Here is a 57,387-nt window from a genome sequence, read left to right as displayed (position 1 = left end):
GCGCGGAACCATGGCCAGTGGTCTGGGTGTGTACGAGGGCGGAGACGAGATGCGCGACCGGAGGACGACGAGATGACGGTGACCCTGGCGGACGTGGCGGCCCGCGCGCAGGTCTCGCCCGCGACGGTGTCGCGCGTGCTGAACGGGAACTACCCCGTGGCGGCCTCCACCCGCGAACGGGTGCTGAAGGCCGTGGACGAGCTGGACTACGTGCTGAACGGGCCCGCGAGCGCCCTGGCCGCCGCCACCTCCGACCTGGTAGGGATCCTGGTGAACGACATCGCCGACCCCTTCTTCGGGATCATGGCGAGCGCGATCCAGGCCGAGATCGGCGGGCCGGGCGGCCGTGCGGGCGGGGAGAGACTCGCGGTGGTCTGCAACACGGGCGGCTCCCCCGAGCGGGAGCTGACCTACCTCACGCTGCTGCAACGGCAGCGCGCCGCCGCCGTGGTCCTGACCGGCGGAGCGATCGAGGACGCGACGCACCAGGCGGCGATGGACGCGAAGGTACGGAAACTGGCCGACGCCGGGACGCGGGTGGTGCTGTGCGGGCGGCCGCCCGCGCCGGAGACCGGGGCGATCGCGCTGACCTTCGACAACCGCGGCGGCGGGCAGGAACTGACCGAGCACCTCATCGGGCTCGGGCACCGGCGGCTCGGCTACATCGCCGGCCCCGAGGAGCGGACCACCACGCGGCACCGGCTCGAAGGACACCGGGCCGCGCTGGCCGCGCACGGGATCGAGGAAGACCCCCGCTGGACGGTGCACGGGCGCTACGACCGGCGGTCCGGCTACGAGGCGACGCTGGAACTGCTGCGGCGTGACCCGTCGCTGACGGCGGTCGTCGCGGCGAACGACTCCGTCGCGCTGGGGGCGTGCGCGGCCCTGCGCGAGTCGGGCCTGCGGATCCCGGAGGACGTGTCGGTGGCCGGCTTCGACGATCTGCCGTTCAGCATCGACGCGGTGCCGTCGCTGACGACGGTGCGGCTGCCACTGGCGGAGGCCGGGGCCCGGGCCGGACGGATCGCCATGGGCCGGGAGGAGGCGCCGCCCGGGGGGATCGCGTCGGCGCGGGGGGAGCTGATGGTGCGGGGGTCCTCCGGGGTGCCGCGGTCTTCTTGAGGTGCCTGGGTCTTCTTGAGGTGCCGTGGTGCGACGGCCGGTCGTCGATCGGGCCGCGGAGTGCTTCTACGCGGGGGAACGCGGGGTCGGTGCCGCGGAGGCCGACGCTCCGGCCCGACCGGTGCCCGGCATCGGTGCCGGGTCCGTGCGGGGGGCTGCCGGTCCGCGCCCCCGCTTCCGGGCCGCCGCCGGGGCAGGTGAGGGTCGGGTGGTGGTCCCGACCGCCGGCCGCAACCCCGGAACGCGTCCTCATGTGATCCGGCGTTCGCCGAGCGGGCCCCTCGGCGGGTGCCACGTCCGGGGACGCGACGGCGGGACGAGTGCGGGGGCCTCGTCAGCGAACGACGTCGAAGACGTTCTTCTGCAGCCCGTTGGCGTAGGCCTCGTGCTCGACGAGCCGCAGCTTCTGGGTGTCCTTGTCCGTGGCGCTGAAGAGCTGCTTGCCCGCCCCGAGCAGGAGCGGAAAGACGAGCAGGTGGTAGCGGTCGATCAGGCCGGCGTCGGAGAGGGCCCGGTTCAGGGAGGCGCTGCCGTGGATGATGATCGGACCGCCCTCGGTCTCCTTCAGCGCGGCGACGTCGTCGAGCGAGCGCAGGATCGTCGTCTCGCCCCAGTTCGACACCAGGTCGCCCTCGGTGAGGGTGGTGGAGACGACGTACTTCGGCATCACGTTGTAGTCGGCGAAATCCTCCATGCCGGGCCACACCGGGCTGAACGCCTCATAGCTGGTGCGGCCCATCATCATCGCGGTGGCCTCCTTCTGCTCCCGGTCCTTGATCTCGAAGGCCTCGGGAAGGAACTCGACGTCCTTGAAGGTCCACCCGGAGTTCCGGTAACCGGGCTCGCCGCCCGGGGCCTCCACGACGCCGTCGAGCGAGATGAAAGCGGTGCTGATCAGGGTGCGCATGTCGGGTTCCTCGGTCTCTCGTGCCGGGTTCTCGCGGGTTCCGTCGGTGCACGCTGCCACACCACTCGCGGCTGCGACGCACGAACACCCTTCCTGACCGCGGAACACGCGGAAACTCATCGGCCATCGCCTGCTCGCGCCGTCCCGTCCTGGTCGTAGGTGCCCTGGCAGGATCCGACCGGCCAGGACTGACTGCTGGATCTTCACGCAACACCCGGGGGGCGGAGGGGAGTCACAGGCGGGGGTGCCGGGTAGATTCCGTCCACATGAAGCTGGCGTTCTCCACCCTCGGTGTCCCTGGCCTGCCCCTGCCCGACGTCCTGCGGCTCGCGACCACGCACGGCTACCACGGCGTGGAGCTGCGCACCCACCCCGAGGAACCGGTTCACACCGGCCTCGGCCCGGCGGAACGGGCGGACGTCGCGGCCGAGTTCAAGGGGGCGGGCGTAGAGCTCCTCAGCCTGGCGGGTTACACACGGGTCGCCGCGCCGGGCGACGACGAGCCCGTCCTGGCCGAGATCCGCGCCCTCCTCGACCTGGCCCACGACCTGGGAGCCCCGTACGTGCGGGTCTTCCCCGGCGGCGACCTCGACGTCCAGACCCCCGAAGAGGCCGACGCGACGGCGGCCCGCCGACTGGGCACGGCCGCCGAACACGCCAATGACCTGGGCGTGCGCATCCTCCTCGAAACCCACGACTCGCACCGCACCGCCGCCGACGCGATGCGGATCCTGGGCCTCGTCGGCCACCGCCAGGTCGGCGCCCTCTGGGACGTGATGCACACCTGGCTCGGCGGCGAACAGCCCTCCGAGACCTACGCGGCACTCTCCCCCCACCTCGGTTACGTCCAGGTCAAGGACATCGCCTCCGTCGAGGACACGACACCTCTGGCCCTCGGCGCGGGCGTCCTCCCGCTGGCCGAGTGCGTCGAGGTCCTCTCCCGCCACGGCTGGGACGGCTGGCTGTGCTGGGAGTACGAGAAGCGCTGGTACGAGGAGGCGACGCCCCTGCCGGACCTGCTGGAGCCGGGGCGTGAGCACCTGAGCAGGCTGCTGAACGACTCGGCGTGACGCGTCAGCGCGCAGCGCAGCGGACGGACCCTGCGGGGCGACCGGTACGGTGCCGTACGCGATGCCCCACAGGAGCAGCAGTGCGACCGCGCCCGCTTCTCGGCCGGTGAGGAACCGACGCCCGGGATCGCTCGGCGGGCGCCGGGCTTGCTGCCTGCTCAGCCCGTGAGGTGCCCGTCCTTGACGGCGGCGACGAACGCCGTCCAGCCGCTTCGCGAGAAGACCAGGGCGGGGCCGTGGGCGGCCTTGCTGTCCCGCACCGGGACGTCGGGGTGGCCGGGGGCGACTTCGAGGCACTCAGCTTGACTACCGCCGCTGTAGCTGGACTTGAACCACCCGGAGTACTCACTGCTGATCATGCGTGTGATCCTCTGCTGCCGACCTGACGAGGGCCAGTGAATCCTGCTGCGACAACGCGTCGCTCAGAGCCAGAGCGTAAGCGGTCTGGCAGGACCTCACCAGCGCCGGATCGTCCATCAGCCGTCCCGTCTCGAACGCGTCGACGTATGCCACCGGGGCGGAATCCTCAAAGCTCATCAGGGTGAGCAGGCTCTCCATGAGCGGATGTGCACCGACGCGGTACGGGAGCACGTGCAGCCGGATCCGTCGCGACTCGGCCAAGTCCGCGATCTTGTGCAGTTGTTCCGCCATGACCTGCGGACCGCCCACAGCGCGTCGCAGCACGGCCTCGTCGAGAAGCGTCCTGCCGTGGACCGGTAGTGACGGCAGGCCGTGCTACATCGTGGGCGACGGAACCGGCTACGTCTCACGACTCGCCGACGAGATCGAGGACGTGCAGATCGACATGGCGGACCGACTGCTCGGGCACGCCGCCGAGCTTCTCTCGGAACGCCGGGTGACGAGCGCGGAGCTGCGCTACTTGGCCCGGCGGCTCAGCGAGTCGCTACAGGACGTCAAGAGGATCGCGGAGAGCAGAGGGGGGCGGCTCGCCCCACCGCCCCGGCCCTGACGGGGGCGGAGTCAGCGCTGCTCGGTGCGGCGCGCGTACGCCCGGGCCGCGCGGGCGCGGTCGCCGCAGCGGGTGGAGCACCAGTGGCGGCGGCCGTGGCGGAGCAGGAAGCGGTTGCAGGGCGGGGAGCCGCAGGCGGTGAGGCGCTCGGCCTCGGGTGAGGTGAGCAGGTCGGCGGCGTCGGCGGCGAGTGTGGCCAGCGCGAGGTCGACGATCGCGGTGGTGGGGTGAGGGGCGGTGCGGTAGGGGCCGGTGGTGTCGTCCCACCGCAGCAGAGGGGCCGTGGGGACCCGGGTCATCGCGTCGTTGAGGGCGTTCACCGCCGCGGGCAGGGCGCGCACGCCGTCGGTCCGGGCGGCGAACAACGACCTGATCTGTTCGCGCAGCGACCGCAGTTGGGCCGCGCACATCTCCCGCATGCCGGCGTCGACCGGGGCGAGGCCGCGCTGGGTCAGCCAGTGGTTGGCCTGCGCCGGGCTGCCCACCAGGTCGAGGGTGCGCCCGCCGGGCAGCGCGATCGCCGAGTTGGCGAGGGCCAGCGAGGGGTGCTCCTCCTCGCCCTGTGCGGGCGGCGGGGCGGGGTGTTCGGTCACGGGCTCCTCCATGCTTCTCATGGTACGGCTTGCCCATATCCGTGAGAAGCGGCTACGGTCGTCTCACGGTTCAAACGCGTCTATCCGTGAGGTGTCGTATGTCCTCCCTTCCCGTGACGACCGACTTCCCCGTCCGCGTCCTCGGCGGCCCGACCGCCTTCTTCGAGTACGGCGGCCTGCGCTTCCTGACCGACCCGACCTTCGACGCCCCCGGCGACTACGGCCCTCCCGGAGGCCCGCTCCTGACCAAGACCGCGCCCTCCGCCGGAAGCCCCGCCGACCTCGGCCGTATCGACGTGGTCCTGCTCTCCCACGACGAGCACCCCGACAATCTCGACACCTCCGGCCGGGCCCTGCTCGCCGGAATACCCCTGACGCTGACCACGCCCGGCGGCGGCGAGCGCCTGCGCGAGAGCCTGGGCGACAAGGCCCGGGGCCTGTCCGACTGGGAGTCCGTCGCACTGGACCGCCCCGGCGGCGGCACGGTCACCGTGACGGGTGTCCCGGCCCTGCACGGGCCCGGCCCTCGCGAGCAGGTCGAGCCGTTCACCGGTCAGGTCGTCGGTTTCGTCCTGACCGGCGAGGGCCTGCCCACCGTCTACGTCAGCGGCGACAACGCCTCACTCGACGCGGTCCGTGAGATCGCCGGCCGTTTCGGCCCTGTCGACACCGCCGTGCTCTTCGCCGGTGCTCCCCGCTTCCCCGTGCTCTTCGACAACCGGGTCATCGTCCTGGACAGCGCGATGGCCGCCGAGGCCGCGCGGCTCCTCGGCGCCCGCCGTGTGGTGCCCGTCCACTACGACAGCTGGGCCCACTTCACCGAGGGCCGCGACGAACTGGCGGCGGCCTTCGCCGCCGCCGGGCTCGCCGACCGCCTGGACTGGGGCAAGGGCGGCTGATCCGCCGCTACTTCCGCCAGAACAGGTGGTGCGTCACCCCGCTCGGGCTCGGCGCGACATCGCAGTGGAAGCGGTCGAACAGTTCCTCGGGGGACTCCCACAGCCGTGAGCCGGACCCGAGCACCACATCGGGTGAGACCGCCACATGCAGCGTGTCCACGAGGTCGGCGTCCAGGAACTCCCGGACTGTGGCCGCCCCACCGCCGAGCCGGACGTCCTTGCCCCCGGCCGCTTCGCGCGCCCGGGCGAGGACCTCGGCCGGATCCCCGCCGACGAAGTGGAACGTCGTGTCGGAGAGGGTGAACGAGGGGCGCTCGTGGTGGGTCATGACGAACACCGGCGTGTGGAACGGCGGCTCGTCGCCCCACCAGCCCTGCCAGTCGTGGTTCTCCCAAGGGCCGCGCTGCGGACTGAACTTGTTGCGGCCCATGATCTCGGCGCCGATGCCGTGGTGGAAGTCGCGCACCAGGTGGTCGTCGAGACCGCGGCTCCCGCCCGGATCGGTGCCGTTCGGCCAGCTCGCGGTCGCCCCGGCCCAGGCGAACATCGTGCCGGGATCGGCATGGCCGAACGGCCGCTCCAGGCTCTGGCCCTCACCGGCACCGAATCCGTCGCTCGAGACGGTGAAATTCTGTACACGCAGCAGCTGCGACACGGGCTCCTCCTGTGATCGATGAGGGATGGACCGCTCGGGCCGCCGAAACTCATCGGTGGCCCGGGGGATCCCCCACCTCACCCGGCCTGTGCCACCACGTGGTCGATCACCTGCTGGAAGTCCTCACTCGGCGAGAACTCCACCAGCTCGCTGTCCTCCAGCGCCACCGGCACATGGCCGGGGCCCCAGTAGTACGCCTGTCCTGCCTCGTACTCCTCCTCGCCCGCGGCCGTGCGCATCCTGATCCGGCCCTTGAGCAGATAGCCCCAGTGCGGGCACTGGCACGCGTCGTCCGGCAGGCCCTTGAGGGCCGGGCCCATGTCCGTGCCCCGGGGCAGGGTGATGTAGCCGACCGACAGGCCGCCGCCGATGGGCTTGATGCGCAGTTCCACCCCGTCGCCTTCGAGGGCGACGGGCACGTCGTTCCGGGTCGCCGCCGTCATGGCTCCTCCGCTCGCCGTGAAACGAACCTCTCCTTCCAGCCTGGACCTCCGGAAAGCCGCCCGCGACATCACGATCCGGTCAAGAGGTGCCGCCGGGGGCTTGATTCGAATGCGTGTAATCGATTCCATGCTCCCGTCGATGTAATCGATTCCATGAGCGCTCACCCGGCGCTCCCCACGACTGATCCACAAGGAGGTGGAGCGGCGGTGGCCAGCATCAAGGACGTCGCTGCCGAGGCAGGCGTCTCCGTCGCCACGGTCTCGCGCGTCCTGAACGACCATCCGTCGGTCAGCGCCGGCGCGCGCACGCGCGTGCTGGCCGCCGTCGAGACCCTGGGCTACCGCCCGAACGCCGTCGCCCGCTCCCTGCGCACCGACCAGACCCACACCCTCGGCCTGGTCATCAGCGACGTACTGAACCCGTACTTCACCGAGCTGGCCCGCTCCGTCGAGGAGGAGGCCCGCGCGCTTGGCTACAGCGTCATCATCGGCAACGCCGACGAACGGCCGGACCTCCAGGACCACCACGTACGGAACCTGCTGGACCGGCGCATCGACGGGCTGCTCGTCTCCCCCACGGACGGCGGCTCGCCGCTGATGCTGGACGCCGTGCGGGCCGGGACGCCCATGGTGTTCGTGGACCGGTGGATCCCGGGCGTGGACGTGCCGGTGGTGCGGGCGGACGGGCGGAGCGCCGTACGGGACCTCGTGGCGCATCTGCACGGGCTGGGGCACCGGCGGCTCGCCATCATCGCGGGTCCGGCGGCGACCACGACCGGCCGCGAGCGCGTCGAGGTCTTCCGGGAGGCGCTCGGCGCGTACGGGCTCGAACTGCCCGACGCCTACATAGGGCAGGGCGACTTCCAGGCCGAGAGCGGCCGCCTGGTCACCGAGGGCTTCCTCGATCTGGCCGAGCCGCCCGAGGCCGTCTTCGCCGCCGACAACCTGATGGCGCTCGGCGCGCTGGACGCCGTACGGGCGCGTGGCCTGCGGGTGCCGGACGACCTCGCGCTGGCCGCGTTCGACGACATCCGGTGGTTCGTGCACACCGATCCGCCGATCACCGCGATCGCCCAGCCCACGGGCGAGCTGGGCCGGGCCGCCGTACGGGCCCTGGTCGACCGCATCGAGGGACGGCCCGGCGAGTCCGTCACCCTCCCCGCCCGGCTCGTCGTACGCCGCTCGTGCGGCGAGAACCCCACCCCAGTGCAAAGGAGCACGACGTGAGCGACGCGGACGAGTTGCTGCGCATCGAGGGCATACGCAAGACCTTCCCGGGCGTGGTCGCGCTGGACGGCGTCGACTTCGACCTGCGCCGGGGCGAGGTGCACGTGCTGCTCGGTGAGAACGGCGCGGGCAAGAGCACCCTCATCAAGATGCTCTCCGGCGCCTACACCCCCGACGCCGGGCGGATCCTGGTCGGCGGTGCGGAGACCCGCATCCAGGGCGCCCAGGACTCCGAGCGGCTCGGGATCGCCACCATCTACCAGGAGTTCAACCTGGTACCCGATCTCACGGTCGCCGAGAACATCTTCCTCGGACGCCAGCCGCGCCGGTTCGGGATGATCGACCGCGGGCGCATGGAGGCCGACGCCGAGGTCCTGCTGAAGCGGGTCGGCGTGACCGTGTCACCCCGCGCGCGGGTCCGTGAACTCGGCATCGCCCGCCTGCAGATGGTCGAGATCGCCAAGGCGCTCAGCCTGGACGCCCGCGTGCTGATCATGGACGAGCCGACCGCCGTGCTCACCTCCGAGGAGGTCGACAAGCTCTTCGCGATCGTGCGCACGCTGCGCGAGGACGGCGTCGGGATCGTCTTCATCACCCACCACCTGGAGGAGATCGCCGCACTCGGCGACCGGGTGACGGTCATCCGGGACGGGAAGAGCGTGGGCCAGGTCCCCGCCTCCGCGCCCGAGGACGAGCTCGTACGGCTCATGGTCGGTCGCTCCATCGAGCAGCAGTACCCGCGCGAGCGGGCCGACCGCGGCGCCGCCCTGCTGTCCGTCGAGGGGCTCACCCGGGACGGCGTCTTCCACGACATCGGTTTCGAGGTGCACGCCGGTGAGGTCGTCGGCATCGCCGGACTGGTCGGCGCCGGGCGCACCGAGGTCGTCCGGGCGGTCTTCGGGGCCGACGCCTACGACCGGGGCACCGTGAAGGTCTCCGGGGCCCCGGTCGCCAAGCACGACATCAACGCGGCGATGACCGCGGGCATCGGGCTCGTCCCCGAGGACCGCAAGGGCCAGGGCCTGGTGCTGGACGCCTCGGTCGAGGAGAACCTCGGCCTGGTGACCCTGCGGTCGGCCACCCGCGCGGGCCTCGTCGACCTCAAGGGCCGGCGCCAGGCGGCCGAACGCATCGCCCGGCGGCTCGGCGTGCGGATGGCGGGCCTGGGCCAGCACGTGCGCACCCTCTCCGGCGGCAACCAGCAGAAGGTCGTCATCGGCAAGTGGCTGCTGGCCGACACCAAGGTGCTGATCCTCGACGAGCCGACGCGCGGCATCGACGTCGGCGCCAAGGTCGAGATCTACCAGCTCGTCAACGAACTCACCGCCGCCGGCGCGGCCGTCCTGATGATCTCCAGCGACCTTCCCGAGGTGCTCGGCATGAGCGACCGGGTGCTGGTGATGGCCCAGGGCCGGATCGCCGGTGAACTCTCCGCCGCCGAGGCGACCCAGGACGCCGTGATGGCACTCGCAGTAAGCAACCCCAGCACTGACAAGGAGGCCTCCCGTGGCCACTGACACGCTCAAGAGCACGACGGGCGCGGGTGGCGCCTCGGGAGGCCTGCGCCGCCTCCTGCTCGACAACGGCGCGCTCACCGCGCTCATCGTCCTCGTCATCGCGATGTCGGCGCTGTCCGGCGACTTCCTGACGACGGACAACCTCCTCAACGTCGGCGTACAGGCGGCCGTGACCGCCATCCTCGCCTTCGGCGTCACCTTCGTGATCGTCTCGGCGGGCATCGACCTGTCGGTCGGCTCGGTCGCCGCCCTGTCCGCCACGGTCCTCGCCTGGAGCGCCACCTCGGCGGGCGTCCCGGTCTTCCTCGCCGTCCTCCTGGCCATAGCGACGGGCATCGTCTGCGGCCTGGTCAACGGCATCCTGATCTCCTACGGCAAGCTGCCGCCGTTCATCGCCACGCTGGCCATGCTGTCCGTGGCCCGCGGCCTGTCCCTGGTGATCTCCGAAGGCTCCCCGATCGCCTTCCCCGACTCCGTCTCCCACCTCGGCGACACGCTCGGCGGCTGGCTGCCGGTGCCGGTCCTGGTGATGGTCGTGATGGGCCTGATCGCCGCCCTCGTGCTCGGCCGGACCTACATCGGCCGCTCCATGTACGCGATCGGCGGCAACGAGGAGGCCGCGCGGCTGTCCGGCCTGCGCGTGAAGCGGCAGAAGCTCGCCATCTACGCCTTCTCCGGCGTGTTCGCCGCCGTCGCCGGTGTCGTGCTCGCCGCCCGGCTCTCCTCCGCGCAGCCCCAGGCCGCCGACGGCTACGAGCTGGACGCGATCGCCGCCGTCGTCATCGGCGGCGCCTCCCTCGCGGGCGGCACCGGCAAGGCGTCCGGCACGCTCATCGGCGCCCTGATCCTGGCCGTGCTGCGCAACGGGCTGAACCTGATGAACGTCTCGGCGTTCTGGCAGCAGGTCGTCATCGGTGTCGTCATCGCGCTCGCGGTGCTGTTCGACACGCTGCGGCGCAAGGCGGGCGCGACCCCGGTGGCCGGTGCCTCTTCAGGAGGCAAGGGCAGGCAGGCGGCGACGTACGGGCTCGCGGCCGTGGTCACCGTCGCGATCGTCGGTGCCACGTCCTTCCTGCACAACGGCTCCTCCGCCACGAGCAGCCCGAAGGTGGGCCTGTCGCTGTCGACCCTCAACAACCCCTTCTTCGTGCAGATCCGGGCCGGCGCCCAGGCCGAGGCCGAGAAGCGGGGCGTGGACCTGACCGTCACCGATGCCCAGAACGACGCCTCCCAGCAGGCCAACCAGCTGCAGAACTTCACCAGTTCCGGCCTGGGCGCGATCATCGTCAACCCGGTGGACTCGGACGCCGCGAGCAACTCCGTCAAGGCCGCCGACCAGGCGAAGATCCCGGTCATCGCGGTCGACCGGGGCGTCAACAAGGCACCGGTGGACGCTCTGGTCGCCTCCGACAACGTCGCCGGCGGTGAACTCGCCGCCAAGACCATCGCCGACAAGCTGGGCGGCAAGGGGAAGATCGTGATCCTCCAGGGCCAGGCCGGCACGTCCGCGGCCCGGGAGCGCGCGCAGGGCTTCGCGAACGGCCTCAAGGCCTTCCCGGGCATCCGGGTCGTCGCCCAGCAGCCCGCCGACTTCGACCGCACCAAGGGCCTCGACGTGATGTCGAACCTGCTCCAGGCCCACCCGGACGTCCAGGGTGTCATCGCCGCCAACGACGAGATGGCCCTCGGCGCGATCAAGGCGCTGGGTTCCAAGGCCGGCACGTCGGTCTCGGTCGTGGGCTTCGACGGCACGCCTGACGGACTGAAGGCCGTCGAGGGAGGCACGCTGTACGCGTCCGTGGCGCAGCAGCCGTCCCAGCTCGGGAAGATCGCTGTGGACAACGCCCTGCGGGCCCTGAAGGGCGAGAAGGTCGAGGAGACGGTGAAGGTGCCGGTGAAGGTGGTCACCAAGGAGAACGTGGCCGGCTTCAGCGGCTGACCTCGGGGAACGGCGGGCGGTCGCGCACGGCGTGCGATGGCCGCCCGCCCATGTCACTCACATGGGGAGACAACGCATGTACGACTACGACCTCCTGGTCGTGGGGTCGGCCAACGCCGACCTGGTGATCGGAGTGGAGCGCCGGCCCGCGGCCGGCGAGACCGTGCTCGGCTCCGACCTGGCCGTCCACCCGGGCGGCAAGGGCGCGAACCAGGCGGTCGCGGCCGCCAGACTCGGCGCCCGTACGGCGCTGCTGGCCCGGGTCGGCGACGACGCGCACGGCCGGCTGCTGCTGGACTCGCTGCGCGAGGCGGGCGTCGACACGGTGGGTGTCCTGGTGGGCGGCGCGCCGACCGGGGTCGCTCTGATCACGGTCGACCCGTCCGGCGACAACAGCATCGTCGTCTCGCCCGGCGCCAACGGCCGCCTCACCCCGCAGGACGTGGCCGCCGCCGGGTGCCTCTTCCACAGCTCCCGGGTGGTGTCGGCGCAGTTGGAGATCCCGCTGGAGACGGTGGTGGAGGTCGTGCGGAACCTGGCGCCGGAGAGCCGTTTCGTCCTCAACCCCTCGCCGCCGCGCCCTCTCCCGTCGGAGGTGCTGGCGGCCTGCGACCCGCTGATCGTGAACGAGCACGAGGCGAAGGTGATCCTGGGCGACTCGGCCGTCGGGGACACCCCCGAGGACTGGGCGCGGATCCTCCTCGCCAAGGGCCCGAAGTCGGTGGTGGTGACGCTGGGCGCGGAGGGCGCGCTGGTGGCGTCGGCCCAGGGCGTCTCGCGGGTGCCGGCCGTGACGGTGGACGCGGTGGACACGACGGGTGCCGGCGACTCCTTCACCGCGGCGCTGGCCTACCGGCTGGGGGCGGGCGAGTCGCCGGCCCGGGCGGCGTCGTACGCGGCGCGGGTAGGTGCCGTGACCGTGACGAAGGAGGGCGCGCAGGCGTCCTTCCCGACGGCGGCAGAGGTCGCCGGCTCATGAAGAGGGCCGGAATACTGAACCGTCACCTCGCCGGCGCGCTGGCCGAACTCGGCCACGGCGACGGGGTGCTGGTGTGCGACGCGGGCATGCCCATCCCCGAGGGGCCCCGGGTGGTGGACCTGGCCTTCCGGGCCGGTGTGCCGGCGTTCGCCGAGGTGCTGGACGGGCTGCTGGCCGAGCTGGTGGTCGAGGGGGCGACGGCGGCGCGGGAGCTGCGGCAGGCCAACCCGGAGGCGTCGGCGCTGCTGGAGAGACACTTCCCCGGGCTGGACCTCGTCCCGCACGAGCGGCTCAAGGAGCTGTCGGCGGGGGCCCGGCTGATCGTCCGCACGGGCGAGGCGCGGCCGTACGCGAACGTCCTGCTGAGGTGCGGCGTCTTCTTCTGACAGCCCTGAACGGCCGACACCCCTGAACGGCTTCCCCCAGGCCCGAAGGGTTTCGAGGGGACCCGGTCCGTCGACCGGGCCCCCTCGGGTTTTCCCCTCCCCGCCAGAACTCCGCGATCCCCCCGGATCCCCCTCCAGAAGCCCTGACGCCCAGTACGACACCTTGAGGGCAGAAAGGGTTGCACGGCGGAGTAAGAATTTCTCACCGGTTTCTTGAGGGCCCCGGGCCGGGGCGGTCCAGACGGGGCCGCGCAGGGCGCACGCCCCGGTCGGTGGCGCCCTCAGCGCCGCAGGCTGTAGCTCACCATCGACGCTCCCACCACCGCCCCGAACGCCGGGAGCAGGAACTGCGTGAAGACCTCCCAGCCCCACACGATCCCCGCGCACACCGCCGTGATGTTGATGGCCAGGGACATGATCCACAGGGCGACACTCTGAACCTGGGGCGACATCGTTCCTCGTCGTCATTCGGGGCGGTGGTGATGAATGGGCGGGGGGAATCAACCAGAGCCCGGGCTGGGGGAAGGGCGGAATTGCGGCACGGGTGCCGGGTGCGGCAGGGGAGGGCCAGGGGTGTTCCGGTTCGGCCCGGGGGAGTCCGGAGCCACGATCGCGTGCTCCCCGGACAGCACCGGAGCCACCGCGAGCAGCGTCAACGTACCGACGGCGCACAGCCACACGAGGAGTGTGCCCGTCGTGTGCGCGCGCCTGGGGGCGCTCTCGCCATGGGGACGCATCGGCATCACGGTCGCTCCGAAATCGAGTCCGCCCCCCTTTTTTTCATGAACTCCTGAATTCTTCCACGGCAAAGAATCGAAAAGGGGCCAAGACGGATGCTTGAACTGTAAAGCTTCTCGCTCTCCTGTGAATCCACGGTGAAAAGTGAGCCCCGGCCCCCATACTGATCGGTCGCTTTGCGCGAGGGCGGCCGGGCGGATCACCCCGCCGCACTGTCGTACCCGGGCGGTACCGTCGGGCCATGACCGATCAGGCGGGGGCCGCCCAGGCGGGCGAGCGGCGACTGGCCACGTTGGACGGCGTACTCGAACGCATCACGTACGCCAACGAGGAGAACGGCTACACGGTCGCCCGGGTCGACACCGGCAGGGGCGCCGGTGACCTGCTCACTGTCGTCGGTGCGCTGCTCGGCGCGCAGGTCGGCGAGTCCCTGCGCATGGAGGGACGCTGGGGCTCGCACCCGCAGTACGGCAAGCAGTTCCACGTCGAGAACTACACGACCGTCCTCCCGGCCACCGTCCAGGGCATGCGCCGCTATCTCGGCTCCGGCCTGGTCAAGGGCATCGGCCCGGTCTTCGCCGACCGGATCACCCAGCACTTCGGCATGGACACCCTCCGGATCATCGAGGAGGAGCCCAAGCGGCTCGTCGAGGTCCCCGGGCTCGGCCCCAAGCGCACCAAGAAGATCGCCGACGCCTGGGAGGAGCAGAAGGCCATCAAGGAGGTCATGCTCTTCCTCCAGACGGTCGAGGTCTCCACCTCCATCGCCGTGCGCATCTACAAGAAGTACGGCGACGCCTCCATCTCGGTCGTGAAGAACCAGCCCTACCGGCTCGCCTCCGACGTCTGGGGCATCGGCTTCCTCACCGCCGACAAGATCGCCCAGTCCGTCGGCATCCCGCACGACAGCCCCGAGCGCGTCAAGGCGGGCCTGCAGTACGCGCTGTCCCAGTCCACCGACCAGGGGCACTGCTTCCTCCCGGAGGAGCAGCTGATCAAGGACGCGGTCAAACTCCTCCAGGTCGACACGGGCCTGGTCATCGAATGCCTGGCGGAACTGGCCGAACCCCAGGAGGACGGCGAGGACCCCGGCGTCGTACGGGAGAAGGTGCCGGGCCCCGACGGCGGGGAGCCCGTCACCGCGATCTACCTCGTCCCCTTCCACCGCGCCGAACTCTCCCTCTCCGCCCAGCTGCTGCGCCTCCTGCGCACCGGCGAGGACCGCATGCCGGGATTCCGCACCGTCGCCTGGGAGAAGGCCCTGAGCTGGCTCAAGGGGCGCACGGGCACCGATCTCGCGCCCGAGCAGGAGGCCGCCGTCAAACTGGCGCTGACCGAGAAGGTCGCCGTCCTCACCGGCGGGCCCGGCTGCGGCAAGTCCTTCACGGTCCGCTCGATCGTGGAGCTGGCCCGCGCCAGAAAGGCGAAGGTCGTGCTGGCCGCCCCCACGGGCCGGGCCGCCAAACGCCTGTCCGAGCTCACCGGCGCCGAGGCCTCCACGGTGCACCGCCTGCTGGAGCTCAAGCCCGGCGGCGACGCGGCCTACGACCGGGAGCGCCCGCTGGACGCCGACCTGGTAGTGGTCGACGAGGCGTCCATGCTGGACCTGCTCCTCGCCAACAAGCTGGTCAAGGCGGTCCCGCCGGGAGCCCACCTGCTCTTCGTGGGGGACGTGGACCAGTTGCCCAGCGTCGGCGCGGGCGAGGTCCTCCGGGATCTCCTGGCCGACGGCGGCCCGATCCCCGCCGTCCGCCTCACCCGGGTCTTCCGGCAGGCCCAGCAGTCGGGCGTGGTGACGAACGCCCACCGGATCAACTCCGGTCACCACCCGCTCACCGACGGAATGAAGGACTTCTTCCTCTTCGTCGAGGACGACACGGAGGCCGCCGGCCGGCTCACCGTGGACGTGGCGGCGCGCCGCATTCCGGCCAAGTTCGGTCTGGACCCCCGGCGGGACGTCCAGGTCCTCGCGCCCATGCACCGGGGCCCGGCCGGCGCGGGCACCCTCAACGGCCTGCTCCAGCAGGCCGTCACACCCGGCCGCCCCGACCTGCCCGAGAAGAGATTCGGCGGACGGGTCTTCCGCGTCGGAGACAAGGTCACCCAGATTCGCAACAATTACGAGAAGGGTGAGAACGGTGTCTTCAACGGCACCGTCGGTGTGGTGACCTCGCTCGACCCGGTCGACCAGCGCCTGACGGTGCTCACGGACGAGGACGAGGAGGTGCCGTACGAGTTCGACGAGCTCGACGAGCTGGCCCACGCGTACGCCGTGACGATCCACCGCTCCCAGGGCAGCGAGTACCCGGCGGTCGTCATCCCGGTCACCACGGGCGCCTGGATGATGCTGCAGCGCAACCTGCTCTACACGGCGGTCACCCGGGCCAAGCAGCTGGTCGTCCTCGTCGGTTCGCGCAGGGCGATCGGCCAGGCGGTGCGCACGGTTTCGGCGGGTCGGCGGTGCACGGCACTCGACTTCCGGCTCGGTTCAACGAAGAATGATCGATCAAATGAGTCGTGAAGGTCACAAGGCACTTCCGGAAGGGGAACACAGGGGGCAGGATGAGCAAGTTGACGGCACTCAGTGCCGTCGATAGGCCCGATGGTCGACCCCGAGTGCACTCTCCTGAGCCAAGTGGGGGATGGTAGAGACAGTCAGGGCAACCTCGAAGATGAGGCACAACGTCGGTGAGGGAAGACGTGAGCGACAACTCTGTAGTACTGCGGTACGGCGACGGCGAGTACACCTACCCGGTGATCGACAGCACCGTCGGTGACAAGGGCTTCGACATCGGAAAGCTCCGCGCCCAGACCGGTCTGGTGACGCTGGACAGCGGTTACGGCAACACGGCCGCGTATAAATCCGCCGTCACGTACCTGGACGGCGAAGCGGGCATCCTGCGGTACCGCGGCTACCCGATCGAGCAGCTGGCCGAGCGCTCCACCTTCCTGGAGGTCGCCTACCTGCTGATCAACGGCGAACTGCCGACGGTCGACGAGCTCTCGACGTTCCAGAACGACATCACGCAGCACACCCTGCTGCACGAGGATGTCAAGAACTTCTACAAGGGCTTCCCGCGCGACGCCCACCCGATGGCCATGCTGTCCTCGGTCGTCTCGGCGCTGTCCACGTTCTACCAGGACAGCCACAACCCGTTCGACGAGCGCCAGCGGAACCTCTCCACGATCCGCCTGCTCGCCAAGCTCCCGACGATCGCCGCGTACGCGTACAAGAAGTCGATCGGTCACCCGTTCGTCTACCCGCGCAACGACCTCGGCTACGTCGAGAACTTCCTCCGCATGACCTTCTCGGTCCCGGCGCAGGAGTACGAGCTCGACCCGACCGTGGTCTCCGCGCTCGACAAGCTGCTGATCCTGCACGCGGACCACGAGCAGAACTGCTCGACGTCCACGGTCCGCCTGGTCGGCTCCTCGCAGGCGAACATGTTCGCCTCGATCTCCGCCGGCATCAACGCCCTGTGGGGCCCGCTGCACGGCGGCGCCAACCAGTCGGTGCTGGAGATGCTGGAGGGCATCCGCGACTCCGGCGGCGACGTCGACACCTTCATCCGCAAGGTGAAGAACAAGGAGGACGGCGTCCGCCTGATGGGCTTCGGCCACCGGGTCTACAAGAACTTCGACCCGCGCGCCAAAATCATCAAGGCCGCCGCGCACGACGTGCTGTCCGCACTCGGCAAGTCCGACGAGCTGCTGGACATCGCACTGAAGCTGGAGGAGCACGCGCTCTCCGACGACTACTTCGTCTCGCGCAGCCTCTACCCGAACGTCGACTTCTACACGGGCCTGATCTACCGGGCCATGGGCTTCCCGACCGAGATGTTCACGGTCCTGTTCGCCCTCGGCCGGCTGCCGGGCTGGATCGCCCAGTGGCACGAGATGATCAAGGAGCCGGGCTCCCGCATCGGCCGCCCGCGCCAGATCTACACGGGCGTGGTCGAGCGCGACTTCGTGCCCGTCGAGGAGCGCTGAGACCACCACCCAGGAGTCCTGGGCGCGTAATCGCCCGAGCCCCCGTGTCCGGCAGCCGGACACGGGGGCTCGGGCATGCGCATGCTCCCTCGCGGGTCCTCACGCGATCTCTCAAATGGTTTCTCACGCAACGAAGAACGCGCACGCAATGAAGAAGGCGCCCCGGCGCCGGTCCCCCCACGGGCCGACGACCAGGGCGCCTTCCCAGTCCCGGTTCGGATTCCCCCCACGGGATCCGGCCGGGCGTCTGTGAGGACAGCGCCTGAACCGCTGTTGAGCACAACGAGCAAAACTCGCCGTACCACTGTGCGAGGTGCGATCTGCCGGGACAGCGCACGCCCGGGAGGGCCGCTCAAAGCTTCCCGGCGTACGTGCCCCGGCAACGCTCCCCCAAGCTCTCAACTCCGTTCGAGCAGGGAGGTACCCCCAACCGGGGAAGTCCCCCAAGACATCCCCAGATGTCGGGTCGCGCCCCCCAAGACGCTTCCTGACATCGTCAACTTAGACCTTAGAACCCCTCGGATGGTTACGTTCAGATCACTGTGATCTGCGTCTCTTGCATATGTCCTATAGATGGGCAAGGGCCCGGATATGCCGTCCGGGAGGTCCCAGCGTAAGGAAGATGCGCGAGCCTTGTGAAGAGCTTATGTGAGTCGGGCCCGGGACTCCAGAGGGGCTCCCCTCGCGGTCGCCGTCAACTTGGGGCGAATTCGGGCGACTTCACCGAAATGTTCGCAGCCGCAGACTGTTCGTGACGACGAAGACCGACGAGAAGGCCATCGCGGCCCCGGCGATCATCGGATTCAGCAGACCCGCGGCGGCCAGCGGCAGCGCGGCCACGTTGTAGCCGAAGGCCCACACGAGATTGCCCTTGATCGTGGCCAGCGTCCGGCGGGACAGCCGGATCGCGTCCGCCGCCACCCGCAGATCGCCGCGCACCAGCGTCAGATCGCCCGCCTCGATCGCCGCGTCCGTGCCGGTGCCCATGGCCAGGCCCAGATCGGCGGTGGCGAGCGCGGCCGCGTCGTTGACGCCGTCGCCCACCATGGCGACGACCCGCCCCTCGGCCTGCAGTCGCCGTACCGCGTCGACCTTGTCCTCGGGCAGGACCTCGGCCACCACCTGCTCGATTCCCACGGCCGCGGCCACCGTCTCGGCCACCGCACGGTTGTCCCCGGTCAGCAGCACCGGCGTGAGCCCCAGCGCGCGCAGCTCGCGCACGGCCTCGGCGCTGGTCTCCTTGACGGTGTCCGCCACGGCCAGAACGGCCTGCGCCGTCCCGTCCCAGCCGGCCACGACGGCCGTGTACCCGGCCCGCTCGGCCTCGTCCCGCGCGCGGGCCAGCTCCGGCGGCATGGCGTCGAAGAGCCGCCCCACGGCGACCTCACGGCCCTCCACCCGTCCGCGTACGCCCCGCCCGGGGACGTTCTCGAACCCTTCGACGCCCGGGAGGTGACCGGCCCTCTCCTCGGCGCCCACGGCGATCGCGCGGGCGACGGGGTGCTCGGAGGCGTGCTCGACGGCGCCCGCGAGCCGCAGCACCTCCTTCTCGTCGGCGCCCTCGGCGAGGTGCACGTCGTGCAGGGTCATGTGGCCGGTGGTGACGGTGCCGGTCTTGTCCAGGACGACCGTGTCGATCCGGCGGGTGGACTCCAGGACCTCGGGGCCCTTGATGAGGATGCCGAGCTGGGCGCCGCGGCCCGTGCCGACCATCAGGGCGGTCGGGGTGGCCAGGCCCAGGGCACACGGGCAGGCGATGATCAGCACCGCGACGCCCGCGGTGAAGGCGGCGACGCCGTCGCCGGTCAGCCCGAGCCACGCCCCGGCCGTGGCGGCGGCGATCAGCAGCACCACCGGCACGAAGATCCCGGAGACCCGGTCGGCGAGCCGCTGCACCTCGGCTTTGCCGTTCTGCGCGTCCTCCACCAGCTTCGCCATCCGCGCGAGCCGGGTGTCGGCACCGACCCGGGTGGCCTCGACGACCAGCCGACCGCCCGCGTTGACCGTCGCGCCGGTGACCGGGTCCCCGGGCGCCACGTCCACCGGCACCGACTCGCCGGTCAGCATCGAGGCGTCCACCGCGGAGGCGCCCTCGACGACCGTGCCGTCGGTGGCGATCTTCTCGCCGGGCCGTACGACGAACCGGTCGCCGACGGCCAGGCGCTGTGCGGGGATCCGCACCTCCCGCCCGTCCCGCAGCACGGCCACGTCCTTGGCGCCCAGTTCCATCAGCGCCCTGAGCGCGGCTCCCGCGCGGCGCTTGGAGCGGGCCTCCAGGTAGCGGCCCAGCAGGATGAAGGCGGTGACCCCGGAAGCGACTTCCAGGTAGATCGAGGAGGCGCCGTCCCCGCGCGCGACCGTCAGCTCGAAGGGATGCCGCATGCCCGGCATGCCCGCGTCGCCCAGGAACAGTGCCCACAGGGACCAGCCGAACGCGGCCAGGGTGCCGAGCGAGACCAGCGTGTCCATGGTCGCGGCGCCGTGCCGGGCGTTCGTCCAGGCCGCCCGGTGGAAGGGCAGCCCGCCCCAGACGACGACCGGGGCCGCGAGCGTGAGCGAGAGCCACTGCCAGTGGTCGAACTGCAGGGCCGGAACCATCGCCAGCAGGATCACGGGCGCGGCGAGCGCGGCGGAGACGGTGAGGCGGCTGCGCAGGGCCGCCGTCTCGGGGTCCTCCGTCCCGGTGGCGGAGGTCTCCTCGCGTGGGGGCGCGGGCTCCTCGGCGGTGTACCCGGTCTTCACCACGGTGGCGATCAGATCGGCGACCTCGGTGCCCTCGGGGCAGGTGACCCGGGCCTTCTCCGTCGCGTAGTTCACCGTGGCGGTGACGCCCTCCATGCGGTTGAGCTTCTTCTCCACGCGGGCCGCGCAGGAGGCGCAGGTCATCCCGCCGATGAGCAGCTCGACCTCGGCGAGGGCCGGCTCGCGGGCGGCCGGTGCATGGGCGGTGGTGCTGGTCATGTCCTCACTCCAGGAGTTGCGGGGCGCCCGGGAAGCGGAACGGGCCGTACGGGCCGGGGACGGCGGCGTACGGCCCGTACGCGGGTACGAGTGTCGGATCCGGAGTGTCTCAGACCCGGCCGGCTGCCGGACTCGGGTGGCTCAGGCCCGCCCGGCCAGTTCGAAGCCGGCCTCGTCGACGGCGGCGCGCACGGCCTCGTCGTCGAGCGGGGTCGCGGAGACGACGGTGACCTCGCCGGTCTTGGCGACGGCCGTCACCGCACTCACGCCGGAGATCTGGGAGATCTCGCCGGAGACCGCGCCCTCGCAGTGTCCGCAGCTCATGCCGCTCACCTTGAAGACGGTGGTGACGGGGCCCGTGGTGTCGGTCTGGGCGGTCATGTCGTTACTCCTCGTCGAGGCGTGTGGGGTTGCGGGGTCCCTTGGGGGACCGCACACCCAACTGTACCCCTAGGGGGTATCGGTCCACGACGTCCCCGTCAGGGGGCGAGGCGCCTCGGCCGGCGGCGGTCGAGGCCGAACCTGTCAGGGACGAGGTCGGCGCGTCGGCCGGCTGACGCGGCGGACCCGCTAGCGTCGGACCGTCCGGGGAGGCCGCAGGGGCGGGCGGGTGAATGCCGACGCCCGGACACGAGACGAACGGAAGGCGGGTGACCATGCGGGCCGTGGTGTTCGAGCGGTACGGGGAGGCGGCCGAGGTCCGGGAGGTCGCCGACCCGGAGCCCGCGGAGCACGGGGTGGTCGTCCGGGTCGAGGCCACCGGGCTGTGCCGCAGCGACTGGCACGGCTGGCAGGGGCACGACCCCGACATCGCACTCCCGCATGTGCCCGGGCACGAACTGGCCGGTGTCGTCGAGGCGGTGGGCGCCCGGGTGGGCCGGTGGCGGCCCGGCGACCGGGTCACCGTGCCGTTCATCTGCGCCTGCGGTACGTGCCCGTCCTGCGCGGCCGGTGACCACCAGGTGTGCGAGCGCCAGACCCAGCCCGGCTTCACGCACTGGGGCTCCTTCGCCCAGTACGTGGCGCTGGACCACGCCGACATCAACCTCGTGGCGCTGCCCGAGGAGTTGTCCTGCGCCACGGCGGCCTCGCTCGGCTGCCGGTTCGCCACGGCGTACCGGGCGGTCGTGCAACAGGGCCGGGTCGCGGCGGGGGAGTGGGTCGCGGTGCACGGCTGCGGTGGGGTGGGGCTGTCGGCGGTGATGATCGCGGCCGCCTCGGGCGCCCGGGTCGTGGCGGTCGACGTGTCGCCCGCCGCCCTGGAGCTGGCCCGGACGTTCGGGGCGGCGCGGTGCGTCGACGCGACGGGCGTGGCGGACACCGCGGCGGCGATCCGCGAGCTGACCGGCGGTGGCGCCCATCTCTCCCTCGACGCCCTCGGCGCGCCCACCACCTGCGCCGCCTCCGTGAACGGCCTGCGCCGCCGGGGCCGGCACGTCCAGGTCGGCCTGCTGCCCTCGCCGACCGGCACGACCCCCGTGCCCATGGCCCGCGCGATCGCCCTGGAGCTCGAACTGCTCGGCAGCCACGGCATGGCCGCGCACAGCTACCCGCCGATGCTGGAACTGGTCCGCAGCGGGGTGCTGCGCCCCGACCTGCTGGTGACGTCGACGATCGCGCTGGACGAGGCGCCGTCGGCACTGGCGGGGATGGGCGCGGCACCGGGAGCGGGCGTGACGGTCGTCGAGCCGTGGAGCTGACAACGCGGATGGGGCGGCAAGGCAGCAGGTGTGACGGTCCTCGAGCCGTGGAGCTGACAACGCGGATGGGGCGGCAAGGCAGCAGGTGTGACGGTCCTCGAGCCGTGGAGCTGACAACGCGGATGGGGCGGCAAGGCAGCAGGTGTGACGGTCCTCGAGCCGTGGAGCTGACAACGCGGATGGGGCGGCAAGGCAGCAGGTGTGACGGTCCTCGAGCCGTGGAGCTGACAACGCGGATGGGGCGGCAAGGCAGCGGGCGTGACGGTCCTCGAGCCGTGGAGCTGGCGACCCGGATGGGGCGGCAAGGCAGCGGGTGTGACGGTCCTCGAGCCGTGGAGCTGACAGCGCCCGTGCGAAGGGTGGTGGCTCCCGGTCGGCCCGGGAGCCGACGCTCCTGGGATGACCGTGCCCCACGGGGTGGTGGGGCACGAGGCCGGGCGGGGAGGGATCAGTCGGCTCTTCGGGAGCGGTTGCCGGGGCGGGAGGCGACCCAGGCCCGGACGGTGTCGGCGTACCAGTAGGGCTTGCCGCTCTCGACATGGTCGGGCGGGGGCAGCAGGCCGTGCTTGCGGTAGGAGCGCACGGTGTCCGGCTGCACCCGGATGTGTGCCGCGATCTCCTTGTAGGACCAGAGCCTTCGGTCGGTCATGACGTGTACCTCCTCGCGCGCGTCACGGCGGCGGCCGGGGACGGCCGTCCGGGGGAGCCGGGCGCTGCGCAGGCGATCAACAAGCCTGTGTCCGGACAACGACTCTCGGTGACCCAGGACAGGGATCTGTGCGCGGGTGTGACGGAAGACCCGCGCAGGCGCGACATGTGTGACAGGAAGGCGGTGTTTGTGACACAGCCGGGGCAAAGGCGTACGCCGGGGCGTCGGCGGGTCACCTTGACACGGCGCCCCCGTCCTCCCTGCCGAGCATCAGCCGTCCGGAGAGGCGGACCGGGACGCCGGGCTGAAGACTACGGAACTGTGAGGACGCGGACGGGGACGACCGGAAAGCGCTGTCATGATCTGGTCCGAATGTCCGGACAAAACATTGACAGGGCTTCGCGAGGGGGCTACAAAACCGAGGAGAGCCGAGCACCGAGGGGACACCGATGGCGTACGACCTGATCACCATGGGGCGGATCGGAGTGGATCTGTATCCGCTCCAGACGGGCGTTCCACTGCCGCAGGTCACGTCCTTCGGCAAGTTCCTCGGTGGTTCGGCGAGCAATGTCGCGGTCGCCGCGGCGCGTCTGGGACGGCGGACCGCGGTGATCACCCGCACCGGCGACGACCCCTTCGGCGACTACCTCCACGAGGCCCTGAAGGGTTTCGGCGTGGACGACCGCTGGGTCACGCCGGTCTCCGGCCTGCCCACCCCGGTCACCTTCTGCGAAGTCTTCCCGCCGGACGACTTCCCGCTGTACTTCTACCGGCAGCCCAAGGCTCCCGACCTGGAGATCGACGCCCACGAGCTCGACCTGGACGCGATCCGCGAGGCCCGGGTCTTCTGGGTCACGGGCACGGGCCTGAGCGAGGAGCCCAGCCGGACGGCGACCCTCGCGGCCCTCGCCCACCGCGCCAAGGCCGGCCCGACGGTCTTCGACCTCGACTGGCGCCCGATGTTCTGGACGGACCCCGAGGCCGCCCGGCCCTTCTACGAGGAGGCCCTGCGCCACACCACCGTCGCGGTCGGCAACCTCGACGAGGTGGAGGTCGCCACGGGCGCGCGTGAACCCCACGCCGCCGCCCGCGCGCTCCTGGACGCGGGTGTGGAACTGGCCGTCGTCAAGCAGGGCCCCAAGGGCGTCCTCGCGGTGAACAGCGCCGGCGAGAGCGCCGAAGTGCCGCCGCTGCCGGTGAACGTCCTCAACGGCCTCGGCGCCGGCGACGCCTTCGGCGGGTGTCTCGTGCACGGCCTGCTGGCCGGCTGGGACCTGGAGAAGACCATGCGGCACGCCAACGCCGCCGGGGCCATCGTCGCCTCGCGCCTGGAGTGCTCGTCCGCGATGCCCACCCCGGACGAGATCGAGGCGGCCGTCACGGCGGGGGCCGTCCGGTGACCGTCGACGTCTCCGAACTCGTCCGTCTGCGCGGCCACCGCCCGGAGGCGATCGCCGAGGCCGCCGCCCGCCGCCCCCGTCGGCCGCTGCTGAACGACTCCGGCCGCCTGATGATCGTCGCCGCCGATCACCCGGCCCGCGGCGCCCTCGGCGTCGGCGGTCGCGCCATGGCCATGGCCAACCGCGCCGAACTGCTCGAACGCCTCTGCCTGGCGCTGTCCCGCCCCGGTGTGGACGGTGTCCTCGCCACCGCCGACATCCTCGACGACCTGCTGCTGCTCGGCGCCCTCGACGGCAAGGTCGTCCTGGGCTCGATGAACCGCGGCGGCCTCCAGGGCGCGAGCTTCGAACTCGACGACCGCTTCACCGGCCACCGCCCCGAGGACATCGAGCGCCTCGGCTTCGACGCGGGCAAGCTCCTGCTGCGCATCGACTACGCCGACCCGGGCTCGCTGACCACCCTGGAGTCCACCGCCCGGGCCGTCGACGCCATGGCCGCCCGGAAACTCCCCGTCTTCGTCGAGCCGTTCCTCTGCGGCCGCGACGCGACGGGCCGGCTGCGCAACGACCTCTCGGCCGAGGCCGTCACCAAGTCGATCGCCATCGCCTCGGGCCTCGGCGGCAGTTCCGCCTACACGTGGCTGAAGGTCCCGGTCACCGACAACCCCGACGACATGGCCGAGGTCATGGCGACCTCCACACTGCCCGCCGTGCTGCTCGGCGGCGAGGTGGGCGACGATCAGGACGGGGCGTACGAGAAGTGGCGCGGCGCCCTCCAACTGCCCACCGTGTGCGGACTCGTCGTGGGGCGTTCGCTGCTGTACCCGGCCGACGGCGATGTGGCCGCCGCCGTGGACACCGCCGTCGGACTGCTGTGAGGACCGTGGCATGACCAGTGAACTGTTCGTCCCCGAGGGCGCCACCGCCGGCTTTCAGTACGCCCCGGAGATCGTGCCGCCCCTCGACGGCGCGTGCACCGTGCGCGTCGGAGACGAAGAGTTCCCCCTCCCGGGCCGGGAGAGCGTGTGCGCGTCGGTGACCGACTTCGCGTACGCGCCCCGTGACGCCCGGGCCCTGATCGCCTCCGGCGCGGGAGGCCGCTTTGCTTTGGCAGGAGCGAAGTGCGAGCGACAACTCCCCGCCCGCTACGGCCCCGCGCCGGAGGTCCCCGTCCAGGAACGCGGCAGCGGCGGCTGCCCGCCCCCTCACTCCCCGGCGAGCACCGGCCCGGCAGGGCGCCGGGGCCGGGGCCGGAGCCGGAGGAGACCCACCACGTGGGGATCGACGGCCCGAACGGTTTCACCCGTCGGCCCGTGTCCCCCTCGCGTGAGGGCGGAACCGACGTCCTCACGAAGGTCCGTTCCGGCGACGCCGCTTCACACGGAGGGGTACCGATGACCCTGAAGACGACCAGGCTGACGGTGGCCCAGGCCCTCGTCCGCTTCCTCGCCGCCCAGTACACCGAACGCGACGGCGCCCGGCAGCGGCTCATCGGCGCCACCTGGGGCATCTTCGGCCACGGCAACGTCGCCGGCATCGGGCAGGCGCTCCTGGAGCACACCGAGGAGATGCCGTACCACCAGGGCCGCAACGAACAGGCCATGGTGCACGCGGCGGTCGGCTACGCCCGCCAGTCGGGCCGCCTGTCCACGCACGCGGTGACCACCTCCATCGGCCCGGGCGCCACCAACCTCGTCACCGGCGCCGCCCTCGCGACCATCAACCACCTGCCGGTGCTGCTCCTGCCCGGTGACATCTTCGCCACCCGCCCCGCCGACCCGGTCCTGCAGCAGCTCGAAGTGCCCTACGCGGGTGATGTGTCGGTCAACGACTGCCTGCGCCCGGTGTCCCGGTACTTCGACCGGATCACCCGTCCCGAGGCCCTGATCCCCTCGGCGCTGAACGCGATGCGTGTGCTCACCGACCCCGTGGAGACCGGCGCCGTCACCCTCGCCCTGCCCCAGGACGTGCAGGCCGAGGCGTACGACTGGCCCGAGGAGTTCTTCGCCGAGCGGGTCTGGACGGTACGGCGTCCCGGCGCCGACCCGGCGGAACTCGCCGAGGCGGTACGGGTCATCCGCTCGGCGAAGAGGCCGCTGGTCGTCGCGGGCGGCGGCGTCCACCACAGCCGCGCCGAGGAGGCCCTCGCCGAGTTCGCCGAGGCCACCGGCATCCCCGTCGCCTCCACCCAGGCCGGCAAGGGCTCCCTGCGCCACGACCACCCCCAGGACGTCGGCGGCATCGGCCACACCGGCACGGCGACGGCGGACGAACTGGCCCGCACCGCCGACCTGGTGATCGGCGTCGGCACCCGCTACACCGACTTCACCACCGCCTCCGGCACGCTCTTCTCCCACCCGGACGTGCGGTTCCTGAACCTCAGCATCGCCTCCTTCGACGGCCACAAGCTGGCCGGGCGGCCCCTGATCGCGGACGCCCGCACCGGCCTGGAGGAGCTGACCGAGAGGCTGGCGATGCACGGCCACCGGGTCGCGCCGTCGTACGCCACCGAGTACTCCGAGGACAAGGAGCGCTGGGAGCAGCGCGTCGACGCCTGCTACGAGGTCGACGAACCGGACACCCGCCCGACCCAGCCGCAGGTCCTCGGCGCCCTGGACGCCCTGGTCGACGAGTCGGACATCCTGATCAACGCGGCCGGTTCCCTCCCCGGCGACCTGCACAAGCTCTGGCGGACCCGGTCCCGCGACCAGTACCACCTGGAGTACGGCTACTCCTGCATGGGCTACGAGATCCCCGCCGCCATCGGCGTCAGGATGGCCGCCCCGGACCGGCCCGTGTGGGCGCTGGTCGGCGACGGCACGTACCTGATGATGCCGACGGAGATCGTCACGGCCGTCCAGGAAGGCATCGCGATCAAGGTCCTGATCATCCAGAACCACGGCTACGCGTCCATCGGCGGGCTCTCGGAGTCGGTGGGCGGCGAGCGGTTCGGCACCGCCTACCGCCACCCCTCCGAGGACGGCTCGTACACGGGGCCGCCGCTGCCCGTGGACCTCGCCGCCAACGCGGCCAGCCTCGGCATGCGCGTGCTGCGCGCGAAGACCGTACGGGACCTGCGGCAGGCCCTCGCCGAGGCCCGGGCGGCCGAGACTCCCACATGTGTCTACGTCGAGACCCAAACGGCAGACACAGTGTCGGGCGCGCCTCCCGCGCAGGCCTGGTGGGATGTACCCGTGGCCGAGACCGCGACACGGCCGTCCGCGGTCAAGGCACGTGAGCTGTACGAACGGCACGTCTCCACCCGACGCCGCCATCTGTGAAGGAGTTCCCGGCCATGACGAAGACCGTCAACCACTGGATCGGCGGCAAGACCGTCGAAGGCGCCTCGGGCACGCACGGGCCGGTGACCAACCCGGCGACCGGCGAGGTGACGACGAAGGTCGCGTTCGCCTCGGTCGACGAGGTGGACGCGGCGGTCGCCGCCGCCAAGGAGGCCTACCTGACCTGGGGCCAGTCCTCGCTGGCCCAGCGCACCTCGATCCTGTTCAGGTTCCGCGCCCTGCTGGACGCCAACCGGGACGCGATCGCCGAGCTGATCACCGCCGAGCACGGCAAGGTACACGGCGACGCCCTCGGCGAGGTCGCGCGCGGCCTGGAGATCGTCGACCTGGCCTGCGGCATCAGCGTCCAGCTGAAGGGCGAGCTGTCGACGCAGGTCGCCAGCCGCGTCGACGTGTCCTCGATCCGGCAGCCGCTCGGTGTCGTCGCGGGCATCACCCCGTTCAACTTCCCGGCGATGGTGCCGATGTGGATGTTCCCCCTCGCCATCGCGTGCGGCAACACGTTCGTGCTGAAGCCGTCCGAGAAGGACCCGTCGGCATCGGTCAAGATCGCCGAACTGCTCGCCGAGGCGGGCCTGCCGGACGGCGTCTTCAACGTCGTCCACGGCGACAAGGTGGCCGTCGACCGTCTCCTGGAGCACCCGGACGTCAAGGCCGTCTCCTTCGTCGGCTCGACCCCGATCGCCCGCTACATCCACACCACGGCCTCCGCCAACGGCAAGCGCGTCCAGGCGCTCGGCGGCGCCAAGAACCACATGCTGGTCCTGCCCGACGCCGACCTCGACGCGGCCGCCGACGCAGCGGTGAGCGCCGCCTACGGCTCCGCCGGCGAGCGCTGCATGGCCATCTCCGCGGTCGTCGCGGTGGGCTCGATCGGCGACGAGCTGGTGGAGAAGATCCGCGAGCGCGCCGAGAAGATCAAGATCGGCCCCGGTGACGACCCGGCCTCCGAAATGGGCCCGCTCATCACCAAGGTCCACCGCGACAAGGTGGCCTCCTACGTCGAGGGCGCGGCGGCCGAGGGTGCCGAGGTGGTCCTCGACGGCACCGGCTACACCGTCGACGGCTTCGAGGACGGCCACTGGATCGGCATCTCGCTGCTCGACAAGGTTCCCACCTCCGCCAAGGCCTACCAGGACGAGATCTTCGGCCCGGTCCTGTGCGTGCTGCGCACGGAGACCTACGAGGAGGCCCTGGACATCGTCAACGCCTCGCCGTTCGGCAACGGCACCGCGATCTTCACCCGGGACGGCGGCGCGGCCCGCCGCTTCCAGCTGGAGGTCGAGGCCGGCATGGTCGGCGTGAACGTCCCGATCCCGGTCCCCGTCGGCTACCACAGCTTCGGCGGCTGGAAGGACTCCCTCTTCGGCGACCACCACATCTACGGCAACGACGGCACGCACTTCTACACCCGCGGCAAGGTCGTCACCACCCGCTGGCCGGACCCGGCCGACGCCCCGGCGGGCGTTGACCTGGGCTTCCCGCGCAACCACTGAGCCGTACGAGCCGGCGGCCCCGTCTCCGCACCGTGCGGGAGGTGGGCGCCGCGGTGTCCGGCAGGAGTAGCGCCGGCGGCCTCGGCGTCGCGGAACGTCTCGAATCCGGGGGCTACCAGACAGCGCCGAAAGCAGTCACTGCGGGGGCACCGAGGAAACCACCCTGCCACAACCACGGTGTGCAGCGGGGCCCGAACTCGTAGCCATGAAGGGAGTCTTCCGGGGCCTGCGCCCCTTCCCGCTCGAAAGCGGGCGCCCCCCGGTTGAGGCCGCGCCCGGTGCTGATGCGTGCGAGCAGCTGTGCCTCGACGGCCGGTGCACGCGCATCGTCGGGCTGTGCGCTCATCTTCGGCTCCTCTTGCCTTTCCTGCGGTGATCACGGGTGTCTGGCGGGTTGATGAGCCGACGCGCCTGTCCGCCGGTGGCCGTCCAGCCCTGCGGCGGCCACCGGCGAGGTTTTCGTCAGTGGCTACATACCCAGGCCGATGTCGGCACCGATGTTGCCGCTCAGGCCGAGTGCGGCGCTGATGGCGGCACCGAGGTCGACGCTGAGAGAGGTTGCGATGTCCACGATGACGGAGATATCCATACTCGTCTCCTTGATGGGATGAAAGGCGGTAAGACCGCTTTCATTCGATCTTCAGACTCCGCGAACCGGAGAGCCACTTGGGCGGGACATCCGGGTGAGCGGGAAAGCGGTCGTACTGCGGCTGGTGTACGTGGCGAGAAACCGTACGCCCGCAGGAGGGCAGGAGGGTCAGCCCGGCGGCTGCTCCGGTTGTCGGTGACGGCACGTACCGTTGACGCATGGATCTTCGACTGCCCGGACTGCGCGGGCTGACCCGGCGACCCCGGCGCCTCCTGGCCGCCGGGGCCGCTGTCGTCGTGCTCGCCGGGGCGGGTACGTGGACGGCCGTCGCGGACGACGACGCACCCCCCGTCCAGCGCGAGGACCGGGTCCTGCCCACGGTCGACGGCACGCGCGTCGACACCTCGTTCTTCACCTCCGGAGCAGCCGGCCGACGCCCCGCCGTCCTGCTCGGGCACGGCTTCGGCGGCAGCAAGAAGGACGTCCGGCAGCAGGCCGAGGACCTCGCCCGGGACGGCTACGCGGTCCTGACCTGGTCGGCGCGCGGCTTCGGCAAGTCGAACGGCGAGATCGGGCTGAACGACCCCAAGGGCGAGGTCGCCGACGTCTCCAAGCTCATCGACTGGCTGGCGAAGCAGCCCCAGGTCGAGCTCGACCAGCAGGGCGACCCCCGCGTCGGCATGGCCGGCGGCTCCTATGGCGGCGCGATAGCCCTGCTCACGGCGGGGCACGACGCCCGCGTCGACGCCATCGCACCGGCGATCACCTACTGGAACCTCGCCGACGCCCTCTTCCCGAACGGCGTGTTCAAGAAGCTCTGGGCCGGCCTCTTCGTCAACTCCGGCGGCGGCTGCGAGAAGTTCGAGCCCGCGCTGTGCCGCATGTACGAGCGGGTCGCCGAGTCGGGCAAGCCGGACGCCGAGGCGCGCGAGCTGCTTCAGGAGCGTTCACCGTCCGCGGTCGGCAAGGACATCAAGGTGCCGACGCTGCTGACGCAGGGCCAGTCCGACTCCCTCTTCCCGCTCGGCCAGGCCGACCAGGCGGCGAAGGTCATCCGCGCGAACGGCGCCCCCGTCGACGTCGACTGGATCGCCGGCGGCCACGACGGCGGCGACATGGAGACCGGCCGCGTCCAGGACCGCGTGAAGACCTGGTTCGACCGCTACCTGAAGGACGACAAGGGCGCCGACACCGGCCCCGCCTTCCGCGTCACCCGCACCCTCGGCATGGGCTCCGGCGACGGCGAACCCCGCCTGAGCGGAGTGACGTCGGACCGCTACCCCGGCCTGGAGAGCGAGCAGCGCTCCATCGCCCTGACCGGCCGCGAGCAGAGCTTCGACAACCCGCCCGGCGCCAGCCCGCCCGGCGTCTCCGCCCTGCCCGGCCTCGGCGGCGCCGGAGGTCTCAGCCGGCTCTCCACGCTCGGCATCGGCGTCTCCCTCGACTTCCCCGGCCAGTTCGCCGCGTTCGAGTCGGCGCCGCAGCGCGAGGACCTCCAGATCACCGGCTCGCCCACCGCGACCGTGCACGTGAAGTCCACCAGCGACGACGCCGTGCTCTTCGCCAAGCTCTACGACGTCGGCCCCGGCGGCGACACCCAGCAGGTGCTGCCCTCCCAGCTCGTCACGCCCATCCGGGTCGAGGACGCCAAGGCCGGCAAGAACGTCCGGATCACCCTCCCGGCGATCGACCACGAGGTCGACGACGGCCACCGGCTTCGCCTGGTCATCGCCTCCACGGACCTGGGCTACGCCTCCCCGACGGCCCCGGCGACGTACACCGTCTCCCTCAAGGGCGACCTGGAGGTCCCCTCCGCGCTCGGACAGCGCGACACCGGGGCCGGGCTGCCCGCGTGGGTATGGTGGCTGCCGCTCGCAGGCGCCGCCATCGCGCTGGCCCTGATCATCACGGGACGTCGCCGCACCGCCGCCCCCGCCCCGCCGGACCCCCAACTCGCCGAGGTCCCCCTCCAGATCACCGACCTGACCAAGCGCTACGCGAAGGCGTCCGACCGGTACGCCGTCAAGGACCTCTCCTTCCGCGTGCAGAAGGGCCAGGTTCTGGGCCTGCTCGGCCCCAACGGGGCGGGCAAGACGACCACCCTGCGCATGCTGATGGGCCTGATCAGGCCCGACGGCGGCGAGATCCGCGTCTTCGGCCACGCCATCGGCCCCGGCGCCCCGGTCCTCTCCCGGGTCGGCGCCTTCGTCGAGGGCCCGGGCTTCCTGCCGCATCTGTCCGGCCGGGAGAACCTGGAGCTGTACTGGCGCGCCACCGGCCGCCCCGCCGAGGACGCGCACCTGGAGGAGGCCCTGGAGATCGCGGACCTGGGCGACGCCCTCGCCCGCGCGGTGCGCACCTACTCCCAGGGCATGCGCCAGCGCCTCGCCATCGCCCAGGCCATGCTCGGCCTTCCGGACCTGCTCATCCTCGACGAGCCGACCAACGGCCTCGACCCGCCCCAGATCCGCGAGATGCGCGAGGTGATGATCCGCTACGCCGCCGCCGGCCGCACGGTCATCGTCTCCAGCCACCTCCTCGCGGAGGTCGAGCAGACCTGCACCCACCTGGTCGTCATGGACCACGGCCGGCTCGTCCAGGCGGGCCCGGTCGCGGACATCGTCGGCTCGGGCGACACCCTCCTCGTGGGCACGGCCACCCCCGTGGACGAGCCCGTCGCGGAGAAGGTCACCGCCCTGCCGGGCGTCGCCTCGGCCGTGCGCACCGACGAGGGCCTGCTGGTCCGGCTCGACGCCGACGGCACCCCGCAGCGTCTGGTCGCCGACCTCGTACGGCTGGACGTGGCGGTCACGTCGGTCGGCCCGCACCGCCGCCTGGAGGACGCCTTCCTCACCCTGATCGGAGCCGAAGCATGAGCACGCTCGCCGAGCCGCCCGTCGAGGTCGCCGACGGCTACCGCGCGGGCCGCACCCTGCCCTTCCGCGTCGAGCTGGTCCGGCAGCTGAAGCGGCGCCGCACCATGGTCATGGGCGGCGTCCTGTTCGCCCTGCCGATCATCCTGCTCATCGCCTTCCAGGTCGGCGGAGACCCGGGCGGCAACAACAACCGCGTCAACCTCATGGACACGGCCACGGCGTCCGGGGCCAACTTCGCCGCCGTCAACCTCTTCTCCGCCGCCGGCTTCCTGCTCGTCATCCCCGTCGCCCTGTTCTGCGGCGACACGGTCGCCTCGGAGGCCGGCTGGTCCTCCCTGCGCTATCTGCTCGCCGCCCCGGTGCCCCGGGCCCGGCTGCTGTGGTCCAAGCTCGCCGTCGGACTGGCCCTGAGCCTGGCCGCCATGGTCCTGCTCCCGATCGTCGCCCTCGCCGTCGGCACGGCCGCCTACGGCTGGGGACCGCTCGAACTGCCCACCGGCGGCACCCTGCCCACCGGCACGGCCGCCCAGCGGCTGCTGATCGTCGTCGCGTACATCATGGTGTCCCAACTGGTCACCGCCGCGCTGGCGTTCTGGCTGTCGACCCGGACGGACGCCCCGCTCGGCGCGGTCGGCGGCGCGGTCTTCCTGACCATCATCGGCAGCGTCCTCGACGAGGTGACGGCCCTCGGCGACTGGCGCGACTTCCTGCCCGCGCACTGGCAGTACGCCTGGCTCGACGCCGTCCGGCCCCAGTTGGAGTGGTCGGACATGATCCAGGGCACGTCGATCTCGGTAACGTACGCGCTCGTGCTGTTCGCCCTGGCCTTCCGCGGTTTCGCCCGCAAGGACGTCGTCTGCTAGTGCTGTGACCGCATGGGTTCGCCGGGTCCAGGCTGCGGTTACGAGGGGGCGTCCAGCGGATGCCCTTCTCGCTTGGGATGCGGGTGCGTTCTTTGCGTTGGCTGGTTCCGCCCGACGGCGCGGGAACGCTGTTTGTCCCCGCCGCCGTGGCAGCGGCCCTCCAGTAGGCCCTGGGCGCTCTTGCGGCCCGGTCCGCCACGCGACCACGGTGTCCCGGTGTGTGGGGCGCGGACCGCGCAAACCTGCCTTCCCGTGGAGGCCGGTTCGGATGACGGTTACCAGTCCGGCCGCCGCCACTGACGCTCGCAGCGGGGATGGTGTCGTGAAGTGGTTCGACCCTGACGGGGAGTGGGCGTCATCTCGCAGGACGGCGGAGCACCGGACGCGGACGGTTCACGGCGGCGTGAACCGCACGCCCGTCCGCCGAAGTCCGTGCGAGCCCTGGGGCGTGCCGCCCAAACGCGCTGTGTTCGGGCCACGGCGGCTCATCGGTCCGAGGGGCCGCGGCCGCGTCGGCAGGCATGAACCGTCCTTGCGTGAACCAGGCGGCTCCCGCGCCGATTCCCTCCGCGAGTTCCAACTCGTCAAGCCCCGCACACACACGCGAGAAGAACACGAACACCGGTCACCCGCGAGGCGGAGCCCGGCAGAAGCCGGGCGTGGCGGGTTGCGGGGCCCATGGGCCCGTGGTCGCATCTCCCCCGAAAGGCGCATAAGGGATCTCCAGGCGCCTTGGTCGAGGGCAGGTCACCTGTGGTGGTCTGCCCCAGAAACAACGTGGAAGGACTCATGCCTCACCTCATGCTCCGTTCGGCGGCCACCGCCCTCCTTGCTTCCGCACCGCTGTGGATCGCCGCGCCCGCTCAGGCCGCCGTGCAGCAGGACTTCCCCTGCGACGTCGGGCTTCAGAAGATCAGCAACACCGAAACCAGCACCATCAACGTCAGCGCCACCTGTGCCACGGCGCGGACTGTCGGTGTAAGGATCTCCGCGGGTGACACCGAACTCGCGAACGCCGAGATCGGCGTCAAGGCCGGTGTGCAGCGCACCGTCAGCATCACCGTGCCGAAGGTCGAGCGGGTCTGCGCCACTCTGCAGACCGACGGCAAGAGCATCACGATCTGCAGCGGCTGACGGTGCGCCCTCGTCGGCACCCCTCTGCGACATCCACCTGAACAAACACGGCCGCCGCCCCTTCACGATCCGCAAGGACCGGGCGGCGGCCGTCGGCGTGCCACCGGCCCCTGGGACCGGCACCGGTCCCAGAGCCGCTGCGACGGTGAGTACCGTCGATCCCGTCGTGGTTGACCGCCTCCAGGGGCCACCTGGGCCGCCCCGCCGCTCCCTGCGCGACGTGGGGGTGCTCACCGGCTGGCTTCCCGTCGCCACGACCGCCTGACTCTCCGTGAACTGCCGCGCCCGGTCCGGAACCGGGGCCCGCCCGGTTTGGCGCTGATGTCCTCCCACGGGATTCCTGCTTCGCGCATGCGCCGGCCGGGTTCATGATCCCGTGACCGGCGCGGGGTGTGCGGCATGCCGGAGAAGCTGCCAGGCGTGGGCGCGATGACGTGTGCGGGGCGCAACTCGTGACGGCGATCGCCGAGTGGGTTCCGCCACCGTACCGGGACGCACCGGCCCGCGAGGCGAACGTCTCCCGCATCGACGGGTTGGCTGCTCCCTCACGCCCTCACCATCCACTGGGCCGAGCCTCAGTGCACCGGGCCACAGGTCTGCGCGAACCTCAGGCTATCGATGCGTTCGAGCCGGTGCCGGGGCGACAGGTGAATGCGCCCCCGGCTCCGCTTTCAAGCAGCAGGCGAAGACAAGGCGCCTATTCAACTCCGTTTCCCGGCCGGTGCATCACCGCTCTCCTGGCTGGTCGAGGCGCCGTGACCTGCGCTTTGTGTAATTCATATCACCCGTCATGCGGGGCCATTTGGATGAAGTTGGGGGGGTAGGGCCCTCTCAAGTGGTGTGTGGTTCGGAGTTGGGGCAATATCGGTTCCGTTCTTCCAACGGAGAAGGACCGAAACGGAGAGATTCAATGCGCAAGAGCATGAAGTTGGGTGCCGCCTCGGCCCTCGCTGCGGTGGCCATCGTTGCCGGTTCCGCCTCGGCCGCCAGCGCCGGTACGAGCCACGGTTCGGACGACCCGTACGTCTGCGGCAACACCGAGGCGGAGGCGGACCGGGACGTGACCGGTGACGGCTCGCTCCCGAACTGCCAGTTCGGCGACATCAACATCTTCAACACCAACACCAACGACATCGAGAACGACAACGAGAACGAGAACGTCAACGTCAACGACAACGAGGCCGAGGCCGAGGCCGAGGCCGACGCTGAGACCGGGCTCGAGATCACGGTGGACCTCGGTGGCCTGCTCGGTGCGGCCCCGGCGCCCGCCCCGGTGCCCGCCCCGGCGCCCGCTGTGTGACGTCTGCGGAACAAACAGAGCTCCCGGACTTCGATCCTGGATGGTGACTGTTCGAGTCCCGTCCGGCGGTCACGGGTAGCCATTCACGATTTCCGAGGAATCGTGACCAAAGCTGAAGGCGTCTCTCCCTGACCGGCGGATGGGGCAGCATCCAAATCTGCTGCGGGAGAGGCGCTTTCTGCTTCACGGGGTGCTGATAGCCGAAATTGTCGGGCCTCAGGCGATTGCGAAAGTGAGCGCACCCCGGAGGGGAAATGAGTGAGACGATCGTCCTGCCGCGTTGTCCGGAGACGGGCAAGGCATCGTTCCGCACCGAGGGCGGGGCTCGCGCGTGGTTGGTCAGACAGCCGCTGTTGGAGCGGATTCCGGACCGGATCTATCAGTGCCCATGCTGCCGGTATTGGCATTTCACCGGATCGCACCACCTGACAAGTCAGAAAATCAAGCGGCGGCGAAACTACGGCAGGCGTGAAGCCGCTCCCCGGCGAAGTCGTGGGAGGAGGGGGAAGGCCTGACAAGCGAGTGGCCGGTCGAACGGGCACGAGGCTTCACCGTTCCGGTTGCAGCCGCAGGCACCTCCCTTGATTCCGGTGCGCGACAGCCTTGAGAAATCCACAGCACCTGCCGTCCGGAGACGGCGAGCCGTTGTCGGCACAGCGGTCGACTGGCTGTCGGGGGGCCGGCCCTGATCCTGTACCTCGGGCTCCACAGCCCGGTCCACCAGTCCTTCGAGCAGGAAGACGACGAGATTGCGACAGAACCTGAGCAGGGCATTGTTGGTGGCCGCCGCCGCGACGAGCATCCTGCCCCTGTACGGTGGCGCTGCGTTCGCGGACTCCCGGTCCGACGTTCCCGCGAATGCCTGCGGTAGTCCGAGCGACACGGGTGCCTCACCGGACCCGTCCTTCGAGAAGCACTGCGATGCCGGCCCGAACCCGCACGCTGCCGTCCGCAACTTTGACAGCAGCGAGAACTTCAGGCGCTTCGGCCGAAGCGACGCAGGTGCTTCCGCCGGCGCTGACGAGGCCGGTTACGGCGACGAAGGCGGCTATGGCGACGACGAGGCCGGTTACGGCGACGAAAGCGGCTCTGGCGCTGACGGGGCCGGTTACGGCGACGAAGGCGGCTATGGCGACGACGCGGCCGGTTACGGGGATGACGCCGGTTACGGCGACGACGGGGGCGGCTACGGTGACGACGAGCCCGGTTACGGCGACGCCCCGACTACGCCGCCGACCAAGCAGCCGCCGACCAGCCCGCCGCCGAGCACCAAGCCGCCGGTGAAGCCCCAGCCGCCGACGTCAACGCCCACGACCCCACCGACGCAGCCTCCGACGTCATCCACGCCCGGCGAAGAGCCCCGCACTGAGCCGCCCTCCCTTGCCGAAACCGGCAGTGAGCAGCAGGTGCTCGTGGCCTCGTGGCTCGCCGCGATCCTTACGGCGAGCGGCGTCGTCCTGTACCGGAGGGGCCGGGCGATCTCCCGCCGGTAGTGGCTCCACCTCCCTCCGGGTGCCGGACGCACAGCGTCCGGCACCCGGGCATGTGGCGAAACCCTCACTCGTGCGCGTGGTCGGACTGGTCGGGCTGGGCGCAGTCCCAGCACGCAACGAGCGCAGCGGACATACATATGACTGATCAGTGGAGTGGACACGACTGAACGGGGCGGCACGCGCTGCGGCTGCTGCCGAGGAGCGGACGAAGGAGCAGCCATGGCCGCACAGCGACGGTTCCGCAGCAGATCGCTTGTGTATGCCGTCGCGGGTATCGCCGTGTCGGCCGCCCTGGTGTCGGGACCGGGGCACGCGGTGGGGACCGGGGAGGAGAGGGCCGCCACGAGACCGGTGCTGACGGCGACGGCCGGCGGTGAATCGTCTGCTTCGCTTGGACCACCCGCACTTCCTGGCGAAACGGCCCCGCTCCCCGCCACCGGCGCCTACCTCCACTACGGTCCCCAAGGCGTGGCCCGGCTGGCCTGGCTCAGCCGGTGGCTGGGCGGGGCCGATCTACGTGTGGGGCACACCTACCTCCCGGGCGACCTCTGGAGCAACATCGAGGGCGCCCCCCGTTTCCTCGACGCCTGGGCGGACTGGCGCCGGGAGAGGGGCGACCGGATCCTCGTCCTCAACGTGCCCATGCTGGAGCGCAACGAGGAGGACCTCTCCGATGACGAGGTACGGGCGCTGCTGCGCCGGGGCGCGGCCGGGGAGTTCGACGCGCACTACCGCCGCCTGGCGGAGCGCCTGGTCGGGTTGAGGGTGCCGGACACCGTCCTGGTGCTCGGCTGGGAGATGAACGGCACGACGTACACGCATCGGTGCGGGCCGGACCCGGAGGCGTGGAAGGCGTACTGGAACAGGATCGTCGGCGCGATGCGCTCGGTGCCGGGCCAGAGGTTCCGGTTCGACTTCACTCCGAGCCGCGGGCGCGACACGGTTCCCTGGACGCAGTGCTATCCGGGGGACGGCACGGTCGACATCATCGGCATGGACACCTACGACCAGCCGCAGGGAATGTCGTTCGACGTGCAGGTGGCGGAGCCGTACGGGCTGCGGGCACACGTGGACTTCGCGAAGGCGCACGGCAAGCCCGTGTCGTATCCGGAGTGGGGCCTGTTCCGCAACGGCGACAACCCGGAGTACATGCGGCGCATGCTCGCCTGGATCGACGAGCACAAGCCGCTGTACAACACCCTCACCGACTACTGCCCGCACGGTGTGTGGCAGTGCCGGCGGAACCCGAAGGCGGCCGCGGTGTACCGGTCCACGCTCTACGGACGCACCGAGCCCGTGCCGACTCCTGCGTCGGTACCGAATCCGGTGCCGGTACCGGCGCCTGTGCCCGAGACCACCCCGGAGCCGCTGCCCGCCCACGGGTGCTCGCCGACGGGACTGGGCGACTGGACCGAGCACTGGCTCGGTGGGCAGGTCTGCGTCCGCCGCGACTGGTGGTCGTCCCTGTGGTGGTTCCTCTGGGCTCGGTGACTCATCGGCCTCATCGGCTCACCGCGGTGGCGGCTCAGGCCTTCCCGCCGGCGCGTTCCGCCCAGCCGCGCACGAGTTCTCTGCCCCGGTCGCGTGCGGCGGCCTCGCAGGCGACCGCCGACAGCAGGGGGGCGGTGCGCCGCCGGGCCAGCAGCAGCCTCTGGTTGGCCACGGCGTCCGGGCGCCAGCGGGACTTGTACGACTCGGCCCCGCGCAGCAGGCTCAGCACCAGGAACTCGCCGCCGGCCACGTGATCGGCGCAGGCGCGCAGCAGCATGGTGGCGACGTCCGCCTTCCGGTCCCGCAGCCGCGGATGGGCGCCGTACAGATAGGTGCCCGCCAGCCCTCGGGAGAGCAGGGTCACGTCGACGGCGAGTACCTCACCGCCGACCCGGAACTCGGTCACCCGGGCGTCCCCGGACCGCACCAGCGGGCCGAGCGAGCGGGCCAGGTGCTCATGGAAGCGGGGTCGGAGGTGCTCGGTGGTCACCCTGCGGTCCTGCCACTGGAGGCGGTGCAGTTCCAGCATGGTGCGCAGGGCCGAGCCCACCTCGTCAGGCGGGACGAAGCGGTGCTCGACTCCGAGCTGGTCGAGCTTGCGGATCTTGGTGCGGATCCGCTGCGCCCGCCCGGCCGGCAACCGGCTGAGCAACTCGTCCATCGGGCGGGCGGGCAGCTCCAGGCACACCGAGTCGGTCAACCGCCGCCGGGGGCCGCGCCAGCGTTCGTACACCCGTTCTGCTGCGCCGCCCGGTCGAACCTCGCGGAAGTCGATCAGGGCGGTGTGGGCGGCGGCCGAGAGCGTCTCGGCGAGTGCGGTCGCCGCTCGGTCCGCGTGTTCGTCGTCGAGCAGTACGTCCCCGTAGTCGGAGATCGCCCCGCCGAGCGGAACGAGCCGGGGCAGCGGGTGTCCGGCCCACATCAGCGGTGCCGCCGCGCGAAGTTCGCCGCCTGCCGTGTCGCGCACCAGCACCAGCCGCAGCCGGCCCGGTCTGCCGTACGAGATCCACCACGAGTGGAGCCAGGCGTGACTCTGAAACGGGGTGGCCGCCCCGCATCTGCGGTAGAGACGCTCCCAGACGGGCCCCAGTGCGGCGAACTGCTCTTCATCGGTGCACAGTTCGGCACGCAGAGTACCGATGCCGGTCGGCAGGGTCGCAGTCTCCGCCCGTAGCACGCCGCTCACGGCTGCCCTTCGGTGTCGGCAGCGGTGGCCGGGCCGGGCACGGCGACCGGGCGGGCAGCGCCGACGGCGGTGGGACGAGGGCGGGCCAGCAGCGCGAGGCCCCCCAGCAGGCCGCCCGCACTGGCACCCACCAGGCCCGTCAGCGCCGGGGGCGCCGAGGACGGCTCGGTGGGCTTGACGGCCCGGGAGAACTGCAGGAGTTCGATGTGCGTGGCGCCCTTGGTGTCCTTGGCGTACTCGATCACCGAGCGCGAGACGGCGTTGGCCATGTCGGTGGCGAGATCGGCGCGCGTCGAGGTGGCCGTCAGGGACACCATCGGGGCGTCCGGGGAGGTCGCCGACCGCACGCTGTCGCGCAGCGTCCGCACCGGCACGCCCGCCCACACCTGGGCGTCCCCGAGGACCGCCAGCTGCGTGGCGATGCGGCCATACGCCTGGGCGAAGCCGAGCGCGGACTGCGGGTCCGACTCGGCGCTCGGTACGGCGACGACGTACGCGGTGGCTGAGTAGGCGGGCGGCGTGAGGGCGCCGTACGCGCCTCCGGCGAGGCCTCCGGCGAGGGCACCGACCGCGAGCAGGGACCACGGCGGCAGCGCTTTGAGCCGCCTCAGCAGCGGACGCCGCCGGGGCTTGGTCGCCGGGCTTGTCGGATATTCGGCCGTGGAGGTCATCGAGGTCATCGGTCGGTCACTCCCAGGGGTGGTCGTGAAGCGGGCGAGCAGGAGACTGCGGCGGCGTACACGTTCATGAGCTGTGCGGCGCTGCGCGTGATGCAGTAATGGCGGGCGGCAGCGGACACGGGACGGGTCGGTGGGTGCGACCGCCCGGCCAAGGTCAGGGCGCGGGTCTCGGCCAGGGCGCGAGCGAACGTGCCCGGACCGCCCGTCACCCGGCGGGCGGCGGTGGTGAGTCCAGGCGGCAGGTCGTCGATCGCGGGACAGGAGGCGTACAGAACCGGCAGCCCCGCCGCCAGGCCCTCCACGACGGCGAGTCCGAAGGCCTCCTCGGCGCTTGACGAGGCGAGCACGTCCATCGCCGAGGTCAGCGACGGCAGATCGAATCCGCGAGCACCGTCGGCGTCGTAGGGCCGTTCGCCGGTGAACAGCACCCGGTCGGCTACCCCGGCCCGCTGGGCGGTGCGGCGCAGCGCGTTCTCCTCCGGGCCACCGCCGACCAGCAGGAGCCGATGATCGCGGGGAAGCCGAGCCAGGGCGCCGATCAGGACGCCGAACCGCTTGCCCGCGGTCAGCCGGCCGACGCCGCCGACGACGTACGCGTCCTGTGGCAGTCCGAGCCGGCGGCGGGTGCACTCTCGGATGACCGGGTCGAAGCGGAAGCGGGCCACATCGATGCCGTTGGGCACGACCTCGATGCGCGGCCCGGGCACACCCCAGCGCCGGAGCCGGTCGGCCACCGTGGGCGAGACCGCGACCGTGGCATGGCCCAGCCGCTCGCTGGCCAGGTACAGCGCGCGCACGCCGACGCTCAGGGCGCGACCTTCCAGTTGTGTGCCGCCGAGGGAGTGTTCGGTGGCCACCACTGCCCGGACGCCCGCCAGGCGCGCGGCGATCCTGCCGTACACGCAGGCCCGGTAGAGGTGGGTGTGTACGAGGTCGTAGCGGCCGGACCGGATCAGGCGGACCAGACGGGGCAGAGCGGACAGGTCGCGGTTGCCGGACATGCCGAGGTGGATGACGCGGACACCGTCCGCCCTCAGGCTCTCGGCGACCGCACCGGGGTTGGTGAGCGCCACGACGTCGCACTCGACGGGCAGGTGGCGCAGCAGCAACCGGAGTTGCTGTTCGGCACCGCCGACGCCGAGGCCGGTGATGATCTGCAGGACCTTCAGCCCGGACATGGTGGAGGCTCACACTCCCTCGACCGAGTGGCGGCGCAGCAGCTGCTTGAGGCGCAGCCGCCAGGCAGTGTCCCGTTCGCCGATGTGGACGCGGGGAAGGGCGAAAAGGCCGCACAGGTCACCGGGGCCGGTGGCGCAGGCGTAGCTGTATCCCGCGTCCCGTACGGCGCCGACGGCGCGGCGGTCCAGCCGTCCGTACGGGTAGCAGAAGCCGTGGACGTCTGCCCCGGTCACCTCGCGGAGCGCTGCTCGGCTGTCCCTCACCTCGGCGCGGAGCAGGGCATCGTCGGTCCGGGTCAGGTCCACGTGCGTGAGACCGTGCGAGCCGATCTCGACGCCCTCGGCGGCGGCGCGCCGGATGCCCTCCGCCGACAGCAGTGGCTTGCGTGGACCATCCGGATCCCAGGCGTTCTCGCCGCCCAGCCTGCCCGGCAGCACGAACAGAGTGGCGCTGCAGGCGTGACGGCGCAGCAGCGGCAGAGCGTGCGTGAGGAAGTCTGCGTACCCGTCGTCGAAGGTCAGCCCCACCAGGCCCTGTCCCTCTCCCCGGGCGCGCGCGGCGAGCAGCTCATGCACACCGACGCCGCGCAGGCCCCGGCGGCGGAGCCAGCCGAGCTGCCGGTCCAGGCGGCCGGGTGAGACGGTGACGCGGTACGGGTCGTCGGAGCAGTCGCCGACGGAGTGGTACATCGCCACCCAGGGGGGCGGGCCCGGTCTGCGCCGGAGCCGGTCGGGACGGGGGGCGGTGGAAGGGCCGTGGTCAGCGGAAACGGGCATGCGGAAGCCTCCGGGTGACGGTGCGGAGTGCGGATGTCAGGCGTTGCTCGCCCGGCACTCGAGCGAGCAGGAAAAAGACGACGGCCACGACCGTGCCACCGGCCGCGAATCCGAGGGTGGGGGAGTCGGCGAGGCTCGCGCAGAACCCGCCCACACCGCAGGCGACCGCCGCCGCGCGCAGCGGCCTGCCCATCGCGGCCAGCAGCGGCCGGATGCGGATCGGCACGCCGCGCGTTTCCATGCCGTAGAGCAAAATCAGGGCGGTGAGGGTGATGCCGACCGCGTTGCCCGCGGTGATCCCCAGGACGCCCCACGAGCCGGCCGTTGCCGCGCCGATCCACGAGGTGGCGACGATCCCGGCGGTCATCGCGGCCACCGGGTACCAGGTGGGCCGCCCCGCCGCGAAATACGACCGGACGAGCGCGCCCACCAGGGCGTGGCCGAGCAGCCCGAGCGCGTACACGCGCATGACGGCGGCGGTGGCCGCGGCGTCCTGCGCGGTGAACGCGCCTCGCTGGAACAGGATGTGGACGAGCTGCGGAGCGCAGGCGACGACGGCCGCGGTGCCGAGCAGCACGAAGGAGGACACCGCCCTCAGGTCCCGCTCGACGCGGTCGCGGGCCCGCTCGGTGTCGCCCTGGGCCAGCGCCTGCGACACCACCGGGAAGGTGACCGTACACAGCATCAGGGCGAGCACCATCGGCATCTGAGCCACCTTCTGGGCATAGTTCAGATGCGAGATGGCGCCGGCGGGGAGCGAGGAGGCCAGGAAACGCTCGATGAGGACCTGGGACTGGCGGCACAGGGCGAAGAGCAGGACGGTGGCGACGAGGGCGAGGTTCACCGAGTGCCGCGATGTCTCCCTGGCTGCCGCGGCTGTCTCTGCGGCTGTCGGCACGCGACGCAACCGTCGTAGCAGCGACGGAAGTTGGGTGACGACCATGAGTGCACCGCCCACGGCCACGCCGATAGCCGCCGCCCGTACGCCCCAGCGTGCGCCGAGGACGAACATCGCCGTGATGATGGCGGCGTTGTAGGCGACGTAGATGGCCGCCGGCGCGACGAACCGGCGGTGCGCGCGCAGGGCCGCGCTGCAGTAGCCGGCCAGGCCGAAGGTCAGGACGCAGGTGCCGGTCAACCGGGTGCAGTCCACAGCGAGCCCGGGGTCTGCGAGCCCCGGCGCCAGCACTTGGACCAGGTACGGTGCCCCCCAGACGACCAGGGCCGACGCCACGGAGAACGCCAGTGCCAGACGCGGCAGCGTGCCGCGGACCAGGGCGCGCACCGGGTCGCCCGTGCCGTCCTGGGCTCGGCGGGCCAGGACCGCGCTGAACGCCGGTACGAGCACGAAGGCCAGCCCGTCCTCGATCAGCAGCGTCGCCGCGAACTCGGGCACGGTCCAGGCGACCAGGAAGGCGTCCGTCTCGCTCCCCGCTCCGAAGAGGTGGGCCAGCGCCTGGTCCCGGCCGAGGCCCAGCAGAGCACCGGCCAGGGAGAGGGCGACGGTGACGAGGGCGGCCCTGGCGAGGAAGCCCCGCGAGACGGGCCCGGCGCCGCTTGCCTGCGGGCCCTCGGCGCCGGCGCGCGCCAGGGGGACGGCGGCGTCCCCAGCCCGTGGCGGGGTGACGGTCATCGTGCCGCCGCCTCCTCGGGGCCGGTCGGGGCGGGACCAGCCAGCGCCCACCATGCCGACAGGCCGAGGCAGACGGCCGTGAGCACGGTCGAGGGGCCGCCGATGTCGGCGTACGCGAAGTTGATCAGGTGCCAGACCAGCAGGCCCCAGGCGACGAGCGCGCAGTCGAGCCCGGGATCCCTCGCTCGCCGGGCCCGCGCCAGTCGGCGCAGCCCCAGCACCAGCAGCGCCAGCCAGCTCCCCGCCAGCGTCAGCAGTCCGATCAGCCCCTGTTCGCCCAGCACCAGCAGGTACATGTTGTGCGGTGACAGCAGCGGCTGCTTCCGGTACGCCGCGCCCGCGCCCTCCGTGTCGCTGCCCGACGACAGCGCCAGCGAGGCGTGCCCGTCGCGGTGCTCGGGGTAGCCCTTGAGGCCGATGCCGGTCAGCGGCCGCTCGCGCCACATGCCGGCGGCTGCCGCCCACAGGGCGTACCGGTCGGAGACCGACTGGTCGGGAGCGTCGGCGACCTGCCCGATGCTGCTGAACCTTTCCTGAAGCAGCGCGGAACCGACACCGAACCCGCCGACGAGGATCACGGCGACGGCGGTCGCGACCGCGCCCACCCTGACCGCGCGTCGCGGGCCGGCCAGGACCAGTTGCGCCGTACAGGCGAGGGCCGTCGCGATCCACGCGCCCCGGCTGAAGGACACCGCCAGCGGCACCACCAGCAGCAGCGCGCACACCAGGGCCCACACCCGCCCCCAAGCCCTCGGCTCCGCTCGAGCGGGGAGGTGCCCCCTGCATACCGGTGCCGGGCCCAGCGCCAGCCCCACCGCGCACACCAGCCCGAAGGCGACCACGGTCGCCATCCCCATGATGTCGCCGGGGCCGAAGGTGCCGACGGCGCGGATCTCCCGGCCCATGTACGAGGCGCCGGTCCCGGTCGCGTACTGGTGCACTCCGACGGCTCCCTGCCACACCGCGAGCGCCACCACCGACCAGGCCAGCAGTCGGACGTCTCGCCGGTCGCGGACGAGCAGCATGACGGCGGCCGGGACGAGGACGAAGATCTGCAGATAGCGCGAGAAGCCCGTGACCGCCGTGTCCGGTCCCGCGGCTCCCGTTGCCGCGACCGCGATCCCCACCACGGGCAGGCCCAGGATCACGGCGGCAGTGGGCGACAGGGGGCGCCGCCGGTGGTACAGCAGACGTGCGACGCAGCACAGTACGACGGCACCGGAGGCGGCGTCGGCGGGGGTCGCGCCGCTCTCCCCGCCCGGTGCGACGGGCAGCGCCAGCAGGGCGATCACCGCGATCACCGGCAGGACGGGTGTCAGTCGGCGGGCGGCGGGCAGGGCGCATGCGTGGCTCACCGGTGTTCAGCTCCCCGTTGGCCGGACCAGCACGGCGGCGGTGCGCAGCAGGATGCAGACGTCCTGCCACAGCGACCAGTCGTCGATGTACGCGTTGTCGAACCGGGTGCGGTCCTCGATGGAGGTGTCGCCGCGCAGCCCGTGGATCTGGGCCAGCCCGGTGAGGCCGGTCCGCATGCGGTGGCGGGCGGTGTAACCGGGGTACGTCTGACTGAACACACCGGCGAAGTAAGGCCGTTCCGGGCGCGGCCCGACCAGTGTCATGTCACCCCGGAAGACGTTCCACAGCTGGGGCAGCTCGTCGAGGGAGGTGCGGCGCAGGAAGCGGCAGAAGCGGCTCATGTTCTGCTCGCCCGCCACGCTCCAGCGGGTCGCCGCCTCGTGCGGATCGACCGGTCGATGGGTGCGGAACTTCAGCAGCGTGAAGGGGCGGCCGTCCCTGCCTACGCGTTCCTGGTGGAAGACGACCCGGGGCCCGTCGCTGACCCGCAGCACGACCGCGCAGGCCACCAGGACCGGGGCGGTGAGGAGGAGCAGGAGCCCGGAGACCAGGACATCGAGGCTCCGCTTGGCAGGGTTGTCGGGGCGTCGCCCGCCTTCCAGGCGACGGCAGGAGAAGCCCGCGATCCGCTCGCGCCGGGACCGGCGGCCCGGCATGCGTTCCTCGTACGCCGCGCCCCCGGCCAGGTGGTGTGCCGGCAGGGCTGCGTCGACCTCCCAGAGCACGCAGCCCGTCTCGGCCAGCTTGGCCAGCAACGCGGTGTGTTGGCCTGTGGGGCCCACGATGAGGATGGCCCCCACGCTGTTCTGGAGGACGGCCCGCTGCGCCTCCTCGTCCGTGCTGAGCACCGGCAGCCCCTCGCCGCAGGCTCCGCTGTCGGAGAGGACACCGACCGGCCTGAGGCCGCACCCGGGGTGGCGCAGGAAGGCGGCGGCCACTCGCCGGGCGATGTCGGCCGGGCCGACGACGAGGGCCGCGGCGGGATGGTGGGCCAGCGTCCGGCGGCGGTACCAGTGCGCCGCGCCGCGGCCCGCCCAACTTGCCGTCACGTGCAGGATGCAGCCGGACAGCATCGTGCGTGCGGACAGGGTGTGTGCGGGGGAGAGTGCCGCGACCACGGCCGCGAGCGCACACCAGCTCACCGTGATCCGTGCGCAGACGGTGGGGAGTTCGTCGAGGACTGCGGGCACGGCGGCGGGACGGTACAGAGCCGCCCTCGCGTTCAGACAGAGGACGGTGAGCAGCAGCGGTGCGGTCAACAGGGGATGCGGGAGTACGGGGGCGGCGGTGAGCGCGGCGACCGCGTCCGCGACGAGCAGGGGCAGCCCGGTGGCGCGTCGCCTGGCTCCCCGCCGGCCGGCGGGGAGCCAGGCGACGCCGGTGCCACGCGGGTGGATGACCGAGAGAGGCGGCAATGCCCGGTCCGGTGGCAGGCCACCAGGGTGAGGGACGGTACGTTCGGTGGTCACGAGCGGATCGACTCCCTGCACTCGGTGGGTTCCGCGCGACGGGTCACCGGGCGCCGGAGGGTGAGCAGTTCGCGGTAGAGGTCCGCGACGGCCTCGGCCGAGCTCCGCACGTCGTGCGCGGCCAGAACGTGGCGGCGCCCCTGGGCTGCGAGGGACTCGCGCAGCAGCGGGTCGAGAAGTGTCCTGGTGAGCGCGTCGGCCAACGGGCCCGGCCGGCCCGCGGGCACCAGACAGTGCGTTCCGTGACCGGGCGGCAGACTCTCGCGCGCTCCGGCCACATCCGTGACCACCATGGGACGCCCGCACGCCATCGCCTCCAGCGGGGCGAGCGCCATGCCTTCCCAACGGGACGGCAGAACCACCAGGTCGGCGGCCTGGTACCAGGGGACGACATCGGCGACGGCCCCGGTGAACAGCACGCCCTCGGGAGCGCCGGACCGCAGCGGCCGCTCCTGCGGACCGTCCCCGACGAGTACCAGCCGGGCTGCGGGCACCCGCCGCAACACCGAGGGCCACGCCTCGAGCAGCACGTCCTGCCCTTTCTGCCGGCATAGCCGCCCCACGCAGACCACCAGCAAAGCGGCCGGATCGAGGTCCGCGAGTGGAGCCAGGACCGGGCGTACGGCGGCGACCGGGGCGGGGTGGAAACGCACCGGATCGATGCCGTTGGGGATCACCCGCCAGTGGGCGCACACTCCGGCGCGCTGGCCTCGCGCGCGCTCAGCCTCGCTGACGCACAGCACGCGGGTGGTCCAGCGTGCCGCCCACCGTTCCCATGCCGTGGCGGCCGCCGCGGCGACCCCGCCGACCGCCTCGAACGACCAGGCGTGCGGCTGGAACACCGTCGGGATCCGACCCCTCACCGCCATCCGGGCCGCGAGTCCGGCCTTGGCGCTGTGCGCGTGCAGCACATCGGGCCGCACCTGTTCGACGACGCGGGCGAGCCGGAGCACCTCACCGGCAAGCGACGGTCCCGGCGCCCGTACGGCGGGCCAGTGCCGTACGTCCGCACCCAGTTCCCGCAACACCTGCCGCAGGCCGCTGTCGGGGCACGCGACCGTCACGTCGAAACCGGCCGCCCGCTGGGCGCGCACCAGTTCGGTGACCATGCCGGCGACACCGCCGTCCACCGGCTGGGTGATGTGGAGGACGCGCGGTGAGACTTCCTGCGGCATCGCACCGCGTGATGATTCGGAAAGCCAGCCGGTCATCACCGTGCGGGACAACCCTGAGGACGACTGTCCTGCCGTGACGGTCCGTCAGGCGGGCGGACCGCCCTGTGCGCCGCGGCGGAGAGGCCTTGGGAGTGATGCATGAGCGGCGTTTCTCCTTCACGGGAAACATCAGGTTGTCGCGTGGTTCGATGCGTCACTCTATACCCGTATATCGCCCATAAAGGGCAAGGCGGACACACCCATTCAAGGAGCATCGAGTTTGCGTCAGGCGTACCGACTGACGGTCGGTCAATCCCGGCCGGGACGCCTCCCCCCTGTCCCGCCGCGGAGGCTGCCAAGCTCGGTGACGCCGCCAAAGCCGTCACCAGGGTCACCGTCACCAGGGCCGCCGCCACCCCCAATTCGAACTCGATCACTCCAGCGACCCTCGTGACGCCCGGCGTCGTGCCCGCGATCGCGGTCTCGGCGCAGGACTCGGGACCACCGTCTCAGGTCTCCTGGGCAGCCTGCCGACCGTGCCTGGCCTGCCGTCGCCTTCCTGAGCACGGGGCAGGTGCCTGAGGTGAAAGCGGGCAGACCTGCCCGGGCGTCGTACCGGCCCTGCGGCATCCGGTACGACGTTTCTTTGTACCGACAGCCGGACCATGTCTTTCCCCGCTCATGCGGGGATGAGAAAGGCGGATGAGACAGGCCCTTCGTTCGGGTGACCTTTCGTGTGAGTCGCCGTAGTTTTCCGCGCGCGGGGTTTCCGCTTAGCCCAGGCCTCGTTGCAGGGGGTGAAGCAGTCCCCCTGGTGACTTTCGAGTCGCCCCGGAAAGGAACATGATGAAGCCTCTGAAGGCTGCCGCCCTCGTTGTCGGGTCTCTGGTCATGGCCGGTGCCGCCGCTCCCGCTGTCGCTCTCGACGCGCCGAAGGTCCAGACCGCCGACCACCCCGAAGAGGTGACCAAGGCTGTGCAGCAGGCCGGCCAGCGGCTGGCGACCTACCGGCCGGAGGCGCTCGACACGGAGAACGGAGAGTCCCTGCCCAGCGCTGTCAAGGCGAAGAAGCGCCCCCTCGACCGCGGGAGCGCTCGGCTGGTCCCCGGACCGCAGGCGCAGCGCTGAGAGGTATGCCCGGGCCGAATGCACCGCACATGGGATCGGCCCGTCGTGCACGTGTCACGCGGACCGCCTGTCAGGGCGAAGGAGGAGCCAGGCATTGAGAACCGGTGAACCACTGCACCCACAACCAGCGCGCCCCGCGGCGCCCACACCCGAGGCAACCGGCCCCGTCTGTCCTGCGGCGAAGTCGCCGGCCGTCCACCCCGCCAGGACCACGGCGCGACGCCGGGTGCTGTGGGGACTGCTCGCGGTGCCGTTCGCGGTGGCTCTCCCCTCGGCCCTGGTGGCGTCGGAGTCGGCCCCGGGGGGGTCGGGACCGGCGGGGAAGGCACCGGGACCGGCCGGAGAGGAGGAACGGTTCGACGAGACCTATCGCGGGCGCCGCATCGCCGGTGTCAGGGACGACTCCGGGCGGTCCGGGGAGGTCGGCCCGAGCGGGTGGCACGTCACCGTGGACGGGCGGCCGTTGCATCTGATGCGCAGGGCGGACGGCAGCTGGATGAGCATGGTCGACCACTACCAGTCGTACGCGACCCCGCTCGCCGCCGCGCGCGCTGCCGTCGACGAACTCGGCCCCGTCGCACGGCTGGGCACACCGGGTGACCGGGGCAGTCGTACGCAGGAGAGTCGAACGGCGGACGGAAACAAGGGCCTCGAGGGGGAGCACCGCCATGGTGTACACACGTAAGGACGTCAGCACGCTGACCCGGTCCGAACGGAGACGGCTCGTCAACGCCCTGCTGGAACTCAAACGGCGTGGCGAGTACGACGAGTTCGTGCGCACGCACATCGAGTACTACACACCCGATGGTGAGGGCGGCCTGCGTGCCGCCCACATGGCGCCGTCCTTCCTGCCCTGGCATCGCAGGTTCCTGCTGGATGTGGAGAACGCGCTGCGCCGCGTGGACGAGTCGGTGACGCTCCCGTACTGGGACTGGACGCGCGATCGCACGCCGAGGGGCGTACCGTGGACCGATGACCTGCTCGGCGGCACCGGGCGGCCTTCCGACCGGCAGGTGATGTCCGGCCCCTTCGCCTACCGCCACGGCAGGTGGACGATCAAGGTCGGGATCACCGACACGGACTACCTCACCCGTGACCTGGGCCGTCCCAGGGACCCGATCGCGTTGCCCACGGCCGGGGACCTGAAAGGGGTGCTCAACGATCCCGTCTACGACACGGCACCGTGGAACTCCAGATCGGCCAAAGGTTTCCGCAACAAGCTGGAGGGCTGGGGGCCCGGGCGGGGCTCCACCTCCTGGCGCACCCACAACCGGGTCCACCGTTGGGTCGGCGGCCACATGATGGGCGGCGCATCCGTCAACGACCCCGTCTTCTGGTTGCATCACGCCTTCGTGGACCTTCTCTGGTTCCGCTGGCAGCAGCGGCACCCGGGCGCCCGCTATCTCCCCGCGAAACCGCTCGGCCAGGGGGACGCACAACACGGCCGAGTCGTCGCGCGGCACGAGAGGATGCCGCCGTGGGACGTCACACCGGACGAGTTGGAGGACCACAGCCGCATCTACCGTTACGCGTAGTCCGTACGAGCCGAGTACGGGTTCCGGTCGCGTGTGCGGCACGAACGAGTGCCGCCGGCCCCGAGGGCGCGTACAGCAGGGCTTCGCGGCTGCAGCCGCCGTCGACGCGGGCGCTGTGACCGCCGGGCAGGGCGTCACCGGCCGCACACCTCAATGGGGCGCCAGGAGCCGCACGGGCGAACCGGCCGGAAAGGGACGGATGTTCTCGACCGCCTGGCCGTCGGTTGTGGCACGCCTTCATTGCGCTGAATGAGGCCTCAACTGACGGACCGTGACGCCCGCTCGGCCTACGGTTGACGCTTGGGCCGGTGGGTTAGGAAGCACTCATGAGTCTGACTGGTCAACTGGCAACGTTGTTCGGCGTGGCGTTGGGCGCCGTCCTGTCGATGGCGACAACCATGATCGTGGAGAAGGCACGATGGCGCCGCGAGCAGTCCGTCCGGTGGGATGAGCGTCGTCTGAACGCGTATGCCGAGTACGCCCACGTCGTGAAGGACCTCGCGCACCGTTACCGGCGGATCGCGGTCGCCAAGGGCATTGCTGTCAGTGGGGCAGCGCCGCTGGAGCCCACCGATGAGGTTCTCGCCGAAGTGGCAGAGGCTGGAGGTGCAGCGCTCGGCGCTCGCTGAGACAGTGTGGCTGCTGGGGGACGCCAAGACGAACACGGCCGCTGTCAGGCTGAATCACTGCCTGTGGCATCTGGAGTGGTTGGCCCGTGAGCTTCCGACAAGAGGGCAGGGGGGGGGCTGGGAGCAGGCGTACGAGGACTTCCGACAGGCACGGCAGCACTTCTTGGAACTGGCTCGAGCTGGCCTCGGTGTGCGAGGGGTGCGCATAGCGGAGTCAGTTCCCTGGCCACCACCCTGGAGGGGCGACCTTTCCCAAGACACCCCACACTGACTAGTGGCGCTGGCGGAGCCTTCTTCTTGCCCTGGGTCTTGTCGGTGATCTCGGGGAGCTGGGTTCTCGCTGGTCCGGGCGGCGTTCCCGGGTGCCTGAGTGGTCGTCGTTGGTCGTCATTGGCCACTGCCGAGCGGCCTCGGACGGCCCAGGGACGGCCCAGCCAGCACCGTTATGAGCGTCGGCTTACCGCGTTACGCAGTGCCTCGAACAAACCCATGCGATCCCCGATACGGAACCTCTGGGCGTGAACCCTCCCTCCGCCTGCCGGAGCCGGGATCGCCGATCGCGGAGCACCTCGGGGCGGCTTAGACTGAGATCAAGGGCCCTCGAGTGGAAGGGAACCTCGAGATGCATTTCGTCCTGATCGCGACCCACACCCCGGAGGTCTGTCCGACCTCTAACGCGACAACGCGCGACCTGATGCTGCAGACCGCCCCTGATATCCCGAACCTCGCCCAGAAGGCAGGCGTCGAGATCGTGGCCGGCCCCTTCGTCAACCGTGAACACACGATTGTCGTGGTCGTACAGTCCGACAAGGTAGAGAACGTCGACCGCTTGCTGACGGAGTCTCGCCTCCCCCAATGGAACCGCGTCCGCGTGCTGCCGTCGCTGACCATGGAGGAAGGACTCACCGATATCGAAGCGCAGACGCCGATCTTCTGAACCCACCCGCTCAGGCACGCGGCCGGTGCTTCGATGCGGGCGCCGAGATGCGCAATGGCCTGCCGCCATCAGCGCAGACGAACACAGCCGGTCCCGCCTTCGCCCTCTTCAGGGCCGCGTGCTTCTCAGGCCGCGCCGGGCTGGAGATCGACCCGGCGCAGGTGGAAGTGCCGTGGATCGATTGGCGTGGCGTGGGGCCAGAGCGTCGGGGATCGGCGACGAGCAGCTGAAACAGGACCAGTCGCTACGGTGCCCCACCAACACGCTTTCCAACTGTGTTGGTGGGGGGCTGGGCTTGTGCGGGGGCGTTCACCTGCGTACATGAGCGGTCGGCCGCCAGTGTGGGGACGGCTCCGGGGTCCCGCCTGAACGGCCATGAACGGCGCTGAATGAGACGGAAACTGAGACGGCCGGTGGGGCCGGGCTCGCTAGCATCTTCGCTGTTGAAGGGGGAGTCATGGCACTGGTCGGCAAGGGATCGCGACGGATCGTTGTCGACGGCACGGTCTACCGCTGGCGGCTGAGGGGCCGGCCGACGTACTGCCAGGGGCTGGCCTGGTCGCCGTGTACGTTCGCGGTGGAGCATGCGAACACTCCGGAGTCGACGCTCGTGGTCATCACCGACCAGCCGCATCCGAGCAACTGGGTCGGCCGCGAGGCTGAGCCGGTACTGCCGTCCGGTGTAGCCGCGGCTGTTCGGCTTGCCTTGCGTGAGGGTTGGACTCCGACGGTTCCGGGCTCATCGTTCCACCTCGACCAGTCCACTGGCTTCACGTCCTCGTCCTGAGCGGTGTAGAGGCTGAGCACCGCTTTAGGAGTTCGGTCCGAGCCTGCTTCGGGTGCTGTTGCGGACTGGTGCGACGGCCGGACAAGGGCGCTGATGTACGCCCCTGTCCGGCGTCGTTGATGTCAGCCGGGGATGTCATGCACGCCCATCAGACGGTGGAGATCTTCAAGGGCTGCCAGCGGGGCTGCCGCCTGGGGTCGTCGATCGACGCATTTGAAACTCTGCATACTTGGCGGTGAAGACGTAGATGTAGTCGAGCAGCGCTTCGGCGAGCTCCAAAGCATCTCTGGCGTCTTCCCGGCCTACCGCGTCCTTGCTGAAGGTCGGGGTCGCCCGAGGGGATCTCTCACCCTCGGGCGTACCGGGACCGGGACGCCGGCTCGGTGTCAGTCGTCGATCGCCTGGTAGACCGTGGTCCAGAAATCGTGGAAGAGCCGCGCCGGGTCCGGGACGGATGTCCCGACCTGGGTGAGCAGGATTCCGGTGATCTGGTTTTCCGGGTCGGCGTAGGTCGAGGTGCCGCTTCCGCCGTCCCAGCCGAACTGGCCGACGGGCGCGTAGTCGCCGCGGTAGGTGCGCACCGCCATCCCGAAGCCCCAGCCGCCGTGCTGCCCTTGACCGAAGGACACATGGACGTTGTTGACGGCCATGGCGTGTCGGGCGGCTTGCTGCTCGGGCGCGAGGCGGTTGGTGGTCATCAGGTTGACGGCGGCCCGGGACAGGATCCGCTCGGTCCCGTGCATCCCGCCATTGAGCAGCATTCGGAAGTAGGCGTGGTAGTCGTCGGCGGTGGAGTTCAGTCCGCCGCCGCCGCCCTGGAACGCCGGAGGCTGGCTGTGGCGGCCGCCCTTGGCCTCGTCCCACACGTGGAACTCTCCGCTCTGCGGGTCGGGGGCGTAGAGGGGCGGCAGCCGGTCGATCTTGTCGGCGGGCACGTGGAAACCGGTGTCCTTCATGCCCAGGGGGTCGAAGATGCGTTCGCGCAGGAACGTCTCGTACGACTGGCCGGTGACCCTGGCGACGAGCACGCCGAGGAGATCGCTGGCGATGTGGTACTGCCAGCGCTCTCCGGGCTGGTGCATCAGCGGCAGCGCGCCGAGGCGGCGCATCCACTCGTCCGGCTCGGGCATCGGCGTCGGCAGATTGGGCGTGAGCCCCTGCTCGAAGACCGCGTTCATGATCGGAGTTCCCAGCGACGTCATATCCATGCCGAGCCCGAACGTGGAGGTCAGCACGTCCCGTACGGTGATGGGCCGCCGCGCTGGCACGGTGTCGTCCAGCGGGCCGTCGATCCGCTTCAGCACCTGACGGTCGGCGAGTTCGGGCAGCCACGGATCCACCAGGTCGTCCAGCCGCAGCCTGCACTCGTCGAGAAGGATCATCGCCGCCGACATCCCGACCGGCTTGGACGTCGAGGCCATCCGGAAGATCGTGTCCCGGCGCATCGGCGGGCCGCCGTCGTGGCGTATCGTCCCGAGCGCTTCGGCGTGCGTCTCCTCGCCCCGGCTGACCAGCGCGACCAGCCCCGGAATCTTCCCGGACTCGACATACCGCGCCAGCACGTCGCGCATCCTGCGCAGCCCTGCTTCGGAGAAGCCGCTGTTGCTTTGTCTCATGATGAATCTCCTTGCGTACAGTGTTCGATCTTCAAGACCCGCCCCGGCGTGGCGCCGCCGGTCCCTTGCCCGGCATCTACGACCCCACCGGCCCCGGGAAGCTGCTGTCGGCGTTCTTCGCCGCGATGGCGGAGACAAAGGGAGACCGAGCGGGAGAGCATCCGCGAGTCAGCGCTGGATGGGACAGAACCCGCCGAGTTCGCGTCCGCCGCCTGGGCGGTGCTGATGTTCCACAGGGCCGGGTCAGGCCACAGGGGTTCCGGCCCACGGGGCGAGCGCCGTGTAGGCCGGCCGCCACTGGTGCTCGTAGGCATGGCGTGCCGGCCCGGGCAGGGGGGCCAGCATCTTCGTGATCGTCCTCTCGTCGGCGTCGTCCAGGAGCCAGGGCAGGAGCCGGGGCGCGTCGGGGCCGATCCGCTGGGCGTGGACCTGGCCGAAGTGGGCCCACTGCACCGGCGTGACGACCTCTTGGACGAGCGGAAGCGCTGCTTCCTCCTCGTGGGCGAGGTGCCCGGTCAGGCCCGTGACGAGGGAGTCCGCGAGGTCGCCGACCAGGTTAGGCGTCGTTCCCGGGTCCGCCAGGGCCTTGTCGAGCGCTTCGACCAGCGGATCGAGGGCCGCGTGCTCGGCCTCCATCGCCTCCAGGAGGGCGAGGTCGTCGGGCCTCCCGGTGAGGTTGCCGCGCAGGGCCGGCCACAGGGCGTCGTCCTCGGCGCGGTGGTGGACGTGCAGAGCCACCTTGAGAAGGTCCCAGCCCGCGGCGGCACGCAGGGCCTCGCCCGGGTGGCGATCGGCGCGCGAGGTGATGCGGGCGACGTGCTGGAGGTCGCGCCGAAGCGCGTGGTGCATCGCGTACATCACGGTCATGTCGAGCCGGTCGTTCATCGCGTCCTCGTTCCTTGCTCGTGACCGCGCCCGTGTCCCGTCGGCCAGCTCAGCCCCCAGGTGGTGCCCGCGGGGCGGGTGACCGCTTCCGCCAGACGCATCGTCGCCCGCTCGGCGTCGGTGAAGAAGGGCGCCTTGCCGTCCGGGAGCACGACTGCCAGGTCCTTCATACGTGTCTGCATGGTGAAATCTCCTGTGAGCAGGCGCCGTTCGGCGCGTCGCTCTCCGGTGGCTTCAAGGCTCCCTCGGGGCGGTGGACGTGATCAACGCCGGATCTGGAATGGCCCCGATAACCGGAGGGTTATGTCGGGGAACGTGAGGACGCGGGGCGGGGGCATCGTGGAAGTACGGGACATCGAGATCTTTCTGACGCTCACAGAGGAGCTGCACTTCGGGCGTACCGCCGCGCGGCTGCACGTGAGTCAGGCGCGTGTGAGTCAGGCGATCAAGCAGCAGGAACGCCGCCTCGGCGGCGAGCTGTTCGACCGCTCCAGCCGTCGCGACATCCGATTGACACCGCTGGGCCAACTCCTCCGAGACGATCTGAAGCCGGTGTACGCGAATCTGCTGGCGAGCTTGGAACGGGCCCGGCTCGCAGCTCAGGGCGTCACCGCCACGCTGCGCATCGGCATGATGCCCTTCAACCTGCCTGATCTGCACCCCCATTGGCGAGTCTTCCGGGCTCGCCACCCCCAATGGCAGCTTCAGGTGCGCCAAGCCTCCTACGTCGATCCGTTCGGCCGGCTCCGCGCCGGGGAGATGGACGTCCTGGTCGCCTGGCTGCCCGTGGAGGAACCCGACCTCACCGTGGGTCCGATCCTGTTCCGCGACCCGCGCGTGCTCGCCGTCTCCAGCGACCACGAGTTGGCGGAACGATCCTCCGTATCGCTGGAGGCGGTCGCCGACTTCCCGCATGCCACGGCCCCCCAGATGCTGGACTACTGGGAGGACGCGTACCTGCCCTTCCAGACCTCCCAAGGCAGATCCATCGAACGCGTCGAAACCGTCACCACCGCTGACGCCCTGATCAATCTCGTCGGCACCGGCGAGATCGTCCACACGTTCCCTGCCCACGTCACCAAGTACTGGGCCATGTCCCACATCCGGTGGCTGCCGCTCCCTGACATGCCGGCCCTGCCGTACGCCCTGGTGTGGCGCAGCGAGACCGAGAACGACCTCATTCGCGCCCTCGCGGAGGTGGTGCGCAGCCTCGGTACGTCTCGTCTGTGAATGGCCTGGTACAGAGGAGCGAGGTCCGAATTCCGCCAGCGCGCAGGGTCGCGGGCGCGTGACGCCGGGGCCGCCTCGCCGTCGTCGTGCCGCCTCGTCCCGAGCGCTTCGACGTGCGTCTTACGACCCCGGCTGAGGGTCGGCCTGCCGAAGTGGTTCAGGTTCTACGACCTTCGCCACACAGGGCACACCCTGTCGACGCGGGCCGGAGCGACGCTGAAGGACACGATGGTGCGGATCGGCCAGTCCTCAGAGAAGGCGGGAGGTCGCCGACGGGCTGGACGAGATGGTGCGCGTCGCCCGCGAAAAGGCCGCTGAGCAGGCCGCGCAGGAGCCAAGTGGTGGGGGGCGCCTGAGTCGGTCTAGACAGCGACGAAGGCCCAGGTCGCTGACCTGGGCCTTCTTTGAAGAGCGGATGACGGGAATCGAACCCGCGCTCTGAGCTTGGGAAGCTAAGCTTGGCGTTTATCCTCGCTGAGCTCGGTGCTCCTTGATCGATTCAGCGCGTTTGGCTGTCT

At 71.2% G+C, this 57,387-nt stretch carries 49 protein-coding genes and 3 pseudogenes; 31 read left to right on the top strand and 21 right to left on the bottom strand.

Going from position 1 to position 57,387, the window contains the following annotated elements:
- Positions 1 to 72 precede the first annotated feature (72 nt).
- A complete protein-coding gene (locus tag QNO09_RS31785) occupies positions 73 to 1,122 on the top strand; it encodes a LacI family DNA-binding transcriptional regulator (RefSeq protein ID WP_283973704.1) in 1,050 nt (349 codons plus the stop codon).
- A gap of 334 nt (positions 1,123 to 1,456) precedes the next feature.
- Here QNO09_RS31785 and QNO09_RS31780 read toward each other — a convergent pair whose 3' ends face one another.
- Entirely contained in the window at positions 1,457 to 2,029 is a 573-nt protein-coding gene (locus QNO09_RS31780; protein WP_283973703.1) for a dihydrofolate reductase family protein, read from the bottom strand.
- 266 nt (positions 2,030 to 2,295) lie between these two features.
- On the opposite strand from QNO09_RS31780, the gene QNO09_RS31775 reads away from it, so the two are divergent.
- Positions 2,296 to 3,099: a sugar phosphate isomerase/epimerase family protein gene (locus QNO09_RS31775; RefSeq protein WP_283973702.1), complete on the top strand. Its 804-nt coding sequence runs from the start codon at positions 2,296 to 2,298 to the stop codon at positions 3,097 to 3,099.
- A 158-nt stretch (positions 3,100 to 3,257) separates the two neighbouring features.
- Here the strand turns inward: QNO09_RS31775 and QNO09_RS31770 are convergent, their stop codons facing one another.
- Positions 3,258 to 3,458 (bottom strand): DUF397 domain-containing protein, encoded by a 201-nt coding sequence (locus QNO09_RS31770; RefSeq protein ID WP_283973701.1) that lies wholly within the window; start codon positions 3,456 to 3,458, stop codon positions 3,258 to 3,260.
- Positions 3,445 to 3,801: pseudogene (locus QNO09_RS31765) on the bottom strand (DUF5753 domain-containing protein); the annotation flags it as partial. The gene QNO09_RS31770 and the pseudogene QNO09_RS31765, both read right to left, overlap by 14 nt.
- Before the next feature lie 40 nt (positions 3,802 to 3,841).
- Here QNO09_RS31765 and QNO09_RS31760 point away from each other — a divergent pair.
- Positions 3,842 to 4,069 (top strand): hypothetical protein, encoded by a 228-nt coding sequence (locus QNO09_RS31760; RefSeq protein WP_502962370.1) that lies wholly within the window; start codon positions 3,842 to 3,844, stop codon positions 4,067 to 4,069.
- An 11-nt stretch (positions 4,070 to 4,080) separates the two neighbouring features.
- Here QNO09_RS31760 and QNO09_RS31755 read toward each other — a convergent pair whose 3' ends face one another.
- On the bottom strand, positions 4,081 to 4,674 hold the full coding sequence (locus QNO09_RS31755) for a CGNR zinc finger domain-containing protein (protein WP_283973699.1): 594 nt from the start codon (positions 4,672 to 4,674) through the stop codon (positions 4,081 to 4,083).
- A gap of 86 nt (positions 4,675 to 4,760) precedes the next feature.
- Between QNO09_RS31755 and QNO09_RS31750 the strand changes: the two genes are divergently transcribed.
- On the top strand, positions 4,761 to 5,561 hold the full coding sequence (locus QNO09_RS31750) for an MBL fold metallo-hydrolase (protein WP_283973698.1): 801 nt from the start codon (positions 4,761 to 4,763) through the stop codon (positions 5,559 to 5,561).
- A 7-nt stretch (positions 5,562 to 5,568) separates the two neighbouring features.
- On the opposite strand, the gene QNO09_RS31745 is transcribed toward QNO09_RS31750, so the two are convergent.
- A complete protein-coding gene (locus tag QNO09_RS31745; RefSeq protein ID WP_283973697.1) occupies positions 5,569 to 6,216 on the bottom strand; it encodes a dihydrofolate reductase family protein in 648 nt (215 codons plus the stop codon).
- Positions 6,217 to 6,293: 77 nt separating this feature from the next.
- Positions 6,294 to 6,659: a cupin domain-containing protein gene (locus QNO09_RS31740; protein ID WP_283973696.1), complete on the bottom strand. Its 366-nt coding sequence runs from the start codon at positions 6,657 to 6,659 to the stop codon at positions 6,294 to 6,296.
- Between the two features lie 207 nt (positions 6,660 to 6,866).
- On the opposite strand from QNO09_RS31740, the gene QNO09_RS31735 reads away from it, so the two are divergent.
- The 5 genes from QNO09_RS31735 (at position 6,867) to rbsD (ending at position 12,707) form a co-directional block, all read left to right on the top strand.
- Complete coding sequence (locus QNO09_RS31735) at positions 6,867 to 7,886, top strand: LacI family DNA-binding transcriptional regulator (RefSeq protein WP_283973695.1); 1,020 nt, start codon at positions 6,867 to 6,869, stop codon at positions 7,884 to 7,886.
- Positions 7,883 to 9,403, top strand: a complete 1,521-nt coding sequence (locus QNO09_RS31730) for a sugar ABC transporter ATP-binding protein (RefSeq protein WP_283973694.1) — start codon at positions 7,883 to 7,885, stop codon at positions 9,401 to 9,403. Before QNO09_RS31735 ends, QNO09_RS31730 begins: the two co-directional genes overlap by 4 nt.
- A complete protein-coding gene (locus QNO09_RS31725) occupies positions 9,393 to 11,342 on the top strand; it encodes an ABC transporter permease/substrate-binding protein (RefSeq protein ID WP_283973693.1) in 1,950 nt (649 codons plus the stop codon). The genes QNO09_RS31730 and QNO09_RS31725 overlap by 11 nt, the downstream gene beginning before the upstream one ends.
- 76 nt (positions 11,343 to 11,418) lie before the next feature.
- Complete coding sequence (locus QNO09_RS31720) at positions 11,419 to 12,321, top strand: ribokinase (RefSeq protein WP_283973692.1); 903 nt, start codon at positions 11,419 to 11,421, stop codon at positions 12,319 to 12,321.
- Entirely contained in the window at positions 12,318 to 12,707 is a 390-nt protein-coding gene (rbsD, locus tag QNO09_RS31715; RefSeq protein WP_283973691.1) for a D-ribose pyranase, read from the top strand. Before QNO09_RS31720 ends, rbsD begins: the two co-directional genes overlap by 4 nt.
- Positions 12,708 to 12,988: 281 nt before the next feature.
- Here rbsD and QNO09_RS31710 read toward each other — a convergent pair whose 3' ends face one another.
- Complete coding sequence (locus QNO09_RS31710) at positions 12,989 to 13,159, bottom strand: hypothetical protein (RefSeq protein WP_283973690.1); 171 nt, start codon at positions 13,157 to 13,159, stop codon at positions 12,989 to 12,991.
- 527 nt (positions 13,160 to 13,686) lie between these two features.
- Between QNO09_RS31710 and recD2 the strand changes: the two genes are divergently transcribed.
- Together recD2 and QNO09_RS31700 are read left to right on the top strand one after the other, a co-directional pair.
- Entirely contained in the window at positions 13,687 to 15,966 is a 2,280-nt protein-coding gene (gene recD2 / locus QNO09_RS31705; RefSeq protein ID WP_283973689.1) for an SF1B family DNA helicase RecD2, read from the top strand.
- A 179-nt stretch (positions 15,967 to 16,145) separates the two neighbouring features.
- Positions 16,146 to 17,435, top strand: a complete 1,290-nt coding sequence (locus QNO09_RS31700) for a citrate synthase (protein WP_283973688.1) — start codon at positions 16,146 to 16,148, stop codon at positions 17,433 to 17,435.
- Positions 17,436 to 18,155: 720 nt separating this feature from the next.
- Here QNO09_RS31700 and QNO09_RS31695 read toward each other — a convergent pair.
- The gene (locus QNO09_RS31695; RefSeq protein ID WP_283973687.1) at positions 18,156 to 20,396 is read right to left on the bottom strand and encodes a heavy metal translocating P-type ATPase; all 2,241 of its coding nucleotides are present in this window, start codon (positions 20,394 to 20,396) and stop codon (positions 18,156 to 18,158) included.
- Positions 20,397 to 20,537: 141 nt separating this feature from the next.
- Positions 20,538 to 20,777: a heavy-metal-associated domain-containing protein gene (locus QNO09_RS31690; protein ID WP_283973686.1), complete on the bottom strand. Its 240-nt coding sequence runs from the start codon at positions 20,775 to 20,777 to the stop codon at positions 20,538 to 20,540.
- A gap of 275 nt (positions 20,778 to 21,052) precedes the next feature.
- Between QNO09_RS31690 and QNO09_RS31685 the strand changes: the two genes are divergently transcribed.
- Entirely contained in the window at positions 21,053 to 22,096 is a 1,044-nt protein-coding gene (locus tag QNO09_RS31685) for a zinc-dependent alcohol dehydrogenase family protein (protein ID WP_283973685.1), read from the top strand.
- 448 nt (positions 22,097 to 22,544) lie between these two features.
- Here QNO09_RS31685 and QNO09_RS31680 read toward each other — a convergent pair whose 3' ends face one another.
- On the bottom strand, positions 22,545 to 22,745 hold the full coding sequence (locus tag QNO09_RS31680) for a helix-turn-helix transcriptional regulator (RefSeq protein WP_283973684.1): 201 nt from the start codon (positions 22,743 to 22,745) through the stop codon (positions 22,545 to 22,547).
- Between the two features lie 449 nt (positions 22,746 to 23,194).
- Between QNO09_RS31680 and iolC the strand changes: the two genes are divergently transcribed.
- The 11 genes and pseudogenes from iolC to QNO09_RS31625 all read left to right on the top strand — a co-directional run bounded on the left by iolC (position 23,195) and on the right by QNO09_RS31625 (position 38,689).
- A complete protein-coding gene (gene iolC / locus QNO09_RS31675; RefSeq protein ID WP_283973683.1) occupies positions 23,195 to 24,145 on the top strand; it encodes a 5-dehydro-2-deoxygluconokinase in 951 nt (316 codons plus the stop codon).
- A complete protein-coding gene (locus tag QNO09_RS31670) occupies positions 24,142 to 25,023 on the top strand; it encodes a Cgl0159 family (beta/alpha)8-fold protein (protein ID WP_283973682.1) in 882 nt (293 codons plus the stop codon). Before iolC ends, QNO09_RS31670 begins: the two co-directional genes overlap by 4 nt.
- Positions 25,024 to 25,033: 10 nt before the next feature.
- Positions 25,034 to 25,518: pseudogene (locus tag QNO09_RS31665) on the top strand (5-deoxy-glucuronate isomerase); the annotation flags it as partial.
- 21 nt (positions 25,519 to 25,539) lie between these two features.
- The gene (gene iolD, locus QNO09_RS31660; RefSeq protein WP_283973745.1) at positions 25,540 to 27,426 is read left to right on the top strand and encodes a 3D-(3,5/4)-trihydroxycyclohexane-1,2-dione acylhydrolase (decyclizing); all 1,887 of its coding nucleotides are present in this window, start codon (positions 25,540 to 25,542) and stop codon (positions 27,424 to 27,426) included.
- Positions 27,427 to 27,440: 14 nt separating this feature from the next.
- On the top strand, positions 27,441 to 28,943 hold the full coding sequence (gene mmsA / locus QNO09_RS31655) for a CoA-acylating methylmalonate-semialdehyde dehydrogenase (protein ID WP_283973681.1): 1,503 nt from the start codon (positions 27,441 to 27,443) through the stop codon (positions 28,941 to 28,943).
- 807 nt (positions 28,944 to 29,750) lie between these two features.
- Positions 29,751 to 32,408 (top strand): CocE/NonD family hydrolase, encoded by a 2,658-nt coding sequence (locus QNO09_RS31650; protein ID WP_283973680.1) that lies wholly within the window; start codon positions 29,751 to 29,753, stop codon positions 32,406 to 32,408.
- Complete coding sequence (locus tag QNO09_RS31645) at positions 32,405 to 33,271, top strand: ABC transporter permease (RefSeq protein ID WP_283973679.1); 867 nt, start codon at positions 32,405 to 32,407, stop codon at positions 33,269 to 33,271. Before QNO09_RS31650 ends, QNO09_RS31645 begins: the two co-directional genes overlap by 4 nt.
- A gap of 789 nt (positions 33,272 to 34,060) precedes the next feature.
- Complete coding sequence (locus QNO09_RS31640) at positions 34,061 to 34,405, top strand: hypothetical protein (protein WP_283973678.1); 345 nt, start codon at positions 34,061 to 34,063, stop codon at positions 34,403 to 34,405.
- Between the two features lie 910 nt (positions 34,406 to 35,315).
- Positions 35,316 to 35,705: a hypothetical protein gene (locus tag QNO09_RS31635; protein WP_283973677.1), complete on the top strand. Its 390-nt coding sequence runs from the start codon at positions 35,316 to 35,318 to the stop codon at positions 35,703 to 35,705.
- 749 nt (positions 35,706 to 36,454) lie between these two features.
- Entirely contained in the window at positions 36,455 to 37,198 is a 744-nt protein-coding gene (locus QNO09_RS31630) for a hypothetical protein (RefSeq protein ID WP_283973676.1), read from the top strand.
- A gap of 219 nt (positions 37,199 to 37,417) precedes the next feature.
- Entirely contained in the window at positions 37,418 to 38,689 is a 1,272-nt protein-coding gene (locus tag QNO09_RS31625; protein WP_283973675.1) for a glycoside hydrolase family 26 protein, read from the top strand.
- A 34-nt stretch (positions 38,690 to 38,723) separates the two neighbouring features.
- On the opposite strand, the gene QNO09_RS31620 is transcribed toward QNO09_RS31625, so the two are convergent.
- The 8 genes from QNO09_RS31620 to QNO09_RS31585 are packed head-to-tail and all read right to left on the bottom strand — an operon-like array spanning position 38,724 to position 48,143.
- The gene (locus QNO09_RS31620; protein WP_283973744.1) at positions 38,724 to 39,866 is read right to left on the bottom strand and encodes a GNAT family N-acetyltransferase; all 1,143 of its coding nucleotides are present in this window, start codon (positions 39,864 to 39,866) and stop codon (positions 38,724 to 38,726) included.
- A gap of 5 nt (positions 39,867 to 39,871) precedes the next feature.
- A complete protein-coding gene (locus QNO09_RS31615; RefSeq protein ID WP_502962369.1) occupies positions 39,872 to 40,555 on the bottom strand; it encodes a YveK family protein in 684 nt (227 codons plus the stop codon).
- Positions 40,552 to 41,724, bottom strand: a complete 1,173-nt coding sequence (locus QNO09_RS31610; protein WP_283973742.1) for a glycosyltransferase — start codon at positions 41,722 to 41,724, stop codon at positions 40,552 to 40,554. The genes QNO09_RS31615 and QNO09_RS31610 overlap by 4 nt, the downstream gene beginning before the upstream one ends.
- A gap of 18 nt (positions 41,725 to 41,742) precedes the next feature.
- Positions 41,743 to 42,510, bottom strand: coding sequence for a polysaccharide deacetylase family protein (locus QNO09_RS31605; RefSeq protein WP_283973674.1), 768 nt, complete (start codon positions 42,508 to 42,510; stop codon positions 41,743 to 41,745).
- Entirely contained in the window at positions 42,494 to 44,143 is a 1,650-nt protein-coding gene (murJ, locus tag QNO09_RS31600) for a murein biosynthesis integral membrane protein MurJ (RefSeq protein ID WP_283973673.1), read from the bottom strand. Before murJ ends, QNO09_RS31605 begins: the two co-directional genes overlap by 17 nt.
- Positions 44,140 to 45,498, bottom strand: coding sequence for an O-antigen ligase family protein (locus tag QNO09_RS31595; protein WP_283973672.1), 1,359 nt, complete (start codon positions 45,496 to 45,498; stop codon positions 44,140 to 44,142). Before QNO09_RS31595 ends, murJ begins: the two co-directional genes overlap by 4 nt.
- A gap of 6 nt (positions 45,499 to 45,504) precedes the next feature.
- Entirely contained in the window at positions 45,505 to 46,968 is a 1,464-nt protein-coding gene (locus tag QNO09_RS31590) for an exopolysaccharide biosynthesis polyprenyl glycosylphosphotransferase (protein WP_283973671.1), read from the bottom strand.
- Positions 46,965 to 48,143, bottom strand: a complete 1,179-nt coding sequence (locus QNO09_RS31585; RefSeq protein ID WP_283973670.1) for a glycosyltransferase family 4 protein — start codon at positions 48,141 to 48,143, stop codon at positions 46,965 to 46,967. The genes QNO09_RS31590 and QNO09_RS31585 overlap by 4 nt, the downstream gene beginning before the upstream one ends.
- Before the next feature lie 822 nt (positions 48,144 to 48,965).
- Between QNO09_RS31585 and QNO09_RS31580 the strand changes: the two genes are divergently transcribed.
- The 6 genes from QNO09_RS31580 to QNO09_RS31555 all read left to right on the top strand — a co-directional run bounded on the left by QNO09_RS31580 (position 48,966) and on the right by QNO09_RS31555 (position 53,138).
- Positions 48,966 to 49,250 carry a hypothetical protein gene (locus QNO09_RS31580; RefSeq protein WP_451521800.1) on the top strand — a complete coding sequence of 95 codons (285 nt, stop codon included), beginning with the start codon at positions 48,966 to 48,968 and terminating at the stop codon, positions 49,248 to 49,250.
- 226 nt (positions 49,251 to 49,476) lie between these two features.
- Entirely contained in the window at positions 49,477 to 49,935 is a 459-nt protein-coding gene (locus QNO09_RS31575) for a tyrosinase family oxidase copper chaperone (RefSeq protein ID WP_283973669.1), read from the top strand.
- Positions 49,919 to 50,785 carry a tyrosinase family protein gene (locus QNO09_RS31570; protein ID WP_283973668.1) on the top strand — a complete coding sequence of 289 codons (867 nt, stop codon included), beginning with the start codon at positions 49,919 to 49,921 and terminating at the stop codon, positions 50,783 to 50,785. The genes QNO09_RS31575 and QNO09_RS31570 overlap by 17 nt, the downstream gene beginning before the upstream one ends.
- 326 nt (positions 50,786 to 51,111) lie before the next feature.
- Positions 51,112 to 51,414: a hypothetical protein gene (locus QNO09_RS31565; protein ID WP_283973667.1), complete on the top strand. Its 303-nt coding sequence runs from the start codon at positions 51,112 to 51,114 to the stop codon at positions 51,412 to 51,414.
- A gap of 622 nt (positions 51,415 to 52,036) precedes the next feature.
- Positions 52,037 to 52,351 (top strand): hypothetical protein, encoded by a 315-nt coding sequence (locus QNO09_RS31560; protein WP_184561047.1) that lies wholly within the window; start codon positions 52,037 to 52,039, stop codon positions 52,349 to 52,351.
- A gap of 457 nt (positions 52,352 to 52,808) precedes the next feature.
- A complete protein-coding gene (locus QNO09_RS31555) occupies positions 52,809 to 53,138 on the top strand; it encodes a hypothetical protein (protein WP_062929070.1) in 330 nt (109 codons plus the stop codon).
- Between the two features lie 386 nt (positions 53,139 to 53,524).
- Here the strand turns inward: QNO09_RS31555 and QNO09_RS31550 are convergent, their stop codons facing one another.
- The 3 genes from QNO09_RS31550 to QNO09_RS31540 all read right to left on the bottom strand — a co-directional run bounded on the left by QNO09_RS31550 (position 53,525) and on the right by QNO09_RS31540 (position 55,821).
- Positions 53,525 to 54,754 (bottom strand): serine hydrolase domain-containing protein, encoded by a 1,230-nt coding sequence (locus QNO09_RS31550; RefSeq protein ID WP_283973666.1) that lies wholly within the window; start codon positions 54,752 to 54,754, stop codon positions 53,525 to 53,527.
- A gap of 243 nt (positions 54,755 to 54,997) precedes the next feature.
- Entirely contained in the window at positions 54,998 to 55,639 is a 642-nt protein-coding gene (locus QNO09_RS31545; RefSeq protein ID WP_283973665.1) for a hemerythrin domain-containing protein, read from the bottom strand.
- Positions 55,636 to 55,821 (bottom strand): hypothetical protein, encoded by a 186-nt coding sequence (locus QNO09_RS31540; RefSeq protein WP_283973664.1) that lies wholly within the window; start codon positions 55,819 to 55,821, stop codon positions 55,636 to 55,638. The genes QNO09_RS31545 and QNO09_RS31540 overlap by 4 nt, the downstream gene beginning before the upstream one ends.
- A gap of 121 nt (positions 55,822 to 55,942) precedes the next feature.
- On the opposite strand from QNO09_RS31540, the gene QNO09_RS31535 reads away from it, so the two are divergent.
- Both QNO09_RS31535 and QNO09_RS31530 read left to right on the top strand, forming a co-directional pair.
- Complete coding sequence (locus QNO09_RS31535) at positions 55,943 to 56,869, top strand: LysR family transcriptional regulator (RefSeq protein ID WP_283973663.1); 927 nt, start codon at positions 55,943 to 55,945, stop codon at positions 56,867 to 56,869.
- 123 nt (positions 56,870 to 56,992) lie between these two features.
- Positions 56,993 to 57,311: pseudogene (locus QNO09_RS31530) on the top strand (hypothetical protein); the annotation flags it as partial.
- Positions 57,312 to 57,387 lie beyond the last annotated feature (76 nt).

The organism is Streptomyces sp. 378 (assembly GCF_030124145.1).
GTDB lineage: Bacteria > Actinomycetota > Actinomycetes > Streptomycetales > Streptomycetaceae > Streptomyces.
Note: the sequence above shows the minus strand (reverse complement) of the source record. Positions and strands in the feature narration are given on the sequence as shown.

Coding starts and splice junctions, on each gene's coding strand:
- QNO09_RS31785 (WP_283973704.1), top strand. CDS start 73: ATGACGGTGACCCTGGCGGACGTGGCGGCCCGCGCGCAGGTCTCGCCC.
- QNO09_RS31780 (WP_283973703.1), bottom strand. CDS start 2,029: ATGCGCACCCTGATCAGCACCGCTTTCATCTCGCTCGACGGCGTCGTG.
- QNO09_RS31775 (WP_283973702.1), top strand. CDS start 2,296: ATGAAGCTGGCGTTCTCCACCCTCGGTGTCCCTGGCCTGCCCCTGCCC.
- QNO09_RS31770 (WP_283973701.1), bottom strand. CDS start 3,458: ATGATCAGCAGTGAGTACTCCGGGTGGTTCAAGTCCAGCTACAGCGGC.
- QNO09_RS31755 (WP_283973699.1), bottom strand. CDS start 4,674: ATGGAGGAGCCCGTGACCGAACACCCCGCCCCGCCGCCCGCACAGGGC.
- QNO09_RS31750 (WP_283973698.1), top strand. CDS start 4,761: ATGTCCTCCCTTCCCGTGACGACCGACTTCCCCGTCCGCGTCCTCGGC.
- QNO09_RS31740 (WP_283973696.1), bottom strand. CDS start 6,659: ATGACGGCGGCGACCCGGAACGACGTGCCCGTCGCCCTCGAAGGCGAC.
- QNO09_RS31720 (WP_283973692.1), top strand. CDS start 11,419: ATGTACGACTACGACCTCCTGGTCGTGGGGTCGGCCAACGCCGACCTG.
- rbsD (WP_283973691.1), top strand. CDS start 12,318: ATGAAGAGGGCCGGAATACTGAACCGTCACCTCGCCGGCGCGCTGGCC.
- QNO09_RS31710 (WP_283973690.1), bottom strand. CDS start 13,159: ATGTCGCCCCAGGTTCAGAGTGTCGCCCTGTGGATCATGTCCCTGGCC.
- recD2 (WP_283973689.1), top strand. CDS start 13,687: ATGACCGATCAGGCGGGGGCCGCCCAGGCGGGCGAGCGGCGACTGGCC.
- QNO09_RS31695 (WP_283973687.1), bottom strand. CDS start 20,396: ATGACCAGCACCACCGCCCATGCACCGGCCGCCCGCGAGCCGGCCCTC.
- QNO09_RS31690 (WP_283973686.1), bottom strand. CDS start 20,777: ATGACCGCCCAGACCGACACCACGGGCCCCGTCACCACCGTCTTCAAG.
- QNO09_RS31685 (WP_283973685.1), top strand. CDS start 21,053: ATGCGGGCCGTGGTGTTCGAGCGGTACGGGGAGGCGGCCGAGGTCCGG.
- QNO09_RS31680 (WP_283973684.1), bottom strand. CDS start 22,745: ATGACCGACCGAAGGCTCTGGTCCTACAAGGAGATCGCGGCACACATC.
- iolC (WP_283973683.1), top strand. CDS start 23,195: ATGGCGTACGACCTGATCACCATGGGGCGGATCGGAGTGGATCTGTAT.
- iolD (WP_283973745.1), top strand. CDS start 25,540: ATGACCCTGAAGACGACCAGGCTGACGGTGGCCCAGGCCCTCGTCCGC.
- mmsA (WP_283973681.1), top strand. CDS start 27,441: ATGACGAAGACCGTCAACCACTGGATCGGCGGCAAGACCGTCGAAGGC.
- QNO09_RS31650 (WP_283973680.1), top strand. CDS start 29,751: ATGGATCTTCGACTGCCCGGACTGCGCGGGCTGACCCGGCGACCCCGG.
- QNO09_RS31645 (WP_283973679.1), top strand. CDS start 32,405: ATGAGCACGCTCGCCGAGCCGCCCGTCGAGGTCGCCGACGGCTACCGC.
- QNO09_RS31640 (WP_283973678.1), top strand. CDS start 34,061: ATGCCTCACCTCATGCTCCGTTCGGCGGCCACCGCCCTCCTTGCTTCC.
- QNO09_RS31635 (WP_283973677.1), top strand. CDS start 35,316: ATGCGCAAGAGCATGAAGTTGGGTGCCGCCTCGGCCCTCGCTGCGGTG.
- QNO09_RS31625 (WP_283973675.1), top strand. CDS start 37,418: ATGGCCGCACAGCGACGGTTCCGCAGCAGATCGCTTGTGTATGCCGTC.
- QNO09_RS31615 (WP_502962369.1), bottom strand. CDS start 40,555: ATGACCTCGATGACCTCCACGGCCGAATATCCGACAAGCCCGGCGACC.
- QNO09_RS31605 (WP_283973674.1), bottom strand. CDS start 42,510: ATGCCCGTTTCCGCTGACCACGGCCCTTCCACCGCCCCCCGTCCCGAC.
- murJ (WP_283973673.1), bottom strand. CDS start 44,143: ATGACCGTCACCCCGCCACGGGCTGGGGACGCCGCCGTCCCCCTGGCG.
- QNO09_RS31585 (WP_283973670.1), bottom strand. CDS start 48,143: ATGCCGCAGGAAGTCTCACCGCGCGTCCTCCACATCACCCAGCCGGTG.
- QNO09_RS31580 (WP_451521800.1), top strand. CDS start 48,966: ATGATGAAGCCTCTGAAGGCTGCCGCCCTCGTTGTCGGGTCTCTGGTC.
- QNO09_RS31570 (WP_283973668.1), top strand. CDS start 49,919: ATGGTGTACACACGTAAGGACGTCAGCACGCTGACCCGGTCCGAACGG.
- QNO09_RS31565 (WP_283973667.1), top strand. CDS start 51,112: ATGAGTCTGACTGGTCAACTGGCAACGTTGTTCGGCGTGGCGTTGGGC.
- QNO09_RS31560 (WP_184561047.1), top strand. CDS start 52,037: ATGCATTTCGTCCTGATCGCGACCCACACCCCGGAGGTCTGTCCGACC.
- QNO09_RS31555 (WP_062929070.1), top strand. CDS start 52,809: ATGGCACTGGTCGGCAAGGGATCGCGACGGATCGTTGTCGACGGCACG.
- QNO09_RS31550 (WP_283973666.1), bottom strand. CDS start 54,754: ATGAGACAAAGCAACAGCGGCTTCTCCGAAGCAGGGCTGCGCAGGATG.
- QNO09_RS31545 (WP_283973665.1), bottom strand. CDS start 55,639: ATGAACGACCGGCTCGACATGACCGTGATGTACGCGATGCACCACGCG.
- QNO09_RS31540 (WP_283973664.1), bottom strand. CDS start 55,821: ATGCAGACACGTATGAAGGACCTGGCAGTCGTGCTCCCGGACGGCAAG.
- QNO09_RS31535 (WP_283973663.1), top strand. CDS start 55,943: ATGTCGGGGAACGTGAGGACGCGGGGCGGGGGCATCGTGGAAGTACGG.